This window comes from Veillonella sp. 3891, assembly GCF_003992315.1.
Lineage (GTDB): Bacteria > Bacillota > Negativicutes > Veillonellales > Veillonellaceae > F0422.
In genome coordinates this window covers 57,672-115,342 of the sequence record NZ_RQVE01000001.1, presented here as the reverse complement: position 1 = coordinate 115,342, position 57,671 = coordinate 57,672, and the positions used below count along the sequence as shown (strand labels likewise).

General features: G+C 40.1%; 49 protein-coding genes, 1 other RNA gene and 2 pseudogenes (2 of these 52 cut by a window edge). 1 reads left to right on the top strand and 51 read right to left on the bottom strand.

Going from position 1 to position 57,671, the window contains the following annotated elements; genetic code table 11:
* The 23 genes and pseudogenes from EO118_RS00540 to EO118_RS00435 form a co-directional block, all read right to left on the bottom strand.
* Positions 1-648, bottom strand: partial view of a TIGR03936 family radical SAM-associated protein gene (locus tag EO118_RS00540; protein ID WP_127068227.1) — the 5' portion only. It extends 42 nt beyond the left edge of the window; only the first 648 of its 690 coding nucleotides appear in the window; it begins with the start codon at positions 646-648; its stop codon lies beyond the left edge, outside the window.
* A complete protein-coding gene (locus EO118_RS00535) occupies positions 620-2,503 on the bottom strand; it encodes a TIGR03960 family B12-binding radical SAM protein (protein ID WP_127068061.1) in 1,884 nt (627 codons plus the stop codon). Before EO118_RS00535 ends, EO118_RS00540 begins: the two co-directional genes overlap by 29 nt.
* Before the next feature lie 36 nt (positions 2,504-2,539).
* Positions 2,540-3,643, bottom strand: a complete 1,104-nt coding sequence (gene rodA, locus EO118_RS00530; protein WP_127068059.1) for a rod shape-determining protein RodA — start codon at positions 3,641-3,643, stop codon at positions 2,540-2,542.
* A gap of 9 nt (positions 3,644-3,652) precedes the next feature.
* The gene (gene mrdA, locus EO118_RS00525) at positions 3,653-5,551 is read right to left on the bottom strand and encodes a penicillin-binding protein 2 (protein ID WP_127068057.1); all 1,899 of its coding nucleotides are present in this window, start codon (positions 5,549-5,551) and stop codon (positions 3,653-3,655) included.
* A gap of 12 nt (positions 5,552-5,563) precedes the next feature.
* Positions 5,564-6,055 carry a rod shape-determining protein MreD gene (mreD, locus tag EO118_RS00520; protein WP_127068055.1) on the bottom strand — a complete coding sequence of 164 codons (492 nt, stop codon included), beginning with the start codon at positions 6,053-6,055 and terminating at the stop codon, positions 5,564-5,566.
* A complete protein-coding gene (gene mreC, locus EO118_RS00515) occupies positions 6,052-6,969 on the bottom strand; it encodes a rod shape-determining protein MreC (RefSeq protein WP_127068053.1) in 918 nt (305 codons plus the stop codon). The genes mreD and mreC overlap by 4 nt, the downstream gene beginning before the upstream one ends.
* Positions 6,969-8,003, bottom strand: coding sequence for a rod shape-determining protein (locus EO118_RS00510; protein WP_127068051.1), 1,035 nt, complete (start codon positions 8,001-8,003; stop codon positions 6,969-6,971). Before EO118_RS00510 ends, mreC begins: the two co-directional genes overlap by 1 nt.
* Positions 8,004-8,276: 273 nt before the next feature.
* Positions 8,277-9,170, bottom strand: a complete 894-nt coding sequence (locus EO118_RS00505; RefSeq protein ID WP_127068049.1) for an HU-CCDC81 and SPOR domain-containing protein — start codon at positions 9,168-9,170, stop codon at positions 8,277-8,279.
* A gap of 4 nt (positions 9,171-9,174) precedes the next feature.
* Positions 9,175-10,545: a nucleotidyltransferase gene (locus tag EO118_RS08725; RefSeq protein ID WP_240626910.1), complete on the bottom strand. Its 1,371-nt coding sequence runs from the start codon at positions 10,543-10,545 to the stop codon at positions 9,175-9,177.
* A 1-nt stretch (position 10,546) separates the two neighbouring features.
* A complete protein-coding gene (locus tag EO118_RS00495) occupies positions 10,547-11,380 on the bottom strand; it encodes an Eco47II family restriction endonuclease (RefSeq protein WP_127068047.1) in 834 nt (277 codons plus the stop codon).
* The gene (locus tag EO118_RS00490) at positions 11,380-12,372 is read right to left on the bottom strand and encodes a DNA cytosine methyltransferase (RefSeq protein WP_370447319.1); all 993 of its coding nucleotides are present in this window, start codon (positions 12,370-12,372) and stop codon (positions 11,380-11,382) included. Before EO118_RS00490 ends, EO118_RS00495 begins: the two co-directional genes overlap by 1 nt.
* A gap of 27 nt (positions 12,373-12,399) precedes the next feature.
* Positions 12,400-12,603 (bottom strand): annotated as a pseudogene (locus EO118_RS08720) (helix-turn-helix domain-containing protein); the annotation flags it as partial.
* A 158-nt stretch (positions 12,604-12,761) separates the two neighbouring features.
* Entirely contained in the window at positions 12,762-13,244 is a 483-nt protein-coding gene (locus EO118_RS08660; protein ID WP_206168271.1) for a hypothetical protein, read from the bottom strand.
* Positions 13,226-13,816, bottom strand: coding sequence for a relaxase/mobilization nuclease domain-containing protein (locus EO118_RS08655; protein WP_206168272.1), 591 nt, complete (start codon positions 13,814-13,816; stop codon positions 13,226-13,228). The genes EO118_RS08660 and EO118_RS08655 overlap by 19 nt, the downstream gene beginning before the upstream one ends.
* A 194-nt stretch (positions 13,817-14,010) precedes the next feature.
* Positions 14,011-14,115 carry a transposase gene (locus EO118_RS08805; RefSeq protein WP_127068041.1) on the bottom strand — a complete coding sequence of 35 codons (105 nt, stop codon included), beginning with the start codon at positions 14,113-14,115 and terminating at the stop codon, positions 14,011-14,013.
* Positions 14,116-14,121: 6 nt separating this feature from the next.
* Positions 14,122-14,430 (bottom strand): hypothetical protein, encoded by a 309-nt coding sequence (locus EO118_RS00470; protein WP_370447318.1) that lies wholly within the window; start codon positions 14,428-14,430, stop codon positions 14,122-14,124.
* A gap of 563 nt (positions 14,431-14,993) precedes the next feature.
* Entirely contained in the window at positions 14,994-16,529 is a 1,536-nt protein-coding gene (gene guaA / locus EO118_RS00465) for a glutamine-hydrolyzing GMP synthase (RefSeq protein ID WP_127068037.1), read from the bottom strand.
* 84 nt (positions 16,530-16,613) lie between these two features.
* Positions 16,614-18,032: a [FeFe] hydrogenase H-cluster radical SAM maturase HydG gene (gene hydG, locus EO118_RS00460; protein WP_127068035.1), complete on the bottom strand. Its 1,419-nt coding sequence runs from the start codon at positions 18,030-18,032 to the stop codon at positions 16,614-16,616.
* 384 nt (positions 18,033-18,416) lie between these two features.
* Positions 18,417-18,704, bottom strand: a complete 288-nt coding sequence (gene rpmA / locus EO118_RS00455; protein ID WP_009353004.1) for a 50S ribosomal protein L27 — start codon at positions 18,702-18,704, stop codon at positions 18,417-18,419.
* 12 nt (positions 18,705-18,716) lie between these two features.
* Complete coding sequence (locus EO118_RS00450) at positions 18,717-19,031, bottom strand: ribosomal-processing cysteine protease Prp (RefSeq protein WP_127068033.1); 315 nt, start codon at positions 19,029-19,031, stop codon at positions 18,717-18,719.
* A gap of 5 nt (positions 19,032-19,036) precedes the next feature.
* Positions 19,037-19,348, bottom strand: a complete 312-nt coding sequence (gene rplU / locus EO118_RS00445; RefSeq protein WP_009352881.1) for a 50S ribosomal protein L21 — start codon at positions 19,346-19,348, stop codon at positions 19,037-19,039.
* A 368-nt stretch (positions 19,349-19,716) separates the two neighbouring features.
* Entirely contained in the window at positions 19,717-20,901 is a 1,185-nt protein-coding gene (locus EO118_RS00440; RefSeq protein ID WP_127068031.1) for a multidrug effflux MFS transporter, read from the bottom strand.
* On the bottom strand, positions 20,888-21,781 hold the full coding sequence (locus EO118_RS00435; RefSeq protein ID WP_127068029.1) for an epoxyqueuosine reductase: 894 nt from the start codon (positions 21,779-21,781) through the stop codon (positions 20,888-20,890). The genes EO118_RS00440 and EO118_RS00435 overlap by 14 nt, the downstream gene beginning before the upstream one ends.
* A gap of 763 nt (positions 21,782-22,544) precedes the next feature.
* On the opposite strand from EO118_RS00435, the gene EO118_RS00430 reads away from it, so the two are divergent.
* A complete protein-coding gene (locus EO118_RS00430) occupies positions 22,545-23,492 on the top strand; it encodes an L-lactate dehydrogenase (RefSeq protein ID WP_240626912.1) in 948 nt (315 codons plus the stop codon).
* A 448-nt stretch (positions 23,493-23,940) separates the two neighbouring features.
* Here the strand turns inward: EO118_RS00430 and EO118_RS00425 are convergent, their stop codons facing one another.
* From EO118_RS00425 to murB, 28 genes and pseudogenes are all read right to left on the bottom strand, one after another.
* A complete protein-coding gene (locus EO118_RS00425) occupies positions 23,941-24,723 on the bottom strand; it encodes a basic amino acid ABC transporter substrate-binding protein (RefSeq protein WP_127068025.1) in 783 nt (260 codons plus the stop codon).
* Positions 24,724-24,801: 78 nt separating this feature from the next.
* Positions 24,802-26,031 (bottom strand): RNA polymerase sigma factor RpoD, encoded by a 1,230-nt coding sequence (gene rpoD / locus EO118_RS00420; RefSeq protein ID WP_127068023.1) that lies wholly within the window; start codon positions 26,029-26,031, stop codon positions 24,802-24,804.
* A gap of 21 nt (positions 26,032-26,052) precedes the next feature.
* Positions 26,053-27,816 (bottom strand): DNA primase, encoded by a 1,764-nt coding sequence (gene dnaG / locus EO118_RS00415; protein ID WP_127068021.1) that lies wholly within the window; start codon positions 27,814-27,816, stop codon positions 26,053-26,055.
* A gap of 205 nt (positions 27,817-28,021) precedes the next feature.
* Complete coding sequence (rny, locus tag EO118_RS00410; protein ID WP_370447238.1) at positions 28,022-29,605, bottom strand: ribonuclease Y; 1,584 nt, start codon at positions 29,603-29,605, stop codon at positions 28,022-28,024.
* Between the two features lie 106 nt (positions 29,606-29,711).
* Positions 29,712-30,215, bottom strand: a complete 504-nt coding sequence (locus EO118_RS00405; protein ID WP_127068019.1) for a regulatory protein RecX — start codon at positions 30,213-30,215, stop codon at positions 29,712-29,714.
* The gene (gene recA, locus EO118_RS00400; RefSeq protein ID WP_370447239.1) at positions 30,215-31,324 is read right to left on the bottom strand and encodes a recombinase RecA; all 1,110 of its coding nucleotides are present in this window, start codon (positions 31,322-31,324) and stop codon (positions 30,215-30,217) included. Before recA ends, EO118_RS00405 begins: the two co-directional genes overlap by 1 nt.
* 4 nt (positions 31,325-31,328) lie before the next feature.
* Positions 31,329-32,564 (bottom strand): competence/damage-inducible protein A, encoded by a 1,236-nt coding sequence (locus EO118_RS00395; RefSeq protein WP_127068017.1) that lies wholly within the window; start codon positions 32,562-32,564, stop codon positions 31,329-31,331.
* Positions 32,565-32,576: 12 nt separating this feature from the next.
* On the bottom strand, positions 32,577-33,917 hold the full coding sequence (rimO, locus tag EO118_RS00390; protein ID WP_127068015.1) for a 30S ribosomal protein S12 methylthiotransferase RimO: 1,341 nt from the start codon (positions 33,915-33,917) through the stop codon (positions 32,577-32,579).
* On the bottom strand, positions 33,914-34,957 hold the full coding sequence (locus tag EO118_RS00385) for an ABC transporter substrate-binding protein (RefSeq protein ID WP_127068013.1): 1,044 nt from the start codon (positions 34,955-34,957) through the stop codon (positions 33,914-33,916). The genes rimO and EO118_RS00385 overlap by 4 nt, the downstream gene beginning before the upstream one ends.
* A gap of 30 nt (positions 34,958-34,987) precedes the next feature.
* Positions 34,988-36,949, bottom strand: coding sequence for a YgiQ family radical SAM protein (locus EO118_RS00380; protein WP_127068011.1), 1,962 nt, complete (start codon positions 36,947-36,949; stop codon positions 34,988-34,990).
* An 18-nt stretch (positions 36,950-36,967) separates the two neighbouring features.
* Entirely contained in the window at positions 36,968-37,414 is a 447-nt protein-coding gene (locus tag EO118_RS00375; RefSeq protein ID WP_127068009.1) for a helix-turn-helix transcriptional regulator, read from the bottom strand.
* A 53-nt stretch (positions 37,415-37,467) separates the two neighbouring features.
* Entirely contained in the window at positions 37,468-40,209 is a 2,742-nt protein-coding gene (locus tag EO118_RS00370) for a DNA translocase FtsK (RefSeq protein WP_127068007.1), read from the bottom strand.
* Between the two features lie 116 nt (positions 40,210-40,325).
* The gene (locus tag EO118_RS00365; RefSeq protein WP_127068005.1) at positions 40,326-41,624 is read right to left on the bottom strand and encodes a replication-associated recombination protein A; all 1,299 of its coding nucleotides are present in this window, start codon (positions 41,622-41,624) and stop codon (positions 40,326-40,328) included.
* A 278-nt stretch (positions 41,625-41,902) separates the two neighbouring features.
* Positions 41,903-42,075, bottom strand: a non-coding RNA gene (gene ssrS, locus EO118_RS00360) — 6S RNA.
* Positions 42,076-42,173: 98 nt separating this feature from the next.
* Positions 42,174-43,970: an aspartate--tRNA ligase gene (aspS, locus tag EO118_RS00355; RefSeq protein ID WP_127068003.1), complete on the bottom strand. Its 1,797-nt coding sequence runs from the start codon at positions 43,968-43,970 to the stop codon at positions 42,174-42,176.
* A gap of 1 nt (position 43,971) precedes the next feature.
* Positions 43,972-45,246, bottom strand: coding sequence for a histidine--tRNA ligase (hisS, locus tag EO118_RS00350; RefSeq protein WP_127068001.1), 1,275 nt, complete (start codon positions 45,244-45,246; stop codon positions 43,972-43,974).
* A complete protein-coding gene (hemZ, locus tag EO118_RS00345) occupies positions 45,246-46,868 on the bottom strand; it encodes a coproporphyrinogen dehydrogenase HemZ (RefSeq protein WP_127067999.1) in 1,623 nt (540 codons plus the stop codon). Before hemZ ends, hisS begins: the two co-directional genes overlap by 1 nt.
* Entirely contained in the window at positions 46,861-47,352 is a 492-nt protein-coding gene (locus EO118_RS00340; RefSeq protein ID WP_127067997.1) for a Fur family transcriptional regulator, read from the bottom strand. The genes hemZ and EO118_RS00340 overlap by 8 nt, the downstream gene beginning before the upstream one ends.
* Positions 47,345-48,415: an AI-2E family transporter gene (locus tag EO118_RS00335; RefSeq protein ID WP_127067995.1), complete on the bottom strand. Its 1,071-nt coding sequence runs from the start codon at positions 48,413-48,415 to the stop codon at positions 47,345-47,347. Before EO118_RS00335 ends, EO118_RS00340 begins: the two co-directional genes overlap by 8 nt.
* Before the next feature lie 8 nt (positions 48,416-48,423).
* A complete protein-coding gene (locus EO118_RS00330) occupies positions 48,424-49,032 on the bottom strand; it encodes an MBL fold metallo-hydrolase (protein ID WP_370447317.1) in 609 nt (202 codons plus the stop codon).
* 27 nt (positions 49,033-49,059) lie between these two features.
* A complete protein-coding gene (gene dtd, locus EO118_RS00325) occupies positions 49,060-49,509 on the bottom strand; it encodes a D-aminoacyl-tRNA deacylase (RefSeq protein ID WP_127067991.1) in 450 nt (149 codons plus the stop codon).
* On the bottom strand, positions 49,506-51,665 hold the full coding sequence (locus tag EO118_RS00320) for a bifunctional (p)ppGpp synthetase/guanosine-3',5'-bis(diphosphate) 3'-pyrophosphohydrolase (RefSeq protein WP_370447316.1): 2,160 nt from the start codon (positions 51,663-51,665) through the stop codon (positions 49,506-49,508). The genes dtd and EO118_RS00320 overlap by 4 nt, the downstream gene beginning before the upstream one ends.
* 65 nt (positions 51,666-51,730) lie before the next feature.
* Entirely contained in the window at positions 51,731-53,737 is a 2,007-nt protein-coding gene (recJ, locus tag EO118_RS00315; protein WP_127067987.1) for a single-stranded-DNA-specific exonuclease RecJ, read from the bottom strand.
* A 425-nt stretch (positions 53,738-54,162) separates the two neighbouring features.
* A complete protein-coding gene (locus EO118_RS00310) occupies positions 54,163-55,563 on the bottom strand; it encodes a DASS family sodium-coupled anion symporter (RefSeq protein WP_127067985.1) in 1,401 nt (466 codons plus the stop codon).
* 93 nt (positions 55,564-55,656) lie between these two features.
* On the bottom strand, positions 55,657-56,049 hold the full coding sequence (gene rpsI, locus EO118_RS00305) for a 30S ribosomal protein S9 (RefSeq protein WP_009352806.1): 393 nt from the start codon (positions 56,047-56,049) through the stop codon (positions 55,657-55,659).
* 21 nt (positions 56,050-56,070) lie between these two features.
* Positions 56,071-56,511, bottom strand: coding sequence for a 50S ribosomal protein L13 (gene rplM / locus EO118_RS00300; RefSeq protein ID WP_127067983.1), 441 nt, complete (start codon positions 56,509-56,511; stop codon positions 56,071-56,073).
* A 125-nt stretch (positions 56,512-56,636) separates the two neighbouring features.
* On the bottom strand, positions 56,637-57,194 hold the full coding sequence (locus EO118_RS08715; RefSeq protein WP_240626913.1) for a GNAT family N-acetyltransferase: 558 nt from the start codon (positions 57,192-57,194) through the stop codon (positions 56,637-56,639).
* Positions 57,177-57,671, bottom strand: a pseudogene (murB, locus tag EO118_RS08710) (UDP-N-acetylmuramate dehydrogenase) (its annotated part continues 408 nt past the right edge of the window); the annotation flags it as partial. The pseudogene murB and the gene EO118_RS08715, both read right to left, overlap by 18 nt.

Sequence of the window (57,671 nt, the reverse complement as noted above, 5' to 3'; positions counted from 1 at the left end):
AATCAGAATCGCTTCACGGTGAATAGAATAACTATCTGTTACGGGCCAGCCGTATTGTTCTTTGCCTAATTTCCACATATCCCCCGGTTTCATAGTTCCTTCTGGATATACGCCGATGGCCATGCGAATGGTCACCATTCCATTGTCCACTGTGGCCACCAATGGTTCCTTAATGAAATGTTTCACATCAATAGTTCTTGTTTTCTTCGGCGTTACTTTTTCATACAACACTTCTTCTGCACTGTTGAAAGGCTCCAACAAAGAGACCCAATCTACCGCTTCTGTAACAGGGCCCTTGACTTCGTAGACCGCATAGTTGCAAATAGCCATCATTTTTTTCACTTTATCTGGCATGAATCGACCTTCCAGCACTTCCAATCCTTTTGGTGCTGCTTCTGAAAGTCGTTTCATTAACTCTTCTAATGTGCCTTCTTCTAGAACATCCATATCGCAATATTCAGCACTAGCCGTAATCCCTAACGCCAGGGCAGAGGAAAAGCTGATTTTCATATGTGGATTAAATCCTTCAGAATAAGCCATTTTGATACCACTACGACGAATCATACGCTCAATGGCAGAGGCATAATCTAAATGGGATAAAAAGCGAAGTTCTTCTCCCTTATGTAAGGCCAAACGTAACTTTCTCAACACGTCCACCCTCCTTATAATCAATAATCGGTGTGCCCAACTCTGGACACGCATTACAACCATTGCACGGCTTGCGACGGCAATCCCAAGTCAATGTACCATCTACCGCACGTTCCCATTCGCGGCGTAAAAATTCTTTACTTACCGTATCATCTAGATGATCCCATGGTAAAGCTTCTGAAAAATCACGATTTCGTCGGGCATAGTATTCTGGATCAATATTGGTATTTTTGAAAGCCTGCATCCATGTATCGTAATTGAAAAACTCTGTCCATCCATCAAACTTACAACCTAACTTCCATGCTTCTACAACAGATGCGGCTAAGCGTCTGTCACCACGGGCAAAAACCGCTTCTAAATACCCTGTATAGCCATCATGGTAGTGATAGGAAATATTTCTATTGTTGATTAAGGATTTCAAGTATTTCTGTTTACGATGAATTTCTTCTACATCTTGTTGTCCGTACCATTGGTATGGAGAATGTGATTTCGGCACAAAGAAGGAACAACTCACTGTGACCTTACCATTACGTTTACCAGTAATTTCTCGATGTAAATCAAGCACTTTATAGGCTAAATCGGCAATACCTGCTACGTCTTCATCCGTTTCTGTAGGCAAGCCCATCATGAAGTAGAGCTTTACTGTATTCCAACCAGACTTGAAAGCATTTTCACAGGCAGACATCAAATCCTCTTCACTAACACCTTTATTGATAACATCACGCATCCGTTGAGACCCAGCTTCTGGAGCGAAAGTTAAGCCACTTTTACGCACTTGTTGTACTTTTTTAGCAATATCGATAGAAAAGGCATCAATACGCAAGGATGGTAAACTAACGCTCACTTGTTTATCTTTAAACTCTTCCATCAACATATCTACTAATTCCGGCAATTTAGAATAGTCCGCAGAACTTAGAGACATCAAGGAGATTTCATTGTAGCCAGTATTGGCAATAATTTCTTTTGCTAATTGTACCAATCGTTCTGGAGTTCGTTCACGCACTGGACGATATAACATACCAGCTTGGCAGAAACGACAGCCACGTAAACACCCTCTAAATAATTCAAGTACCGCTCTATCATGAACAATATCTAAGTATGGCACTACAGGTTTTGTAGGATAGAACGCAGCCTCCATATCTTCTACGATACGTTTTTTTACAATGGCAGGCGCTTCTTCAGCCAATACTTTCATTCCTGCAAAGTCCCCAGATTCTGTATATTGTGGTTCATACAAACTAGGAATATAGGTGCCTTCAATCTGCGCTGCTTTTCGTAAAAAGGCCTCTTTGCCGCCAGGGAATCCTTTTTCTTTCTCAGCTTTATATAAATCAATAAATTCGTTAATCCAATCTTCTGATTCACCAATGGATACGACATCAAAGAAATCTGCAATAGGCTCCATATTGTACACGCACGGGCCACCACCGATTAATAGGGGGAACGACAAGTCTCGATCCTTTCCATAAAAAGGAATGCCTGCCAAATCTAACATATTAATGATGTTTGTATAGCACATTTCATATTGCAAGGTAAACGCCAATAAATCAAAGTCACGGATCGGTGTTTTCGTTTCCAAAGAAAACAAAGGAATCTCCCGATTGCGCATTTCCGCTTCCATGTCATGCCAAGGAGCAAATACACGCTCTGCCGCCGCATCTGGGCGTTCGTTGACGATACCATATAGAATTTTAATTCCTAAATGGCTCATACTCACTTCATACACATCTGGAAATGCGAAGGCCATCGTCACATCCACTTCCGAATGATTCTTGGCGACGCTATTCCATTCCCCACCCATATAACGGGCAGGCTTTTCCACATGTTGTAACCATGATGGATCTAATTGAATCATACAACCTCCAAGAGGCACTAGCCTCTTTTTTACTACTTAAAACATGCGCTTTTTCTGGCGCATTACTATATTTAATAATAAACCTATACTCAATAGATTTGTTGTTAACGCACTTACACCGTAACTAATGAAAGGCAATGGAATACCCGTTACGGGCATAATACCAGTGGTCATGCCTACATTGACTAAGACTTCAAATAACAGCATAGAGCCAATGCCTGTGGCAATCAACATACCGAAGGGATCCACCGATCGTTTTGCAATTAAGAAACTACGATATACAACTACCAATAGTAACCCTAAGACCACAAAACAACCGATAAGACCTAATTCTTCTCCCACCACGGAGAAAATAAAGTCTGTGTGGTTTTCCGGCAAAAAGTTTAACTGACTTTGAGTTCCTTCAAAGAGACCCTTACCAAATAGTAATCCTGAACCGATAGCAATTTTAGATTGGATAATATGATATCCTGCGCCAAAAGGGTCTACATTAGGATTCAAAAATACCATAATCCGTTGCTTTTGATACTCTTGCAATACAAACCAGCTTAATGGCAACAGCGCTACCATAGTGCCTACCATAATTTGTACTAACCGCATGCGAATACCGCTGACAAAGAGCATACCTGCTAATATAGCTACATACACTAAGGATGTTCCCAAGTCTGGTTGCTTAAATACTAGTAAGGCAGGGATGCCTAAAAATAAGAATACTGGCAATAACTCTTTAAAAGTATTTAACTTTCCTACTCGACTTTCCAGCATATTTGCCAAACTAATGATCATCATCAACTTCGTAAATTCTGATGGTTGAATCGTAATCGGCCCAATCTGAATCCATCGTTGCGCACCTAGTGCCGATGTACCTACCACCATAACTGCCAAGAGCATAACGATAGTAGCCCCATATATCCACTTTGCATAGGGGCGCAATCGCTCGTAATCTAGCCATTGCAGACCTACAATGGCAACGATATTTAATCCAAAGAACAGCAATTGTTTCGATACTAGCCCTGTAATTTGTAGTCCATCTCGATTGACATGAGTCGCACTGCCGATGACAACACAGCCAATGACAATCAAACTAATAGTAGATAGCACCAAAATCCAATCCCATTCACGTATAATTCTCTGCCACATAGTATACTCCTAGTCTACCTTTTGTTCTTTTCCAGAGTTTATCTCTTTTTTAGCATCCTCTTTCTTATCATTCATTGGGACTACGACTGGCTTAGGAATATGAAAATATTCTTCCAAAATAGGGCGTACAATAGACCCTGCTGATATAGCACCAAAACCGCCTTGTTCCACCAGCGCTACTACAACGATACGAGGCTTGTCATACGGTGCATAGGCAACGAACCAACCATGGTCACGGCCAGTAGCATTTTCCGCCGTCCCCGTTTTACCAGCTACGGCTAAGGATAAGCCTTTAAAAATTTCCCCTGCTGTACCACCTTCCAAGGTTACGTCTCTAAGACCATTGCGGACAATATCCATGACGGCTTTCGATACTTGCAAGACCCCTAATTTCTTAGGTCCAAAAATCTCTTCTGGCGTTCCATCTGCATTGTCGATACGACTCACTACATACGGTTGATAGCGAATCCCTCCGTTAGCAATCTCAGACATCATCACTGCCATTTGTATCGGCGTCACCAATGTGAAAGACTGTCCAATAGCGGCATCGAAGGTTTCCCCTAAGTACCAATCTTGATTAAATACTTTTCGTTTATATTCGGGACTAGCAATATTACCACTGCCTTCATCATAAAGCTTGATACCCGTCTTCTCACCAAGGCCAAAAATCTTCGCATATTTATCGATATTATCAATCCCTAATCGATTGCCCATTTCATAGAAATACACATTATCCGACTTCGCCAATGCTTTGTTAAAATCCAGCCAGCCTAAGGCCTCACCTTCTGCATTTCTCTTATCGATTAGCCAGTGTTTACCACTGTCATAAATCATTTCATTAGGAGTTACCTTTTTCAATTCTAAAGCCGCTGCGCCCGTAATAATTTTAAAAGGAGACCCTGGTGGATATTCACCAGTGACAACTTTATTTTCAAAAGGATGATTGGCATCTGTATTTAGCTGATTCCATTGCTCAGTAGTAATCCCTTTAGCAAACCAATTTGGATTAAAGCCAGGTGCACTCACCATGGCGAGGACCGCCCCTGTATTAGGATCTAGAGCCACTACGGCAGCTCCCTTCGCAGGAACACCTTGTTTTCTAAGCGCTGCTAATTGGTCATAGACAGCTTTTTCAGCCACTTTTTGTAGATTCAAATCAATGGTTAAATGAATATTGCGACCTGGTATAGTATGCTTACGTCCTACTTCTTCTACAGGTCGTCCACTGGCATCCACCTCTACTTGGCGACCACCGTCCACACCACGTAGCACAGAATCGTACATTTTCTCTAGCCCAGAACGACCTAAAATCGTACCAGGACCAATGGTGCCACCTGTATGCGTTCCGTCTAACTCTGCTTGTTTCGCTTCCGCTAGCTCATCTTCACTGACTTCCCCTACATAGCCTAATAATTGGGATGCCATCGTATCATGAGGATAGTACCGAAGTGGCTCTACATCTACCGTAATACCAGGTAGTTCATGACGATGTTCTTCAATTTTTGTCACCTTGTCCAAGGTCACGTCACTAGCTAATCGAATCGGTTCATAACCACCCTTATGAGCCTCTATTTTTTCTGCCAATGTTTTCACAGGAATTTGTAAATAGGACGCCAATTGTTCTAACTCTTTTGGATCCGCCTGCTTTCCAGTGGGCAACATAGACACCATATAGGCCGGTCGTGAACCGACCACAATTTGACCATTTCTATCATACATTAATCCCCGTGTAGCTGTCATAGAGAGCATCCGAAGTCGATTCCCCTCCGCTTTTCCACGGTAATAATCCCCTTCAATGGCTTGTAGATAAAATACACGTCCTAGCAAAATAGCAAAAATGATGACGACTATGGTTAGCAATACATCAAAGCGTGTCGTTTTTTTCTTTTTATATAGTGCTTTTAACATAGCCTCTCCTTTCTACCACATGTATTCATCCTTTTCTTCCCAGCGCCATACCAGTTTATGCACCACAATGCCTACTAAGGCATCAATCCCTATAGAAGGAATTCCATGATTCCAAATGTAGGTGGTCATGACAATTGGTTCTTGTACAATCCATAATAAACCTATTTGTAGAGCCATGACTAAGGCGGCTCCTACCCCTGTCCACCAAGCTGTGGCATACCATTGTTCCTCATATACCGTGCCTTGCATAGAGCCTAACATATAACTTACCATCGCATAGGATACCACATGTAATCCAAAATAGTTTCCGATCATCACGTCTTGAACGATACCACCTACAACGGCTAGCATCATACCATGAGACCGGCCTTTCAATACGGTTACAACCAACGCAATATCCAATAATAGATGCGGCGCCCACGAATAGGAAAACCATCTAGGCACCACTAAGGATTGGATAATAATAACGCCTAATACCATCAATGTCCAAGCACATCGTTTCATTGTTGCACCGTCCCTTTAGCCCCTTCTACTTGATCTCGCTGTGTACGAGGAATCAATTTTGGCTCTAATTTTGGCGCTTCTGGTCGTGCAATGGATGATGATACAATTACGAATACTTCTTCTAAACTTTGAAAGTCCACTGTAGGGTCGATGACAGCATGTTTCACAAATCCTTCTTCATCGGTAACAATGTCTTTCACATGGCCCAGTAATAATCCTTTCGGATACATACCTCCAAAACCCGATGTCACGATGGTATCACCTTTCAGAACGTCACCATTTAAAGCGATATTCACCATTTGTGGTTCCATAGGGCGATTGCCATTGCCCTTCAGTATGGATGCAATTCTAGACTCCGGTCGTTGTACGATAACTCCCGTCGCAGATCGTGGATCTAATATACTTTGTACCCGTGCAGAATGTTCGTACACATCAGATACAAAACCTACTACACCGCGCGGAGCAATGACCGCCATATTCGGCGCTACTCCATCTACACTGCCTCTGCTAATAGTGAAAGTATCTGTCCAGGCTCCTCTATCACGAGTTACCACGGACGCCGCTAACAACGCAAATTGAGGTTGTTCTCCTTTAAATTGCAACAATTGGCGTAAACGAATATTCTCTGCTACCAATTCATCATAGGCAACTTGCTTTTGCTCTAATTCTGCATTGCGTTCCTCTATGTCAGACATATCTTTCACACGCAAGATGCCATTATCTATCACGGCTATTCCTGTATGTAGACCAGATAAGAAACGACTAGCTCCATAAGTGAAAGGTGCCATTAAGTTTTCTAAGGTTACCGTCACCACTGGTACTTGCGTTCTTTGTTTCCACACGTACCCAAAAATTCCTAATATGGCACAAAGGATTACGATCATAGTCAACCATTTTCGTTCAGATTGTTGCATTAAGATCGCCCCTTTCGTAATTTACTAGCCACTAATAATCGCTCTAAGCGTTGTACATCCGCAGCCGCTCTACCTAAACCAAGTGCCACCGTATCGCCTGGCGTATCTGCAATGCGTACAGGAATACCTAGTTCCTCTTGGATGTGGCGGTCTAACCCTTCAAGTAAGGACGTACCTCCCGTAAGGAGCATGCCACTTTCCATTATATCTGCCACTAATTCAGGTGGTGTTTTTTCCAAAATACTGCGTATAACCGCCACCATATCTGCAATAGGTTGTCGCAAAATTTCATAGACTTCACTTTTACGAATCATACAGCGTTTGGTGAGTCCCGTTTCAGAATGTCGACCTACAATAGTATATTCTCCTTCGATAGATGGAGCGATCGCACAACCAAGAGTTTGCTTAATGTCTTCCACTGTTTCATCGGATACCATAATAGAAAACTCATTACGTATATAATGGTAAATGGCTTCGTTTAATTCATTACCACCAATCCGTGATGTGTGGCTCGCTACTTTACCACCCATCGATAAAATAGCGACATCCGTCGTACTGCCACCGATATCGACAGCCATACTACCACGAGCCTCAAAAATAGGAAGCCCTGCACCAATCGCTGCTGCTACTGGACTTTCCAACAAATACGCTTCCCGAGCGCCCGCCTGAATGATGGCATCTGTCATGGCTCTTCGCTCTACATCGGTTATACCACAAGGCACTGCCATGACGACACGAGATCTACGAACCGCCTTGGACGCTTTGTTCATAAAATACTTTAACATGGACAACACTATGCGATAATCCACAATAAAGCCCTCTTTCAGAGGACTCATAGGTGCTAATGTTTCCGGATTGCGCAACAACAAGCGCTGAGCATCTTCTCCAATAGTAACGATGTTCTCTTGTTTTGCATCCGTTGCCACTATAGATGGTTCCGATACAACCACCCCTCGACCTTCCACAAAAATATGCGTGTGAAAGGTACCAATATCTATTCCTAAATCTCTTCCTAATGAAGAAAATAATTTCATCGAACCTCTCCTTATAAAGAATTCCGTATTCTATTAATTGTAACATACTTTAGGGAGATTATAAATAAAAAAGCCAGCAGATCCTAAGTTCTGCTGGCTTTCACTATGTTTATTTTATTCCAACTCGATATGTACATTGATATCGTTTAAACTAAATGACATAAAATCAATGTTTTATTGTTATCGGGTTTAGCCTTATTATCCATTTTATTTCTGTTTATCTGATTTTTTGCAAGCATATTGCAAGCACGCTTCATCTTCTACAAGCTTATCTTAAATATCCACAGTATATATCTTACCAACGCCTGAAGTTTTTATCAATTCTCCTTCATTTTCTTGTAGTATTTTTCTTGTATGATCAGCAATTTCTTCACTAAGTTGTCCTATTGAAGTATTTACTCCCAGTGAAGTAATCTCTTCAGCTGTAGCCAATCTATATTTATCAGATGGTTTATTTAACAACCTCTTTAAATCTTCTGTTTGTTCCACAGTCGGCAATAATTCTACTACATCAGCCAAAAGGATTTCATAAATTTGAAAATGTTCTCCAAAGTGAAGACTTGTCATGTGTCTACCACAAAAACGATATGAAATCTTATTCCAATTTATTATATCTTTTTCTATAAGTTCTTCTCTAAATTCACGGCTTAAATTATTAACACTTTCTCTATTTGCTTTTTTGTCAAAATGACTAATAAATTTCCTCAAGTATTTATTTTCCATTCTAAGCCTATAATCATTACGAGAAGATTCATCTATCGAAATCTTGTTATCATCCTTTACTTGAAATCTATTTTTAAGTTCTATTTTCTCATCTTCCTTAAATTTATAAACTCCTCCAACAGGTTGATATTTCCTAGTTCCTCTTTCATTCTTAACTAATAGATATTTATCCCCTATTTTTATTCTGTAGAGGTACGCAAAAGAAATTCTAATGATAGTATTGTCTGTTATGAAACCTCCTCTTTTCAATTTCCTTTGAGACATCTTCCAATCTGTTGTATCTAAAATATCTTGAATCAAATGAAAAAGTGCCTGCAAAGAAAACCCAAGAAATAAACCAGCAATACTGCTCCCTGCAGGCCATGATTTAAGCTCAAAAATAACCATCGTTGCAATCAAGAATAGTGATATTATAAACATAATAACACTTTTTACAAATTTCATAGTATTACCCTCTACCAATCGGAATGTTTACTCTGTCTTTTGCAACACACATATTATCTTTTATAATGTAACATTCAATATAATGATTACCGTAAAAGTTACTGTGTTCAACTATTGTTTTTCCTTTTTCAACAATTTGCCCTCTAATTTGATTCCTTCTTTCTGCTTCTGGACCAACATTTTTAACTTTCCAAAAAATTTTATATGGTTGTGGACAATCTGTATAATCCATAGAACAACGAATTTCAAAATTGTGAGGCAACCAGTGTCGTAATACAGATAAAAATTCAGTTAGTAACTTTGGTCTCCATCCGTTGCCACTAACAATACATGACACTTTGCAGTTGTACGATAAACTTAATGGATATAACTCTTCAATATATTCCTCAGTATCAGAAAAAGAACAAATTGGTCTCAACACTGTCTTTGATTCATACTTTGCTATTTCTGTAGATTGCTCACTCCAATAATCGTGATTGAAAAAACCATACCATGCTTGAATTGCATCATCTTCGGTGCAATCATCTTTGAACAGAATCTCAAGATCCTCTAGTTTGCTCTTAAGACGATTTTTCCAATTAATCATTCGCTGTATATCACTTTTTCTAGGAGTTAAATCTCTCCCATTATCAACAGGTGCCGTGACACACGTATTTATTTCAAGACGTTCAACGATTGCCTTCATCGTATAATAGAATAATTCATCAATTCGTTCATATGAATCTTCTAATTTTTCCTCACACAAAACAGTTTGTAAGAGTCCACTCGGCATATTTTTCCAAAATTTCCTTGACTTACAAAACATTTTTGATAAACGTACTATTTTTCTAAGCTTTCCCCCTGAATTACTATTTTGAGTTGTAAACCATTCGGTTAATCCATAAAGTTTCCTTTCCGTCCAATCAGCCCCAGCATGTTCATAAATCCAACTATCATTCCATTCATCATATTCTCGTCTATAAATTGCGAAATCCACATGATATCCATCAACATAATTCACACGTACACAGCTCGTTTTAACTTCCGGTTCTGTATTAAACTGCTTCGTTCTTCTTTTAAGTGCATTTGCCACCATATTTCTTGTAGCCTGTGCTCCTTTATCTTGAAGCTTGGACTTATCAAAAATAATGGCAACATCAATATCATAATCATCATCTTCGTTCTGTACAACAGTTGACATTGAAACACTACCTTGCACATATGTTCCCTTTATTGAATAGGATGTCTTATTTTCTTCATTATACTCTTTCAATCCATTTTTAAGTCGCTGAATATTTAGTTCTTTTTTATTATACAGATTAGTTTGTTCCTCTTGAGACAAAACAACATAGGAGTTATAAAATATGTTAAATTTTGATGATAAGTCATACATCATCCTATACCTCCCTTTTTAGATTATCAGAAATAAATCCTATATAATTTCCAAAGCCAAGCATATAAACCGCCATTGCAATTGCCAAATCTTCCGATGCGATATTCTGTTCTGATGCCAGTGATTTTAATTCATCAATAACCGTATCGTGCGGAACAATTGTTCCTTCAAAATCTTTTACCGCATTTTCAATAACAGATGGTAACACCATACACATCTGATAAAAAGCGTCTTCTTGTCCTGTTACAAGAGCATAAAATTGATCAAGACTAACTCTACGAATTAATTTATGACCTACTTTCTTCTTATCAACAGTCGTCTCCCATTTTATATTTTGAGATTGCTGTGCAATCGCTTCAACTAAGAAACAAGCACAGTCATCATCAGTCAAAAGTTGATTCTGCATTTTAATAAATGTTTTTCCAGCTGAAGCTGAATTCATGGTATTATGTTTATTCTTCATTTCTACATATACCGTATGCACACTACCAGCATTAGGAATTTCAATCCCCTTCTCATTTTCGAATATAACATCCCAACCACCTTCTTCGCCATTGGGTGGAACATGACAGTTTGCTATATACTGAAAAATCCTCTGATGAAAGTATCCTATATCATTATTATTGGATTTATCACGTTGGCGAAAAATTTCATTACTTACGATCTCCTTCCAAGAAGCTTGATACACTGTCTTGTCAAAAATAAGTTTTATCGGATCTACAATATTCTTATTAAAACGTCTTAGGTCAAAAGATTCCAGTTTCTCACCGTATTTTTCAATTGTTGCCTTAACATGATTAGTAAAATCCTCTTCTGTTATAAAAGTTAAATCCCACATCACAATTCCTCCAATGCTTCTTTTATTTTCAACGCAATTTCGTATGCCAAATTAACTGGTACAGCATTTCCAACTTGCTTATACTGTTGCCCTATGCTCCCACAAAATTGCCAGTCATCTGGAAAACTTTGACATCTTGCATTTTCCCTTATAGTAAATGGGCGTGGCTCTAACGGATGACAACGATCCGTCTGCTTTTGACTTGGCGAAGTCAATACAGTCAGAGATGGTTCATCTAAGCTCAATCTCCTTAAGATACCTGTTCTGCCACCCTCCATATACCAACAGCTTTTCATATATTCTTTAGCTATATCCTCCGGAATATCCCGCCAATAACCTCCTGGGGGAACCAACTCAAAAATTTTTCGCTTAGATTCAGAATAAGGTGTTCCTTCACTTTTAGGACAATCTAAAAGAATATCACGTAACACAGGTTTATATTTGTGCGGAGTAGGAAAGTCAAAATATATTTTATCAATAAAATCATTTCGTATTCCAATGGTAATAAGACGTTCTCTTTTTTGTGCCACCCCATAATCCCAAGCATTTAGTATACCTTTCTGAATTGTATATCCTGAATTCTCAAAGATATCTGTAATAGTTTTATATGTTCGACCCCTATCATGAGTAAGCAAACCCTTAACATTTTCAAACAAAAACATTTTTGGTTGAAGTTTATCCAAGAACATTGCATAATGATAAAATAAAGTTCCCCTTGCATCCTCTAATCCTAATCTTTTACCTGCATAAGAAAAAGATTGGCAAGGAGCTCCTCCTGATAATAAATCAAGCTCCCCTTTTTTTATGTCAAAATATTTCTCTAAATCCAAACATGATATATTAGCAATGTCATCATTTATAACCCTCCAATTAGGGCGATTATATTTCAATGTATCTGAAGCTGCTTTATCAAATTCTATCAATCCAATAGTTTTAAATCCCGCTTTTTCAATGCCTAAAGCTAGTCCGCCTGCACCTGCAAACAATTCTATTGTTTTGAAAGCCTTAACTTCCTTTTCTGTATTTTGAGCAACTGAAATAATATCTCCTACATCGCAATTCAAAGCAGTACATATTTTTTCAATACTTTCAAAAGAAATAGTCTCGTTTTTTCCCATGCGAGCCATTACATTAAAGCTTATTCCCGCAGCCTCTTTTAATTCAGTTTTGTTCATATTTTTATCTATAAGCAATTTCCAAAGATTATTATAGCAAACTGCCATTTTAGTACCTCCTAAAAATAACACAGTTATGGTTTGTTATATTATATCATAATTAGGCAATTTATCCAATAAATCTCACATCATCATTAGAAAATCTCTCCATCTTTGTCGTCAGCAAAAATAGTTAATGCATTTACAAACCTGAACTAAACATATCATTATCGCTCAATGTTCTTTAATTTTTTCACCTCTGCTTTATTCAAATCCTTATTTTCAATCTGTTGTCTCTTAACATATTCATTAACTGATTCTTTTTTCTCTGTTTTATCCTTACCTAGATACTCATTCATATTATTTTTCAGATACTTCAATTCATCATACTGTTTTAATAATGAATTGTGTTTCTTGATTATCTCCCCTTGTTTAACCTGTAACTCTTTGGAATACTCATTTAATTTCCTGAAAAGCTTTTTACCTGATTTTATTTTTATTTCTCCCAATACCATATGTTTCAAGTGCGGAAATTGCTTAAGGAAAATATCTATTTCCTCATAAGACTTCTTATAAGCCTTCACATCTTTTCGATTCATCATCATATAAATTTTATCATTTAGATTTTTACGATAACCTTCATAATGTACTCTTTTGCTGATACAGATTTGAATATGCTTTACTACTTCCTTTATCTTTTTTGCTCCCATGACAGCTTATCAAATTCTCGCTTCAACTCATTCTTTTCGATTGAGATTCGGCTGATACCATGCTCCAATTCTTCCATCGAATTAAATCCCCTGTCTCTAATTTCAATAAGTTTAGAAGCTGCTGTTTTAAGGTTATGTTTCGTAGCCCAACGCTCATATCCTTTGCTCGACTTCACTTTTTCATTCTTCTTGATGTCGATGATATTGCCAAGTTCTTTTTCTTTATTCAGAATCCTAACTTTAATCCGTTCTTCGGTATAGTTTTCTCCAATCATCTTTGCTCGGGTAAATCTCCGCTGATTATTACTTCTAAAAGCAATATGCTTACCGAATTTTATCTCGTATCCATAGCTTTCCATTTTAGATAGAAAGTCCTGTCCATCAACGGACTGCTTTATACTTCTATCAATATCAAACAGAAGTCTCGACTTGTAGCTACTGTCTTTTTTATCCTCATGCCAATTTACAAATTTTCTTCGCTTAATTTCGTTGATTTCCCTCTGTGTTTCTCGGTTGATGACAGATAAGTTATGTTCCTTACAAAGTCTGTTGTTTTGACTTCTGATATTCATATAGGAACTTTTTTAATCATCAGACTTGCGCAGCACCTCAAATAGTCGAATACGTTCCCCTTCAGAGAGCATGTGGAATACCTTGCGACATAGTTTGCGAGACCGTTTAATGTAAGAGCCTGCGTTCTTAAATCGCTTCTGCTCACGTTTACGTACATTCTCAAAGCCCATCCTACCAGTCGCACTAGATGGAATCAATCTGCAATAATAGTAGCATTTGGAAATAGCTTCCTCATTTTGGAACGGAAAAACTCGGACATGTCCATGACCAGATACCGCATCTTGGAGCGTTCTTGCAAACTAAATTATTTAAAGTAGCTAAACAAAGCTACCTCGCTTTTTTCAGGTAAGATATCTAGTACTCGTTTACCTTTTGGATCTGTGACGATGACCTGGAATTTATGACCACCAGCATTTCCTCTAAACTCATCAATGGCTAGCGTTAGTGGTAAATGAGCTGGTATTCCGAGGTTGAATGTCTTAGTGAACATTCGAATGACAGTGGTAACTGACACATTGACCTCTTTGGCAATATCCGTATAGCTGTAAGTTCCTTGTAACTTGTGCATTATCGTAGCGATGACAGCTTTATTCATCTGCAAATACCTTCCTATAAAAGAGTTCTTTTCATCGAAAGTTTTACCACAAGAGTTGCATCGGTATCTACGTTGGTTATGCTTGCAAATCTTCTGGTAGTGATTAAATGATGTACTTACCTCTGTAGCTAAGTTGATGGTACGGGTATAATATCCTTTTACTTCTGTGTGTACAGATCCACACTTAGGGCAAGTATGAAGTTTTCTAGGTAATTTGATGTAATAGGTGACAGTTTTACTTTCTTCATCAAATACGATGTCATAAATAAATTATGTTTTGATATTTGTAAAAAGTTCGGTATAATCTAATGTAGGCAGATGCTTCAGTCCTTTCTTATTTATGTCGTTACTTATATTGTAAAGTAAACTGAATGATATGCCTATTTTATGCAAAAAATATATCCTGGGGGGATGGCTATTGCTGTCCCCCCCAAAATATATTATAGAGCCTGATTATTGCAGAAATTGCAATAACTACTCAATACGAATCTTTAGCCAACAAAACTCAAAGAACAACAGTAAAACTACAAAACAAAAGCCAGCAGTTCCAAAGTTCTACTGGCTTTCATTATATCTATTTTTTATTCCCACTCAATGGTTGCTGGTGGTTTACTTGTAATATCATACACGATACGGTTGATGTGGTTCACTTCGTTCACGATGCGGCGGGAGATAGTATCCAATACATCATAAGGGATACGAGCCCAATCAGCTGTCATGAAGTCAGTTGTGGTCACACCACGCAATGCCAATGTGTAATCATAGGTACGGAAGTCACCCATAACGCCTACTGTGCGTGTGCTTGTTAAGACAGCAAAGTATTGATTGATAGAACGATCTAAACCAGCTTTTGCGATTTCATCACGGAAAATATAGTCCGCATCACGCAATACGTCTAGTTTATCTTTTGTCACTTCACCCATTACACGGATGGCAAGGCCTGGACCTGGGAATGGTTGGCGCCATACAAGGTAATCTGCCAAGCCAAGTTCTGCACCTAATTGACGAACTTCGTCTTTGAACAAGTTGCGAAGAGGTTCGATTAAACCTTTAAAGTCTACTACTGCAGGCAAGCCACCTACGTTGTGGTGAGATTTAATCACTTCTGCTTCACCAGTACCAGATTCGATCACATCTGGATAAATGGTACCTTGTGCTAAGAAGTCCACGGAACCAATTTTACGGCCTTCATCTTCAAAAAAACGGATGAATTCTTCACCGATAGCTTTACGTTTTGCTTCTGGATCATCAAGACCTGCTAACTTTGTCAAGAAACGCTCTTCTGCATCCACACGAATGAAATGCATACCAGAATCTTTGAACGCTTCTTCTACTTCGTCGCCTTCGTTTTTACGCATCAAACCATGGTCAACGAAGATGCAAGTCAATTGATCGCCTACGGCTTTAGAAATTAACGCTGCCGCTACGGAGCTATCCACTCCACCAGACAACGCCAACAATACTTTGCCATCGCCTACAGTATTACGGATTTCTTCAATAGCTGTTTTTGCATAGTTTGCCATCGTCCATTGGCCTGTGCATCCGCACACTTCATACAAGAAGTTGTGCAACATTTCTTTGCCGTGTTCTGTATGCAACACTTCTGCATGGTATTGCATAGCGTATAAATGGCGTTCTTCGTTTTGCATCGCTGCCACAGGGCAATCTTTTGTATGCGCCACGATTTTGAAACCTTCTGGCACTTTTGCCACATAATCCACATGGCTCATCCATACGACTTCTTCTTCTGAAAGTCCTTTAAATAGCGGTGAGGACACATCCACTTGAGTTGGCGTTTTACCAAATTCGCGTGTTTCCGCAGATGTAACATGGCCACCTAATGTATGTGCCATAAATTGCATACCGTAACACATACCCAATACTGGAATGCCAAGTTCAAATACTTCTGCTTCCATTTTAGGAGCATTTTCTTCGTATACGCTAGCAGGACCACCTGTGAAGATGATACCTTTTGGCTGTAATTCTTTAATTTTTTCTAATGCTTTATTGTACGGGTATACCTCACAATACACATTATTTTCACGTACACGACGCGCGATCAGTTGGTTATATTGACCACCAAAGTCAACGACAACAACCATCTCTTTTTGTTCCATTCTGTCCTCCCACAATCTTCTGTTTATAACTTCAATATATAAACAATATATATTAAATATTATACCCTATGCACCAAATTTTGACTAGAATCGGAAGTCACGTTCTCCCTCTTCCATTTGCGCAATATAGGCTTTGGATTTTTCTTTCACCAGATCATTCTTAATAGAGTCTAATTGCACATCGATCACAGCAGCACCAACAGCTTTTGTGTCCTCGTCTGCATAATCTAGTAAGTATTCTTTCAATGTCATTAACGCATTCGGTTGGCAACAGTTAGAAATTTGCCCGCTCTTAGCGAGTGCCATGAAACGGTCTCCTGTACGTCCCTCACGGTAGCAAGCTGTACAAAAACTAGGTACATATCCTAATTGTAATAACCATTCTACAATTTCATCCAAGGAACGGCGGTCACTCGTATCAAATTGAGCAGAGTTTTCTTCTTCTGGTTCTTCCTCTACATAGCCACCAACGGATGTACGAGATCCCCCAGAAATTTGAGAGATACCCAAGGCTAACCCACGCTCACGCATAGATTGACTTTCACGGGTAGACATAATCATACCTGCATACGGTGCAGATACACGAATCAATGCGACGATTTTTTCAAAAATATCGTCTGGTACAGCATTACTAAAATCATCTACATCGATATCATCGGCTGGACAAATTCGAGGCACACTGATGGTATGCGGCCCTACGCCAAACTTCGCTTCTAAATGTTCTGCATGCATCAACAAGCCTACGAAGTCATATTTGTAATGTTCCAATCCATAGAGAACGCCAATGCCTACGTCATCGATGCCTGCCTCCATAGCACGGTCCATAGCCGTTGTATGGTATGCATAATCGCTCTTAGGTCCTGTTGGGTGAAGGGCTTCATAGTTTTCTTTATTATATGTTTCTTGGAACAATGTATACGTACCAATGCCTGCCTCATGTAATTTGCGATAATCTTCTACTTCACAAGCCGCAATATTGACGTTCACACGACGAATTTCACCATTATCTTTTTTGATGGAGTAAATCGTATTAATACATTCCAAAATATATTCCAATGGATTTTCCAATGGATGTTCACCAGATTCGATAACAATCCGTTTATGACCCATTGCTTCTAGGGCCATCACTTCTTCACGCACTTGGTCTTGGTTTAGTTTTTTGCGAGTAATGGTCTTATTTTTTGCATGGTATGGGCAATAGACACAACCATTGATGCAATAGTTTGATAAATACAAAGGAGCAAATAATACAATACGATTTCCATAAATCGCCTGTTTAATCTCTTTTGCTAAGGCAAATAATTTCTCCTTATATTCTGGCAAGGGACATTCTAACATCACCATCGCCTCGCGGTGGTTCAATCCTACTCGAGTTTTTGCCTTTTCTAATATGGCATCCAACAAAGGACGATTTTCCTTGTTTTCTTCTGCATATTTTAGAGTGGCTAGAATCTCTTCATGATTAATAAATTCTTCCGCCTTGGAAGAGTGTACATCATACATAGTAAACTCCTTTTCTACTGACTTAGTAGATCTATGATAGCCTATATCTTTTTAGGCTTTGTCGTAACATATGGACTATACCGATTTTATTAGATATAGCCTACTTTTTATTATACTCCACTTAGGAATCAATGTATATAAAATTAGTGTACATTATGAAAGCAAATATTAATACTATGTATGCATAAACAGAAATATACATCTATTCATTTGTTCACTATAAAACTGTCATATCCTTTTACAACCTATAACCCTATCCCAAATATCTGATAAACATCATTCTTACAAAATCTTATTACCCTATTTCCAATAACCACCCCCATACTAAGAAAACAAAAAGGTCACTAGATATTGCTATCTAGTGACCTCTTATATGTGTTATGATTAAGCTTCTACAGGGTATACAGAAACTTTACGGTTATAACGACCAGCACGTTCAAATGCTACACGGCCAGGAACCAATGCAAACAAAGTATCATCTTTGCCGATACCTACGTTAGCGCCTGGATGGAAATGTGTACCACGTTGACGAACTAGAATGTTACCACTTTTTACAGTAGAACCGTCATGGCATTTAACTCCAAGACGTTTGGACTCGGAATCACGACCATTTTTTGTACTGGAAGCACCTTTTTTAGATGCGAATAGTTGTAATTGGATATTGAATAACATGTAGTTCACCTCCTATTGTTCACTCACTCTAACAAAATCACTATATTGATCCGCCACATTCTTGATACCAAGAAGCATCGTTTCTAATATAGTTTGTCCTCTTTCAGTAACAGGTTCTGAAAGTAGGATATGTAACTCACCGTCTTCTATTTCGTACTCCATGGATTGCTTAGCCACCTCATGAAGACCTAAGATCGATGTCTGTGAAAGCATAGATATAGCGGCACATACAATATCTTCTCCGTAAGGACCTGCTTCAGCATGTCCTCGAAAATGACATTCTATGATTTGCCCTAATCGATTGCGTTTCACATCAATGTGAGTCATGATACTTACGCCTCGATTTTTTCGATGCGAACTTTAGTGAATGGTTGGCGATGGCCTTGACGACGACGATAGTTGGATTTCGCTTTGTATTTGAAAACCAAGATCTTTTTCGCTTTACCATGTTCAAGTACTGTACCAGTAACTTTTGCACCGTCCACAAGTGGTGTACCAACTTTAACGTCACCGTCTTTAACTACAGTTACAACTTCGTCAAAAGAAACAGTTCCTTCAGCTGCTACATCCAATTTTTCAATAGTGATTACATCGCCTTCGGAAACGCGATATTGTTTACCACCAGTTTTAATAATTGCGTACATTATGACACCTCCTTGTATTCGTACTCGCTGAATGCGGTTATCTAGCCGAAGCCAAATATTATTGACCTCTTCATGCGGCTTGCAATAGTTGGGCGTACCCAAACTATGACTCAATTATTATACATGACAAGAGCTGTCCATGTCAATAAAAGGAAGCCCTTTTCTATCTATATTTTTAAAAGAAGACATTCCTGTTTGCCCCTTACAAATTCTTGTTTTTCCACTAAGCATATACTACTGTAGAACGGCTTCGCTATATACGCATACGATTGTGTTATTATTTCCGCCAATACCGATATAGAGCATGTTACCATATATGCTAGCACTAAAATTATCTATTCATAAATACTAGTATAGTAGCGATATACCTATATACTAGGCCGCGCAAATCGATAGTAACACACGAGGGCTATGAAAGAACATACCACCATAGTGATTCCCATAGGAATAGCAGTATGTGATCCAGCAATCCCCACGATAGGTGACACAATGCCCGCCGATACCATAGAGAAAAAACCTAATAAGGCAGATGCACTGCCTGCTAGGTGACCATAATGTGCCATAGCCATCGAGAAGCTAGCAGCACCAAATAAAGACACCGTGCCCACAGTAAAGAATAAAATCGTTGTTACCGCCAAAAATGGCATGTTTAGAGCCATAGCACCTAAGAACAAGGACGAACCTAAGAATAGGACTGTTAAACTACCTTGTAATAATTGGTAATCTTTGATGACATTACTCAAGCGAGAGCTTATCATGCTGAACAGAATAATGCCACAGCTATTGATACCAAATATGTAACTAAATTGTTGCGCATCTAATCCAAATATATTTTGGTACACAAAGGATGATCCACTGATGTAACAAAAGAACGCTCCAAAGGCAAAACATTGAATCCCACATTGACCTAAGAAAGCTTTATCTTTTAACAAAATCTTGTAATTCTTAAGTGCTACTTGGATACCTCCTGCTACACGTTGTTCAGTTGGTAAACTTTCACGGAATAAAACAGAACCTACCAACAAAATTAGAGCAAATCCTGCCAACACGACGAAAATAAATCGCCATGTTTCATAGATTAAAATCTGTCCTCCCAGTAACGGAGCTATAACAGGTGCCAACCCATTGACCATCATCAACGATGCCAACAGTTTAATCAGAGCCGGCCCCGATGCATAATCACGAGCGATAGCCTTAGAAATAACCACCCCAAATGATCCTGTCACACCTTGTAAAAAACGACCTAACAAAAGTACTTCAATGTTCGGTGCATAAGCACAAATAATAGTGGCTACTACACAAAGTAGGTTCCCCACAATGAGTGGTTTTTTACGACCTAGCACATCACTAATGGGGCCTGCAAACAATTGTCCTATCGCAATCCCGATAGTCATAATGCCGATAGTCATTTGAATATTCGATGCCGATGTATGTAGTTCTCCAGGCATAATCGGCAGTGACGGCAAATACATATCCGTTGCTAATGGCGTTACTGCCGTGAGCAATCCTAAGAATATAATTAAAAATAATGAAACAGACTTACTTTCCCTCATATCTTTCCTTTCTAACAATCTCTGCATTGCGAATCAACACTTTCTTTCCTCGCCAAGCCCAAGCTTTGTGGCCGTACTTCGCTTTAAATTCTTTATTCGTCATCCCCTTTAATTCCTCCACCTCAATATATGAGGTCGCCTGTTGGAACTCAGGAATAGGTGTCATAGGAACATTTCTATTATGAGGGCACACATCTTGGCATACATCACAACCAAAAATAAGTGGCGTCTTTTCGATAATTCGTCTTTCTTCCTCTGAAAGTTCCCCTTTACATTGGGTAAGATAACTTTTACAGGTTCGATAATCTAAATGATCTCCTTGTAAGGCTTTACCAGGGCAAGCACGCAAACAAGCACCACATTGTAAACAGGTCTGATTCAATGGCGAAGAAGGAGGTAATGCTAAAGTCGTCATGATGGTTCCAATCACCGTATAGGATCCCCACGTAGGGTTGATAAACGTTTGGTTCCACCCATAAAAGCCCAGGCCCGCCAAGTACGCCATATACCGGTCCGCCAAAGGTGACGTATCACAGTGAATCTCGTACATGTCGTCAGGATACCGTTCACGCAACACATCCACCAGTCGTTCCAAATACTGACGTACCACAATATGGTAATCATCGCCCCAACAGTACCTAGCTAAATTTGTCACTCCTTCCCTAGGTACATAATAGGGAAACAAACAGACTATAGCGGACTTCGGTGAATCAATAGTCGTGGACCCCTGTAATCGTTCTTCAATACTTCCATTCGTAAACGGACAAGGATAGGGCGTATCCAAATGCAACGATGCCTCCACCGGCAATGGCCACGGCGCCACGCCTATCACCGGAATATTCAGTTCATTTGCTAATTTTTCAAGTTCTAATAATGTCATGTTTTTATTATACTATACATTACAAGGTATGATACATAAACACTCACTCATGTATCATGCTAATTAAGAACAGAACCTACGCCAATTAGGAAACTCATTAAAAGCAGTCAGTTTTATTATCCATAGAGCGAGATAATAATATATTCACTAAATACATTACAAAACATCTGAAAATAATCGCACGCATCAATTAAGCCACCATATCCACCTAAGGAACACAGTTAAGCATAGCAGACTTCGTAGCGGATCTCACTAACCAAATTACACAAACACAAGAAGAGCACGACATCCCCTAAGGAGCGCAGTTAAGCGTAGTAGCCTTGTGGCGTTCCTTACTAGCTAAATTATAGAAATGCAGAAACGAGCAGTATACTCCTGAAAAAACAACGCAAACCATCCTCCGAGGAACGTAGTTAAGCGTAGCAACCTTATGGCTAGATTGCCTGCACACATAACACAAATATCAGAAGAGCACGACATCCCCTAAGGAGCGCAGTTAAGCGTAGCAGACTTCGTGGCGTTCCTTACCAGCTAAATTACACAAACACAAGAAGAGCACGGCGTGCTCCGAACAAACATTATAAAATACCGTTTGCGAGGAGTATGCCGTGCTCTTCCTTTTGTAAAAAACAGTCACATCGCCACAGGTTGCATAGCAAAACAAGTGACGTGTTGACGTAAGACCTTAAAAGTTTTATTCTAATACATATTACTTATTTAATAATTTATTTTTAATTTTCAAAATAGGAGGAAAACTATGTCTATAGAACTACGTAAAGTTGCCATTATCGGCACTGGTCATGTGGGTTCCCACGTGGCATTTTCTTTGGCTACCCAAGGTGAGGTTGACCAATTATACATGGTGGACATCGACAAAGATAAAGCCATCGCTCAAGCTACCGATATTAATGATGCGGTAAGTTACTTACCACATCGTGTAGAAGCTATCGCTTGCGAACCTGAAGATATCGGAGACTGCGATATCCTCGTTATTTCTGCTGGTCCACTACCATCCCCAGAACAAGATCGACTAGATACACTAGGCTCCACCATAGAAGTATTACGTGAATTTTTACCGCGTGTAAAAGCCTCTGGCTTCAACGGTTTTATCGTGAGCATTTCCAATCCTGCCGATGTAGTGGCAGCCTATGTACAGGAATACTTAGACTATCCGAAACATAAAATCATCTCTTCCGGCACATCCTTAGACTCAGCTCGTTTACAACGATTAGTAGCTGAACAAATCCACGTACATCGTCGCTCTTTATCTTGCTACGCTATGGGTGAACATGGTGGCAGCGCTATGGTACCTTGGTCTCATGTCACAGTATCTGGCAAACCTTTGAAAGAACTCCAGCAAGAACTTCCTCATCGATTCCCAACCTTTGACGAAGATGCCGTAGTAGAACAAATGAAATACGGTGGCTACCTCGTCCTCATTGGCAAAGGATCCACAGAATTTGGCATCGCTGCATCCGTTACAGAAATCATCCGTGCCTACTTCCACAATGAACAAAAAGTATTACCTCTATCTTGCAAACTAGAAGGCGAATACGGCGAACACAACGTCTTTGCATCCGTCCCTGCCATCATCGGCAAAAACGGCATCGAAGAAATCCTAACATTACACCTAACCCCAAGCGAGCAAGAAGCCTTCCACAACTCCTGCGAACGCATCCGGGAATACATTAAACTAGCACATGCTATGTAGAATTATACCCTTTACTCTCTGAGGAATGCAGTCATGCGTAGTAGCCTTGTGGCTACCCTTACTAGCTAAATTACACAAATATAAGAAGAGCACGGTGTGCTCCGAACAAACACCACAAACTACTCTCTGAGGAACGCAGTTATGTGTAGTAGCCCTGTGGTGACTTTACTAGCTAAATTATAGAAATGCAGAAACGAGCAACATGTTCCTGAACAAACCTACCGTAGGATCAGTTTGAGAAGGAATATGTTGCTCGTTTCCCCTTCCCCTGAGCGGCGCCATTACGAGTAGTAGCCTTGTGGTATTCCTTATGCCAAAATTAGATAAATGCAAGAAGAGCACGACATATTCCGGAGCAAACCTAACCACTGTATCAGTTTGCGGAGGAATATGTCGTGCTCTTCCCTTTGCCTACCCGTCTAGGAATACCTCGGGCTACATAGCGGAATTACTTAGCGAACCATTTATCGTAAATTTTTTGATACGTTCCATCTTCTCGCATTGCTTTTAAAGCTTCATTAACTTTATCACGTAATGCTGTGTTGGATTTATTGAATCCTAATACGAATGGAGGTGCATCTGTGCCCTCTCCTACCAATTTAAGATCTTTATCTGCACCTTGTTTCAAGTAGTACATAGCCACCGCTTGGTCGATGATAGCACCATCAATCGTACCGGCTTGTAATGCCATAAAGATATTACTATTAGAATCCATTTCTTTTACATCTGTACCTGGAATCGCTTTTGCCATTTCTACAGGCACTGTACCAATTTGAACACCTACACGTTTGTTAGCAAGGTCGTCCATTTTTTTGATATCTGTATTATCTTTACGAACGATAGTGATGAAACCGCCTTCTTTGAAGTATGGTTCAGAGAATGCCAATGCTTTTTCACGTTCTGGTGTAGCATTGATACCTGCTGCGATCATGTCGATATTACCAGATTGTGTAGCTGGAATTAACGCATCGAATCCCATGCTGACAAACTCTAACTTTAAGCCTAACCGTTTTGCTACTTCTTCACTTAAATCTACATCGAAACCAATGTATTTATTCGTGTTTTCTTCTGCAAATTCAAATGGAGGGAATGTCGTTTCAGAACCAACTTTCAACACCCCTGCTGTTTGTGTTAATTGCGCTTCTTTTTTGTCGCTACCACAACCAGCTAGTAAACCCACACTAAGAACAGCCGTGCATAGGATAAGTCCTAGTTTTTTCATGCTAATCATAATTACCTCCCACAATATATTCACTACTTATGATTATTTATACATAAATTATACCATACAATTATGAAATAGCAAGTATTATAAAAAGTCTTTAATTTTATCTCGTTTGCCACGATTACGCAATTTCGTTAAGGCTTTCCCTTCAATTTGACGAATCCGTTCTCGTGTTACATTAAAGAATTGACCTACTTCTTCCAATGTACGTGGTTTGCCATCTTTCAAACCAAAGCGCAATTCTAGCACTTGTTGCTCACGATCTGTTAAGCAACTGAATACTTCAACAATTTGTTCTCGTAATAAAATAAAGCTAGCCGCATCATCTGGAGCTACTGCATCTTTATCTTCTAAGAAGTCGCCTAAATGGGAATCTTCTTCTTCCCCAATTGGCGTTTCCAAGGAAACTGGCTCTTGAGAAATCTTTTGAATCTCACGCACCCGTTCTACAGTAATACCCATACCAGCTGCAATTTCCTCTGGACTTGGTTCACGACCTAAATCTTGTAATAATTGACGTTGAATACGCACCAATTTATTAATCGTTTCCACCATATGTACAGGAATACGAATCGTTCTAGCTTGGTCAGCAATCGCTCTCGTAATAGCTTGACGGATCCACCATGTAGCATAGGTAGAGAATTTATATCCTTTTGTATAGTCGAATTTATCAACCGCTTTTATAAGACCTAAGTTACCTTCTTGAATCAAATCTAAGAACAACATGCCACGACCTACATAGCGTTTCGCAATACTAACTACAAGACGCAAGTTGGCATCAATCAATTTTTGTTTCGCACTATTTCCTAAGCGCACTTCTTTATAGCTAGCACCTTCTGCATTGCCCGCCTCAATTTGTTGGGCTAAAATGATTTCTTCATCACCAGATAACAATGGAACGCGACCAATTTCTTTTAAGTACATGCGCACTGGATCATCGATGTTCATCCCTTCAGGAATAGATAAGTCAAGATTAATCTCTTTTTCCTCCTCATCATCTTCCTCAGTGATATCGATGTCACTGCTTAAATGTTCCACATCTACATCAACTTCCACTTCAAGATCTTTATCCAACAATTCATCATCATGAATCGATAATTCGCTATCCGAACCATGTTCATCATCTTGAAGGACTTCAATATTTAAATTATTAAACACTGCATACATACTATCTAATTGTTCTGCTGTTACTTCTACTTGCTCTGAAAGTGCATCAGAAATTTGTTTTGACGTAATGACCCCGTCTCGTTTTGCCTCTTCCAATAAAACCGCTATAATCTCTTGCACTTGCGATTGTTTTTTCTTCTTTGCCACTGTGCTCTTCCTTTCACTACATCAAGACCACTGTTTAATCAATTCCTGTAAATCCTGACACATTCGTAACTCTTCTATAAACCTAGGATCATTAGCTCGACTCAATTGATCCGCTAAGCGACTATGCTCCTTATATTGATTGCGAAGGGATTTTAATCGCACACTTCGAATTAAACTGTGCAACAATTCCTCATTCATTTCTCGATCAATCAAGACCGACCATTTGCCAAACATATGCCAAGATTCCGCATCTAAGGATTCCTCTAAGAGGACCTCTGACAAACTTTCACCTTGGGCTACCAGGTCGCCTATCTTTTCATAATAAGCACCGTACATAGGATGCGTAAAATCTTCCACCCCTATATACTGGCTCACCAAGGTATATATATCCGTATCCTTACCTATCCAGTACAGCAATTCTTCTTCATCTGTGAAAGTCTCCTTAGGCACGTTCATAGCCTGCTGTTTTAATTCTATGTTTCCTTGTCGAAGAAACTGTCTAAAGTAAGTAATAATAGTGCTCACATCTAACCATAAAGGTAATGCCAAGGCTTTTAAATATTCATCACGTCGCACTTGGCTTTCATGACCTGCAATGAAAGGAAATATATCTGCCAAGACAGCCCGTTTCCCTTCCACTGAATTCGTATCGTGATGGCTCAAACTTTCATTCAATAAGAACTCAAAATCTCTTGGCGATGTATCCACCAATTCTTGCCACGCTTGAGGTCCGTGATTTTTAATAAAGTCATCTGGATCTTTTCCATCAGGCATAGATACTACCTTAACAGAAAATTCCGTATTTTGCAATAACTCAATAGCCCGCTTAGCTGCCGTACGACCAGCACCATCCATATCATAGGCAAGAACAACTTCCTCTGCCTGACGCATCAATAGCCGACCATGGTCTTTCGTATAGGCTGTGCCCAAGGATGCCACTACATTCGTAATGCCTGCATTATGACAACTCAGTACATCCATATAACCTTCAACAAGGACAGCTTGTTTTTTTTCGCGAATGCTCCGATAGGATTGATAAAAAGCAAATAATAGATGCCCCTTATTAAATATTTCCGTTTCTGGGGAGTTCAAATATTTCGGATTACTGTCGTCAAGGACACGTCCGCCGAAACCTAATACACGCCCCTTTCCATCCATGATGGGAAACATCACACGTTTTCTAAAATAATCATATAGCTTGCCTTGCTCATTTTTACGGCACAACCCTAATTCTAGCAATACATTAGGGTCCACGCCTCGACCGATAAAAGCACTATATAGCTTATCCCATCCATTTGGGGCAAACCCGAGACGAAACTTTGTAATGGTCTCCATAGTTAGCCCACGTTTTAGCAAGTAATCTAGTCCCTCTTTCCCCAATTCTGTTTTTACTAGACAATTATGAAAGAAATTTGTAGCTAGTTCATTCACCTCATACATAGATTCCAAACGTGCCATACGTTTCCGCTCAGCTGACGATACGGTTCGTTCTGGCAAAGCAATGTTGGCACGATTCGCCAACCGCTCAATGGCCTCAGGAAAAGTTAAGTTATCATACTTCATCAAGAAACTAATAACATTTCCCGATTCTCGACAACCAAAGCAATAAAAAAAGCCCTTGTCAGGGGTCACACTAAAGGAAGGTGTCTTTTCGTTATGAAATGGACAACACCCCCAATAGTTTTTCCCCTTCTTCTTCAATGGAATATGCTCAGAAATGACAGACACAATGTCATTGGCATTTTTGACTTGTTCAATTATGTCATCATTGAAAAACTTGCTCATGTCACTCTCCTAAGCTATGTACTACCGTGTATGCACCAAAATATAACGTTTATGTATACGTTCTCTATCTATACTATTCTACACAAATAAAAAAACTCCTACTTACGGATGATTTCTTTTTCTTCACACTATATATGCAATTCATATATAGTGTGAAAAAAAAGAAGTTAGAGCAGCCAAAGGCCGCTCCAACCACTTATGTAGACTATTTTTTCGCGTAATCTACGACTCGTGTTTCGCGAATAACCACAACTTTAATTTGTCCTGGATATTCTAATTCATTTTCGATTCGTTTAATGATGTCACGTACTAATAAGTTCGCTTCCACATCATCCACTTTATCTGGTTTTACCATAACGCGAATCTCTCGACCTGCTTGGATAGCAAAGCATTTTTCAACACCTTCAAAAGATTCAGCGATTTCTTCCAACTTAGATAATCGTTTTAAATAATTTTCTAATGTTTCGCGTCTAGCTCCTGGTCGTGCTGCAGAAATAGCATCTGCTGCCGCTACCAACACAGCTTCTACAGATTTAAACTCTTCATCACCATGATGCGCACCAATACAGTTTTGTACTAAAGCGCTTTCATGATATTTTTTAGCAAGATCTACGCCAATTTCCACGTGAGATCCTTCAATTTCATGGGTTAAGGCTTTGCCCAAATCATGTAATAAACCGCCTCGTTTAGCCAGTACTACATCGCAGCCTAATTCCGCTGCCATCATACCTGCCAAGTGAGATACTTCAACAGAGTGTTTTAATACATTCTGTCCATAACTAGTACGATATTTTAGTCTACCTAAAATACGAACCACTTCTGGATGTAAGCCATGTACATCTGCTTCAAAAGTAGCTTGCTCGCCCGCTTCTTTTATAGTTGTTTCCACCTCACGGCGTGCTTTTTCAACCATTTCTTCGATACGAGCTGGATGGATACGTCCATCAACAATGAGTTTTTCCAAGGCAATTCGTGCTACTTCACGACGAATAGGATCAAATCCGGATAAAATAACTGCTTCTGGTGTATCATCAATAATTAAGTCGATACCCGTCAACGTTTCTAACGCACGAATATTACGGCCTTCACGACCGATAATACGGCCTTTCATCTCATCATTTGGTAATGTCACAACAGACACTGTAGATTCTGCTACATGGTCAGCCGCACATCGTTGAATGGCCATAGAGATAATTTCTCTGGCATTCTTTTCCGCCTCTTCTTTGGCTTGTTGCTCAAGTTCTTTAAGCATCACAGCAGTATCGTGACGAATTTCTTGTTCTACTTTTGTCAGTAAAATTTGTTTTGCTTCATCAAAGGTTAAGCTAGAAATGCGTTCTAACTCTTCCATTTGTTGTTGATGCAATACTTCGATTTTTTCTTCCGCTTTTTCTAGATTGCGTTCCTTGTGATGCAAGGACTCTTCTTTGCGTTCAATACTGTCTAGTTTTTTGTCTAATTGCTCTTCTTTTTGTAAAATCCGTCGTTCAAGACGTTGTAATTCATTACGTCTGTCACGATTTTCTTTATCCACATCAGCACGCAATTTATGAATTTCTTCTTTTGCTTCCAGTAACGCTTCTTTTTTCTTAGACTCCGCTAAGCGCTCGCCATCAGCAACAATACGTGCAGCTTCTGTTTCCGCTTTATTTAGCTTACCTTCTGCAATATTGCGACGCAATAAATAGCCTACTCCAAGACCAATTAATACCATGACTACGGCAATAATGCTGTATTCTAAAATCGTGTTCACCTCCCACTTGCATAAAAAAAGGAGAAGTCGATACATCCGCTTCCCCGGTTTCTCGCCCATTTTGTTTTCAAATTTTATTTTGCTTATTATTAAGGCTATTTTAATTTTAGTTCATACACCGTGGAATGTCAAGACAAAGCCCCTACTCTAAGTAGGGGCCCCATTCATAACAAATAGATTGAATTGTACTCACAGCGAATCCACGATTCTTTAGAAAATAAATTATTTTTTTCTTGCTAAACTTATCTTCTTCACCCTCTTCGATGGCGCTTAACCGCTCCTCATCAGATATGTGAAATCGTTGCTCTAATAGCTTTACCGCTACCGACCATTCATCATAGTCATCTAATACATAAGATACAGCAAGACCTCGTTCACGCATTTTTTCACGAATGTAATAGGTGCTATACTTTTCTGTTTCCATATAGGCACGTAATACTTCTTCCGACAAATCTTCATCATCTAAATAAGAGAGCTCCAACAGTTTTTCTTCTACATCATGAATTAGTTCACTAGGCACAGAACGTTGAGACAGTTTTCGTCTCAGCTCCAATGTACTTAAGGAGCGTGGTCCTAATAGCCTCAAAGCTTGTTCCATAGCTGATGTAAAGGTCCACTCCTGCTCTTTCGATGTACGAAATGCCATTATTCCATATCCGCTGCTTCTGTCGTTGCTACATCATCTACTTCTTCATCATGACCCAGCACATTCAATGGTTCTGCTGCTAATGTATCACGAATGATAGAATCAATTTCTTGAGCAATTTGAGGATTTTCTTTCAAGAATACTTTAGCTGCTTCTTTACCTTGACCCATACGTTCTCCATTATAGGAATACCAAGCACCAGATTTTTTGATGACTTCAATATTCGCACCAATGTCAATCAATGTACCTTCATAGGAAATGCCTTCCCCGAACATTAAATCAAATTCTGCCACTTTGAATGGAGGGGCTACTTTATTTTTTACAACTTTTACTTTTGTACGGTTACCAACATGTTCTTTGGCAGATGTTAAGGCTTCCCCTTTGCGCACATCTAAACGAATAGTGGAGTAGAACTTTAAGGCACGGCCACCTGTCGTTGTTTCTGGATTGCCAAACATAACGCCCACTTTTTCACGCAATTGGTTGATAAAGATAATAACCGTTCTAGTTTTACTGATGGAGCTTGTTAATTTACGTAACGCTTTACTCATCAAACGTGCATGTACACCTACGTGAGCATCAGTCATTTCACCATCAATCTCTACTTTAGGTGTTAAGGCCGCTACGGAGTCCACCACAATTAAATCTACCGCACCGGAGCGAACCAAAGCCTCTGTAATCTCTAAACCTTGTTCACCATTATCTGGCTGAGAAATCAACAAGCTATTGATATCTACCCCTAATTTTTTCGCATACACTGGATCCAACGCATGTTCCGCATCGATGAAGGCAACAACGCCACCATTGCGTTGTGCTTCTGCTGCAGCATGCAGTGCTACTGTAGTTTTACCAGAAGACTCTGGACCATAGATTTCAATAATACGGCCCCGTGGGAATCCACCTACACCGACCGCCAAGTCTAGGGCCAACACACCTGTAGAAATGACTTCAATATTCATTTTATCAGCCGCTTCACCCATGCGCATGATCGCACCTTGACCAAAATCTTTTTCAATTTGTTTTAAAGCCCCTTCTAAGGCCCTCATACGGTCTTCTTGAGATCCGCTTTTCATATCAATTGCTGCTTCTTTTGCTTTATCCTTTGCCATTGTTCTACCTTTCTATTAATTCTTTATATACATATTGAATCGCTCGTTCCGCTACACTGTTACGGATACTAGTACGATCCCCTATAAATATCTCTTTATGTACAGTAATACCTTTCGGCGTGCCAATACCAATATACACAAGACCCACTGGTTTTTCCTGACTACCACCGCCTGGACCGGCTATCCCTGTGGTCGCAATGGCATAGTCTGTACGCAATACACGAAACACACCTTCTACCATTTCTGTAGCCGTTTCTTCACTGACCGCACCATGTGTTGCCAATGTATCTGATGATACGCCTAATACTTGTTCTTTCACCGAATTCGCATAGGAAATAATACCGCCTTGATAATAGCCACTGCTACCGCCTAAATCAGTCAATATTTTTCCTACTAAGCCTCCTGTACAGGATTCAGCAGTTCCTATAGTAATACCTGCTTCTAGCGCCACCTTGTGAAAGTTTTCCAACACCGATGTATCTAAACTACGGATATTTTCCAAGCGTTCTAAGAGGATAGACCTCCATGGGCCTAGTTTTTCCTGACAGTCTGCTTTTGACTCTCCTTTTGCAGTTAAACGAATTTCAATGTATCCTGATTTAATCAGTAGTGCTATGGTTGGGTTCTGCTGGTTTTGAATCAAGTCTTGTAATAAACTCTCTAATTGCATTTCACGATATCCATACACAGCATACCGTTCAGAATAAATCACCCCTTGCTGTCCAAAACGTTGTTCTAAAAAGGGGCTGACGCTTTCTTGAAATGTTCCTTGTAATTCTGATGGAGGCCCTGGTAATAAGATATATATCGTCTTATCCTGTTCCACTACTACTGCTGGTGCTACCCCTACTGGATTATGTAGTACCTGTGCCCCTTCTGGTAAATACCGATCTCGATCAGATTCGTAAGGTTTTACCCGACCTTGGTTCTCATAAAAGGAATCTACCTCACGACCTGCTTCTTCGTGAAATACCAAAGGCAATCCCAAGGCATCTGCCAAGGCTTTACGAGTAATATCTCCTTGAGTAGCTCCTAAGCCTCCAGAACTGATCACAATATCGGCTCGTTCCCCTGCTCGTTGAAATACTTCTTTCATCCGATCAGGATTGTCACCTACCGTCGTTTGGTATGATACAGAGTATCCCCGATTGTTCAATTCTTCGCTAAGCCATTTTACATTTGTATTGACAATATGTCCTAGTAATAATTCCGATCCTGTAGAGATTAATTCTACGATCATGCTATCACCATCCTATACAGTTTCTACTACCACGTCATAGGCAAAACCTTGTGATACTTTTACCGTCACAATATCGCCTTCAGACAGTCCTGTTACATCTTCTACATACATGTTACCATCCACATCGGGAGCCTGCATTTGTAGACGACCACGGGCTAGGAATTTTCCCGGTTCCACTTCATCGATAGATTCTATCATACCTTGATGAATCGTTCCCTCCAAGTCGCGATTATGCTCCTCTGAAACTTGTGCTTGAATGGCCATCAATGTATGGTATCGTTCTTCTTTCACTTCCTCTGGGATTTGCTCATCCATCATTCCTGCTGGTGTACCATCCTCTTGGGAATACGTAAATACCCCCATGTGATCAAATCGAATGTCTTTTACAAAATCTGCCAATTCTTGGAATTGTTCTTCTGTCTCTCCGGGGAACCCTACGATAAGGGATGTGCGCAGTGTAATATGCTCACTGCGATTGCGGATTTTATGTAACAAGGCTACAATGTTTTCCCGTGTATCTTTACGGTTCATGTGTTGTAACACAGTATTGTTAATATGCTGCAGTGGCATATCGATATACTTACACACCTTCGGTTCTGTCATGATGGTTTCTAACAATTCATCAGAGAAGTGTTTTGGATATAAGTACAACATACGAATCCATTCGATGCCTTCAATTTTTGCCAATCGTTCCAACAACTCTGAAAGTAGCGGCGTACCATTGTTCAAATCAGCCCCATAGTAGGTAGTATCTTGTGCAATCAACACCACTTCTTTCACGCCTGCTTCTGCTAGCTGTTGCACTTCTCGTTCAATGGACTCCATAGAGCGACTGCGATAGGCCCCACGTACCTTAGGAATGATACAGAAAGTACAACCATTATTGCATCCTTCAGAGATTTTTACATATGCACTGTAGTCCGGTGTGGTCATCATCCGTGGCATGCCTTCATCATACATATTTGTCATACTATCCATGATACAAATACGTTGACCATTTTGAATCGCCTCCACGGCTTCCATAATACGATTCCAAGATCCCGTACCAATAAGTGCATCAATTTCTGGGATTTCTGTAAACAATTCTTCTTGATATTGCTGACTCAAACAGCCTGCTACAATAAGACCTTTACAGTCCCCATATTGCTTATATTGACCAGCCTCTAATATGGTATTAATCGATTCTTCTTTTGCTTTCTCGATAAATGTGCAGGTATTAATAATAATGATGTCCGCCTTTTCCAGCTCCTCTGTGATTTCATAGCCATTATCTTGTAAAGCTCCTAGCATCACCTCTGTATCTACCAAATTCTTGGCGCAACCTAAACTAATATAACCTAACAACTTACTCATGGTGTATCCTTTCTAAAACGCACTTGTCGTATCCATTCTTGTAATATTTTATCTTCCTCTTCTTTTACAATCCCTGCATTCCATAATACAAGGTGATTGCCTTGGCGGTCCTTCTGAGACTCCACCGTTTCTATGGTCGGCAAATAATACATATCTGCCTCTTTCAATACGGCTTGTACCCGTTCTGAAAGTAGCCAGCTCACAAAAGCTTCACTTTCACCAACATTACTGGAACCTTTCAAAATCCCTACGCCCATCATATCATACGGAGTGCCCTCCCTAGGATATAGGATGGTCAAAGGATATTTATGAGCCTCATACAATTTGGCATCTGAATAATGTCCTACACTAATCTGTACATCTCCAATAGCCGCCATGCGCACTGAAGATGGCAAAGCTTTTGCATACTGCACAATCCGTGGTCGCAAACTATCAAAATAGGAGATTGCACCATCCAAACCATAGATAGCACCAAAACTATTCAATAAAGTAATCGATGCTGCATCGGCTACAAAATCAGTGACCGCTATACGCCATGGACCTGCATAAGCTAAGGAAAACCAAGTATTTACATATTTCCCCTGACCACTATAGAAACTATCATGTAAGGCGAATACATAAGGATCATACCATATCCCTACCCACTGCTCATCTGGACCATGAAATACCGTATCTACCATATGGGTTAAGGTAACCGGCAATCTACGAAAGGCTCCATGTTCAACCCCTTCACTGAGATTGGATTTTGTAGAAATCACAAGATCCCCTTGCTGCTCTGCCTCTGGCAATGCTAGACGCGTACCCATTTGGTTCGGCGGTATAGGGATAACATGCACTCTTACTTGTGCCTCTCTTTCGTAAGCCTGACCTATCGCTGTCATGACTTCAGGATCTCCATCTGTATAGATAGTAATTTCTGCTCTTGTAGAAATCACACGTCGATCCACTTGATCTTGCTTCATATCATTGAGCCACAATCCTACACTGAAGATGCCTACCACTACCAGTAAGTACACCATGAGCAATCGTAACCTTTTCATAGATTCACCTCCTTTACCTATTAGAGATACCTAACCAAAATTCCTTTTTTTCATCCCTTTATTTTTTTGATTTCCTATACCAATTTTAGAACCACTATTTGCACGTTGTCCCCCTTGTATAGGTCCTTGTCTTCTACCTGCTGGTTTTACTCCACCTTTAACTGAAGATTTACCACCATTAGGTTTTGAAGTATTTCGTTTTATATTGCGCGGAGGAATCAAACATAATGGTCCAAATCCGATTAAATCTCTGCGATTCGCTTTGATTAAAGCTTCTTTTACTAAGTCGTAATTTTCTTCTCGTTTATATTGCATCAAAGCCCGTTGCATAGCTTTATCTCTGCCTTTTTTAGCCACATATACAGACTCCCCTGTAAGGGGATTGATGCCTGTATAATACATGGCAGTCGATAAGCTACCTGGGGTAGGAATAAAATCTTGTACCTGTTCTGGAGTCATATTTTGATCTCGCAAAAACTCTGCCAATTCAATAGCATCTTCTAGGGTGCAACCTGGATGAGAGCTCATAAAATAAGGCACCAAAAATTGTTGTTTACCTAATTTGCGGTTCGCCTCATCAAACCAAGATTTGAATTTTAAGAAGTAACTTTTATTGGCTTTTCCCATAATGGTCGTTACATGCTCCGACACATGTTCAGGAGCTACTTTTAATTGACCACTCACGTGATGTTCACACAATTCTCGAACGAAGTCTTTGTTATTATCATCCAAAACATAGTCATACCGTAAGCCAGAGCGAACAAATACTTTTTTTACACCTTTTACATTACGTACTTTTCGCAAAATGCTCACATAGTCATCATGATTTGTGTTTAATTGAGGACATGCTTTGGGCGCAGCACATGTTTTCCCCTTACAAGCACCTACTTTCAACTGTTTATCACAAGCAACATGACGAAAGTTTGCCGTAGGTCCCCCTACATCATGAATATAGCCTTTAAATCCATCCATAGACGTCATACGGTGAGCCTCATCTAAGATGGACTGATGACTCCGATTTTGAATAATTCGCCCTTGATGACTTGTAATAGCACAGAAAGAACAACTACCAAAACAGCCACGATGGCTAGTAATACTAAATTGCACTTCTGCTAAAGCAGGTACTCCGCCGGCCGCATCATACATAGGATGCCATTTTCTCGTATAAGGTAAACTATAAACATGGTCCATTTCTTCCTGTGTTAATGGTAAGGCTGGACTATTCTGCACAATATAGCGATTACCATGCCCTTGCACCACTGTTTTTCCATAGTATGGATCTTGTTCATCAAATTGCATCTTAAAAGCTTTGGCAAAGACTTCTTTATCTGCTGCTATCGCTTCGTAAGATGGACATTCAATGGCATTCTCTGGCACTGTGTTGGCAATATAACAAATCCCTTTAATCATTGGTAACCGTTTTTCTAATTGGTCTTTATCCAAGGCTTCGGCAATTTCACGAATTTGTTTTTCTCCCATACCATAGATAAGAACGTCTGCCTTACTATCCATCAATATAGAACGACGTACTGTATCTGACCAATAGTCATAATGGGCAAACCGTCGCAAACTAGCTTCAATACCACCAATGACAACAGGCACCCCTTTGAAAGCCTCTCGCATACGATTGGCATACACTACTGTAGCTCGGTCTGGGCGACGTCCAGATTCGCCTCCTGGAGAATACCCATCATCACGACGATGTTTCTTGGCTGCTGTAAATTTATTGAGCATACTATCTAAATTGCCTGCTGTCACCAAGGACGCCAATCTAGGTTTTCCTAACACCTTAAAGGCGTTTACATCATTCCAATCTGGTTGAGCTATGATACCTACTCGATATCCATAGGACTCTAATAATCTACCAATCACAGTAGGTGCAAAAGAAGGATGGTCCACATAGGCATCTCCGCTGATAATGACAAAGTCCAGTTCAGCCCACCCTCGTTCGTCCATTTCTGCTTTTGTAGTAATTAAATATTGTTCTTTCATAGTATTCCTTATACTGTATTACACGAAAAATAGCCAACCTAAAAACAGAATGATGAGTAGCAAAATACCACCTACTACAAATCGTTCTATCATCATCGTTTTTTGTCGTTTTGCCTTGCGACTTTCATAGGTTAACCGTTGTTTCGGCGCCTCAATCAATTCCTGTTCTCGAAAAGCATCAGCCTTCTCTTGTTCTTTTGACACCATTCTGCGTTTGGGAATCGTCAAGGATTCGCCCATTCTATTTTTGAAAGTATCCACCAATCGACGACTATCTAAGCCCAGTAGTTCACTATAATTTTTGATAAACCCTTTCGTGTACACACTTCCCGGTATACGTCTAAACTCATCATGCTCTAAGGCATGTAGGTAAGCTACTTTTATATGTAATACATCTTCAATTTGTTCTAATGTTAAGCCGCGTCGTTGACGCTCACGTCTAAGTTCTTCGCCAATCGATGCCATAGAACCTCCTATACATATAGGTGCCATCTACATAACGCAAATGGCACACTACTCTAATCTACTGTAAAATTTGGGAAATATAATTCTCGAATTTGATCTTCTCCCATTAAAATATCGCGACCTTTACTACTATTCGTAGGAGGTCCAATAATTTTCATATCTTGCATCGTATCGATTAAACGACCAGCTCTAGAAAATCCCACTCGCAATCTACGCTGCAAAATAGAGGCTGATGCACTGCGTTGTTCTAGCACAATTTGTACTGCTCGTTCCAACAGTTCATCTTGTTCCTCATCACTGCTCATCGTATCTGAACTTTCCGCACCTTTATCTGTTTCTGCCATCATCACTTCATCGTATTCTGGCTGACCTTGTCCTTTTACAAAAGCAATCAATTCTTCTACTTCTTCATCAGAAATAAAGGCCCCTTGAATACGAATTGGTTTATTCGCTCCAATTGGATTGAATAACATATCACCACGACCTAAGAGGCGTTCTGCTCCTGCTTGATCCAGAATCGTGCGAGAATCAATTTGGGTAGCCACTGTGAAAGCAATACGACTAGGCACATTTGCTTTAATTTTGCCTGTGATGACATCCACTGATGGACGTTGCGTTGCCAATACCATGTGAATTCCTGCGGCACGTGCTTTTGCTGCTAATCGGTCGATAGATTCTTCCACATCTGGATTGGTCATCATCAAATCAGCTAACTCATCGATAATAATCAAAATGAGCGGCATAGATTTAGTCGGATTTTGCTTATTATAGCTCGCCACATTACGCACACCCGCTGTGGCTAATGTCATATAGCGAGCATCCATTTCACGAACTGCCCAGCGTAATACAGCTGCAGCCTTATTCATATCCGTTACTACTGGCAACATCAAATGAGGAATACCGTTATATACGGATAACTCTACCATTTTAGGGTCTACTAAAATCAACTTCACTTCATCTGGCTTACGGCTAAACAAGATACTAGAGATCAACGTATTAACGCAGACTGATTTACCAGAACCCGTAGAACCTGCCACCAATAAGTGAGGCATTTTAGCCAAGTCCGTTATGACTGGCATATCCGCAATATCTTTACCTAGGCCTACCGGAATACCTCCACTAGCTTGCTGAAACTCTTCACAATCTAACACATCTCGTAGATGAACAGCGGATACATTCTTATTAGGGATTTCAATACCTACAGCAGACTTCCCTGGTATAGGGGCTTCCATACGAATATCAACGGCTGCTAAACTCATTTTCAAATCATCTTGTAAGCCCATAATTCGGCTTACTTTTGTCCCTTTTGCAGGTTCTAATTCATACCGTGTTACCGTTGGACCTTGTGTGGCATTCACCACTTTTGCTGTAATACCAAAATTATCTAATGTTTCTTCTAATAAGACTGCATTATGCGCCACTTCTTCACTGGTCACAGGATTGGATTTCCCTTGTGAAAGCATTGTCAACGGGGGATATTGGTAAGGTTTTTCTATCGTTCTCGGACGAGCCACACCATCTGTATTGACAGCTACTGCTGCTGTATCTTCTTTCGTAGTTTCAATAGTAGGCACTTCTACCAAGGACCCTACATAGTTAGTAGTTTGTAAAAATGATGGTGGAGTTATAGGGTCTAGTTTGGTAGATGCCCCTTTGTCATAAAACTCTTCATCTGCATCTGTAGAATATATATCTCCTGATGCATCCTGCAATGACGTATCCTCTATAGGTTCTTCTTCACGATCTACCATCGGAGGAACCGCTACTGGTTTTACTTCAGAAGTACTAGTCACCACTTCATCTTCACGAAGTTGAGGTTCCGGAATATATGCCTCTTCATCCTCATAGCTGTCAACCATCGCTGGTGTTATTATTACATCACTACTAGGACCCATTCCTTCTTGTTCTGCTACTTCCATTATTGTTTCTGATGATGCCTTAGGATCTGCAGTAACTACACTAGGTTCCGATGCTTCTACCGTCGCTTCATAGTCCATTGTGCCCTGAGTTTCTGCCACCGCATTTGGTTTCTCTTCTATTTCATCAAATGGGGATTCTGTTTTAGGGTACCTTGTATCTTTTTCACGATCATAGGCCTTACGGCGTTCTTCTCGCCACTCCTCTTGCCATTCATGCACTTGCTCACGAATAGCACTAGCTGTTTCTGTAGCTTTTTCTTGTGCTATTTCAAGTCCTACACTAGCCTTGTCTTTCGCTTTATGCAATCCTTCACGTAGTGACAATTTAGTAATTCCTAGTACACAGGCAATGCCTATAATAGCGGATAATAAAATACCGCCTACATCTCCTACTAAATTTCTAAATAGAGATCCTAGTAAACCACCAACTACACCACCATTCTCTGTTAGTGTAGTCGTACTGAGTTCCTCACCACTATTTACTTTCCACAGTACCAGTTGTACTAATACAACAAATAATACTCCTGTATATAGCAACCCTTTTCTCGTAATCGCTGCTAAAGAGCCTTTATATAGCCAGCACCAACCATTATACAAAACCCAGATAGCAACCACCCAGCCACCTAGACCAAAACCGTAAGAGAAAACGCCACTAATAATACTGCCCCATATACCAGTGTCTACTCCAGCCATGCCTATAAGAGCTAGTACGGCAAAGCCCATGAGAACCAACCCTTTAATCTCGCTCCGAACGCCTTTCGTCTGTGTCTTGGCCTGTTTCGAGGTACCTATTTTACTTTCCTTTAAGGGAGTAGTTCGTTTCGATTGTACTTTTTGCCCTCCTCGTGAGGACTTACCTTTCTTTTCCTCTGCCATCTCCAACTCCAAAATTCCGTTTCTATCATATATCTTAGCACTTTATTATACCATTTCCACCTACGAAAGTATATCGAATATCCTCAAAAACAATATGGATCCCCCAGTGGTACTCCTCATCGTTTACGGTCTTTCCAATTTTTCACAAGTTCATGCTCACAACCACGTTCCAAAGGAGTATAAAATTGCTCATCTATCAATGCATCTGGCAAATATTGTTGCTCCACATAACCATTTGGATAGTCCTGTGCATAGCGATATCCAACACCATGACCTAATTGTTTTGCCCCTCCATAATGAGCATCTCGTAAATGTTTCGGCACCTCGCCTTGCTCCTTATGGCGCACCGCAAGGATAGCTGCATCAATCCCTACATACGCACTATTACTCTTAGGTGCCAAAGCTACATATAAAGCCGCTTCAGATAATATAATGCGTGCCTCTGGTAGCCCTACCATATGAGCCGCTTGCGCCGCTGCATTAGCCACCACCAACGCTTGTGGATCTGCCAGACCTACATCTTCTGCCGCACAAATGACGATACGTCGTGCAATAAATACAGGATCCTCTCCTGCCTCAATCATCCGAGCTAAATAGTATAGCACCGCATCTGGATCAGAGCCGCGCATACTTTTAATAAACGCAGAAATTATATCATAGTGATTATTCCCCTTCTTATCGTACCGATACACTCGTCGACCCAATACTTTTTCTACAATTTCTATAGTAATTTCTCCACCGGTCCGAACCATGGCTCCTACTTGCTCCAAAATATTTAGAGCCATGCGAGCATCTCCATCTACAAAACGGCCTATGTCCTCTAGCAGATCGTCGGTCACAATCAGTGCTTTCTTACCTAATCCATAGTCTTCATCTGTTACAGCACGACGTAAGATTGCCACCAATGCCGTAGCGTCTAATCTTTCTAGGGTAAGCAAACGCAATCGAGATAAAAGAGGTCGATTCACTTCAAAAAAAGGATTCTCTGTAGTGGCGCCAATTAAAATAATTTGGCCACTTTCCACAGAAGGTAACAATACATCTTGTTGACTTTTATTGAAGCGATGAATTTCATCTAAGAATAAAATTGTCCGTTGTTGCAAAGAACTACGAATGCGTATCGCTTCTTCGATAGTACTGCGTAGTTCACCAATACCTACATTCGTCGCATTGAGCATGACAAACCGACTACTAGTTAACTCAGAAATAATTTTAGCTAACGTAGTCTTCCCTGTTCCCGATGGTCCATATAACAATAAAGAGGGAACCTTATCTTCTTCAATCATAGATCGAAGAAATGTACCAGGTCCCACCACTTGCTCTTGCCCAAAGAAATGATCCAATGAACGTGGTCGCATACGGACTGCTAAGGGTTCAAAGGGATCCACTGGTTCCATATTCTCAAACAAATTCATTCTTACACCCCCTATATCTACCATCGTCCATTGATAACTACTACCGTGCATGCGATAGTTCAAACATATATACTTATACATAGTTAATGCCCAGACTTCCTTCTTGGTACGCTCACTGAGCAATCCCTGTATACTTTACAAGATCAAGCTAAGCTACGAACTTGTAGAAGCCTGATTTCACGACAAATACTATCTGTACTTTATTATACATGCATCTAGTTACATAGTCTATATGTTCTTATTAATGCAAAAAAATAAACCACCCTCAGGCGGTTACATAAAGCCCCACTATGCCGTATCCATACCGTGTTTTGATCCTGCAAGGGCAGGTGGGTTTCCTCCTTGTAAGATTACAGTCCTCGTAGAGGCAGAGCGCCCTTACAAGAGTGAGAATCCCTAAGTTAAAATGTTGGCTCAAAACTGCGATATAACACGCACATAGCAGGAATTTCTTTACCCATAGTATAGCAGAAAGGAACGGTCATTTCAAGAAGAAATACACCGTCCCTTTCCTTAAAAGTATATTAATTTTCTATTGGACAAATTCGATTATACTAATTTTTCTTTTGCCACATCTGTTTTGATATGTAATTCACGCAATTGTTTTGGCGCTACTTCAGATGGAGCTTGGCTCATCAAGTCGGATGCACTTTGTGTTTTAGGGAACGCAATTACATCACGGATGGATTGACGTTTCGCCATCAACATTACCAAACGGTCTAAACCGAAAGCACAACCACCATGTGGAGGCGCACCGTATTCAAAAGCATCTAACATAAAGCCAAATTTAGAACGACTTTCTTCTGTGCTTAAGCCAATCGCATTGAATACTTTTTCTTGTACATCAGATTGGTAAATACGGATGGAACCGCCACCGATTTCCACACCATTCAATACCATGTCGTAAGCGATGGCTTTCACAGCACCTGGATCTGTGGCTAACAAGTCCATATCCTCTTCACGCGGAGATGTGAACGGATGATGCATTGCCACAAAGCGTTTATCTTCTTCGTCATATTCAAACATAGGGAAATCAGTTACCCACAAGAAGGCCAATTTATTTTCATCGATTAAACCACGGCGTTTACCCATTTCAAGGCGTAATTCACCAAGAGCTTTCGCAACTACAGCTGGTTTGTCCGCAATCATCAATACCAAGTCACCTGGTTCTGCGTTCATTTTCGCACCGATATTACGCACTGTATCTTCGCCTAAGAATTTCATAATTTGAGATTTAATCGTTCCGTCTTCATTGAAGCAAGCCCAAGCCAAACCTTTGGCACCATAGATGCCTACGAAGTTTGTCAAATCATCTAATTCACGACGTGGAATACCTGCATAACCTTTTACAACGATACCTTTTACCTGACCGCCATTGTCGATAACGGAGCGGAATACTTTGAACTCTGTATCTTGCACACAGTCAGTTACATCTGTAAACTTCATATCAAAACGGATATCTGGTTTATCAGAACCATATTGATTCATCGCATCATCCCAAGTCATGCGAGGCATTGGTAATGGAATTTCCACATCTTGTGCCGCTTTAAATACATGGGCAATCATTTGCTCTTGCATGTTCAAGATTTGCTCTTGGTTCATGAAGCTCATTTCGATGTCCAATTGTGTAAATTCAGGTTGACGGTCTGCACGTAAATCTTCATCACGGAAACAACGAGCAATTTGGAAATATCTTTCATAGCCAGCAACCATCAAAATTTGTTTGAAAATTTGTGGAGATTGTGGCAATGCATAGAATGTACCAGGATTTACACGAGATGGAACTAAGTAGTCACGAGCTCCTTCTGGTGTACTTTTTGTCAACATTGGTGTTTCAATTTCCAAGAAACCATTGTTGTCAAAGAAATCGCGCATCGCTTTTGTCACCTTATGACGCAAAATCAAGTTTGCTTGCATTTCTGGACGGCGAAGATCTAAATAGCGATATTTTAAACGAATATTTTCATCTACATCGATATTGTCTTGAATATAGAATGGAGGTGTTTTCGCTGCATTCAATACACGTAACTCTTCACAATACATTTCATATTTACCAGTTGGTAAATTAGGATTCACAGCCGCTGCATCACGTTCTGTAATTGAACCGCGTACGCACAATACATATTCATTACGTACATCTTCTGCTTTATGGAAGGACTCCATATTATGATCAGGAGATGCCACGATTTGCACAACCCCAGAGCGGTCACGTAAATCAATAAAAATCAATCCACCATGATCACGACGGCGCTCTACCCAACCGCAAAGAACCACTTCTGTTCCTACTTGTTCTGCACCGATAGTTCCACAATGATGTGTACGGTGTAAACCTTTCATAGTTTCCATTCTAATTTCCTTTCACTAACTCAGTTATACGGTTTGTAATCTCAGCTAAGGACACAGTTTCTTGTTCAGATGTATCCATATATTTTAAGATGACCTTACCTTCAGCTAATTCATTATCACCAATTATAATAACATATTTTGCGTTAATTTTGTTAGCATACTTCATTTGGCTCTTCATAGATTTACCAGAACCTTCCATTTCTGCCTTTACATAGGCATTACGTAAGGTATTTGTAATTCTGAAAGCCTCTTTTTGTGCCATTTCTCCTAATGCCACTACGAAGACAGAGTCTTCTTGTTCTTGTTCTGGCAACAACCCTTGTTTTTCTAGAGCCAACAATAACCGTTCCATACCCATCGCAAAGCCTACCGCAGGTGTATGTGGTCCATCTAGTTCTTCTACTAGACCATCATAACGACCACCACCAGCAACAGCACTTTGAGACCCCAATGGAGTGTACTGTACTTCAAAAGCAGTTTTCGTGTAATAGTCTAACCCGCGAACCAAGCGTGGATTTAAGCTGAATTTCTCGCCAGCTGCTGTTAAGTATTCTTTCACATGATGGAAATGATCTTGACACTCTTCACATAAATTTTCACTTAACTCCGGAACACCTACTGCCAATTGTTGGCATTTTTCTTCTTTGCAATCCAGGATACGCAATGGGTTCTTGTATAAGCGGCTTTGACACAGTTCACATAGTTCTTCTTTTTTTGGTTCAAAGAAAGCAATTAATTTCTCTCTATACGCAGGGCGACACGTTGGACAACCTACAGAGTTTACCTCTACATTCAAATCTTTTAAACCTAAGTCACGCAATAATTGCAACACCAAAGAGATACATTCCGCATCTGCACTTGGGGCTTGTGTACCCAACAATTCTACCCCAAATTGGTGGAATTGACGATACCGACCTGCTTGTGGCTTGTCGTGGCGGAACATAGGTCCAATATAGAACCATTTTGTAATCGATTCTTGACCATAAATTTTATTTTCCAAATAGGCACGAACCGCAGACGCAGTTCCTTCTGGACGCAATGTATAAGATTGATCTTTTTTATCCCCTGTAGGAAAGGAATACATTTCTTTTTGCACGATATCTGTAGTTTCCCCAATACCGCGTAAAAATAAGCCCGTTTCTTCAAACATAGGCGTACGAATTTCTTCAAATCCATAGGTCTTACATAATCGACGAATGGTATTTTCAATATAGTACCAATTTCCAAGAACACTTGGCAATAAATCCTGTGTTCCTCTTGGTTTTTGAATAGCCACTAGCTGTCCCTCCAATGTTCATTACTTAGTAAAGTACGTTTCTCTAATAGTCGTTGTATATCTTGAATATACGTATCTACATCTTTCGGCATGTATTGTTTTTGTTGCCTAAAATCACTGCCACCTATCCATTTAGACACACTACCAGGTCCTATGGAAAGTATGGACTGACGTTCTTCTATCATTTGTATATTATAGATGCTTTCATAATTTGGTAAGGTGTAGCCAATGTTCTCCATTTGCCCCACCATGTATTGTTGACGATACATATAATACGGTATATAGCCTAGTTGCAGCAAAGCTTCATGAGTTTCATCTAACATGGTTTGCACCACCTCTTCAGAAGGAATTTCATTAGCAAAGCGACTCCCATATAATGGGCTCCCCTTTTTCAATGCTAACGTATGGAGCGTAACATTATGAGGACGTAATTGTTCAATATACCGCACATTCTCCACCATATTTTTTACTGTTTGACGTGGTAATCCTGCAATAAAATCCATATTAATAGAGCAATCTGTATGTCTTGCCACATAGTCATACATAGATAGAAACTCTGCTACGCTATGGCCTCTGCCAATGATACGTAACAACTCATCCTGCATCGTTTGGGGATTCAAACTAATCCTAGTCACACCAGCATCTACAATAGATTGAACCTTGTTAGCATTCAATGAGTCAGGACGGCCTGCTTCTACAGTAAACTCACGGCCCTTCGGAATCACAGTTCCCAATGCATGCACAATATGGTGAAAGTCTCCATCTCCTAAACTAGTGGGAGTTCCTCCACCCATGTATAACGATTGTACCTCTAAACCATGTGTTTTAACAAGTCTTTTCATATGTTCTATATCACGATGATAGACATCTACAAAGTCCTGTACCCTTCCATAGTTCTGAATGAGCCCATAGGGGAAGGAGCAATAGGTACAATGTGTTTCACAAAAAGGAATGCCACTGTATAAACTAATCTCCTTAGGAGATTGTTGTACATGTGCCACATACGGGCGTTCCAACACTGCCACTTGCTCTAACAATTTCCACTTCACATGGCTAATACTATGGGTACTTTCCAGCTCTTGCCGAACTCGGTCTATATCACCTAAAGAATCCCATAATTTATGGGTCAACTTAGTAGGACGTACGCCTACTAAGGTACCCCATAAACTAGTCTTCACACCTAATATACGCCTAAGCTCTGATAAGACTTCTCTGCCTATCAGTTTTCGGCCTTCTATCGTATCTTGACCTGAAAGAGACCAAATATGAACATATTCCGAATATAATTCTGATGAATCCTGTACCTCAGTCTTCAATAACTCATCCTGTATCCGTCTGTGACAGAACAACCTCAACATTAAGTATGTACCATCGTCCTCCACACCCACTTCAGTGCTTGCATACCTAGCTTGCGCCGGCTCATTCACAGGAAGTCTGCTTTGTATAGATGTTCCATGGCTAGGCCCCTGTTCACATACTGGAGATGCCACGATTCCACTATACGATACATGGATAATAAAGTCTGGATTTTTTTTCGATGAAAATAGCCCCACTGCTCCGCACTGGTGCGCTATGACGGATCCTAATTCTTGAGGTCCGTCATACCAGTATGTATTATGCATGTTCTTTTTCAGCTTCTAAGGCTTTTGCCGCTTCATGACAATCACCGCAGAAACCATATACTTTTAATTGATGGTCTGTTGTGTGGAAGTTTAACTTTTTAGCAATAATAGATTCCAATGTTTCCAACATATCATCTTCAAACTCTTTAACACAACCGCATTTCACACAAATCAAATGATGATGGAAATGAGATAACTCATCGCTGTTCAATTCATAGCGATTACGACCATCGCCAAAATCCAAACGTTTCACTAAGTCTAACTCAGTGAACAAATCCAAAGTACGATAAATCGTAGCTAAGCCGATATCTGGATTATTCTTTTTCACTAAAATATATACATCTTCTGCACTTAAATGTTTTTCTTCTGCTTCAATGAAAGTTTGCAAAATAATTTGACGTTGTGTTGTCAATTTGTATTTTTTATCTTTAATACGTTCTTTCAATTTTTCCATTGTTGCTTGTACTTCTGTTGCTTTATCCATGATGTTCCTCTTTCTGTAATACATAATATCTATTAAAATACCATAAGCGTTTCGCTATAATTTGCGCGATAGCTGTCAATGGTACGGCTGTCATCATGCCAATCATACCAAAGAAATAACCACCTACAAAAATAGCAGTAATAATCACTAATGGGGGAAGATTAATGACATGCCCCATAATCTTGGGCATAATAATTTGTCCATCTAGCACTTGCAATACACCATAGGTAATGGCCACTTTCACCGCTAGAGGGCCACTGATAACAGCAGCTAAAATAATGGCTGGAGCCGCACTGATAAAGGGTCCAATAATTGGAATCCATTCCGCAATACCTGCTAGCACCGCCAACACAAGGGGGTATGGTAAATCATACATATAACACACGATGAAGGTAAGACAAAACATATTGCTTGCTAACAATAATTGTCCTCGTAAATATCCACCTAACGTGCGAAGAATATCATTCACCACTTCTTCTAAATGAGCTGATGTAGGACTAGAAAAAATATCTAACACAGCTCGTTTGATGGTGCGTCCATCTTTCAATAAGTAGAATGTTAAAATTGGTACCAATAATAATTGTAATAAGGTACTAGCAAAGGACACGATGGCCAGCACACCACGTTGTGCCAAGTCTACACCATAATTACCAATTTTTATCAAGGTAGTGTTGATAATTCCTTCAAATTGATGAGGTATAATACTTTCCCCATCGATACCTTGTAGTCCTTTCACCACTGCTACAAATTGATCTAATACATATGGTAAATTGATTAATAATTTAGTTAATTCGCCGATTACTGGTACCATTACATACCGCACCAACAATGTAGAAATCAATGCTACCACGATAAATGATGGAATGATTGCAATCCATCGTGGACATTGTTTCCAATACCGTTGCGCGTAGATTTGAGTCATATTGACTAATGGCCACAACAGCAAGGTTAATATAACCGCAATGATCAATGGAATGACCACTGGCAAGGCAATCAATAAACCGATGCTAGCTAAAACTAATAAAATGCATCGCAGCCAATATTGTATGGTTTTATGTCCCATCCTATCACCTACCGTACAAATGGATTAGATTGCTTTTCGTCACCAATGGTAGTTTGTCCGCCATGACCTGGATACACCTTTGTATCATCTGGTAACGTATAAAGTTTTTCTTTAATCCCTTTACTCAACTGTTCAAAATCACCATTGGGAAAATCTGTTCTACCCACTGACCCTTGGAATAAGGTATCACCGGCTAACAAGGTTCCCTCTGTATAATAGCACACACCACCTGGCGTATGCCCCGGTGTTTCTATCACCGTAAATGTTGTATCGCCCAATGAAATGGTATCTCCTTCTTTCACATATCGCACATCATCTACTTTTGCAGTAATGGATCGACCAGAGTAAGCGCTCAAATTCACTTCTGGGTTGGTTAAATACTCCGCATCCCCTTCGTGAATATACACCGGTACATGGTACGCATCCACCAACGTTTTTACAGCCCCAATATGATCACTGTGCCCATGCGTTAATAAAATACCTTGCACCTTAAATTCGTGACTATCTAGAATTTCTTTTAACTTTTCTCCTTCGTCACCTGGATCAGTTACAAGACACGTATTATCTGCTTCATTATGCACAATGTAACAATTCGTTCCATACGCCCCTAAGGGCATATAATATAACTTCATTTCTTAACTCCATTAAAACTCTTTACTACTCTCTAATAGAATCGTCACAGGTCCATCATTGACCAATGCTACTTGCATATGAGCTTGAAATTGACCTGTACTCACTGTTAAACCTTTTTCTTTGAAAGCCTCTACAACCTCCAAATACAATTGTTCTGCCATAGCTGGTGGGGCTGCTTTCATAAAATTCGGTCGACGACCCTTACGCGCATCTCCATAGAGAGTGAATTGCGAAACTACGCATACCTCACCACCTACATCTAATACGGATAGGTTCATCTTATCCTGTTCATCTTCAAAGATACGTAGATGGCTTACCTTTTCACAAATATATTGTACATCCTCTATTGTATCCGTATCTGTTACACCTACTAGTACTAAAAGACCTTGCTTCGTACTACCAATAACAGACCCATCGACGGTAACCGAAGAAGAACTCACACGTTGTACAACCGCTCTCATGCTTTCCCTCCTCGATGGACTGAATATACATCTTTCACTCGACGCAACTTCGTCATCACATAATCCAGTTGTGACAAATCTTTAATATCTAACATTAAATGAATGGTTACATCTTTTGCATCGTCAGTTTTCGCATTAATATTGGAAATATTAATTTTCATTTCTGACAATACTGCCATCACTTCCATCAACAACCCACTACGATCATAGGCATGCACGGACACACTTACTTGGAACTGATCCTGTGTAGCACCCTCCCAATCAACCTCAATCATACGATGTAAATCATCTGGGGTATGACCAATATTGGTACAATCTGCACGATGTACAGAAACGCCTCGGCCTCTCGTAATATAACCAATAATATCGTCACCGGGTACTGGGTTACAACAACGAGCCATACGAACCATCACACCGGCTTCGCCTTTTACAAGAACACCACTGCTACTTTTCTTAGATTTTCCTTGATGTACTTTAAGACGGTCGATGACAGCCATTGTATCTTTTCGCTGTTCTTCCTTAGCCACTTCCTGCTTATGAATGTCCACTAATCTAAGCAATACTGTATTCACTGAAAGTCCACCAAATCCAACGGCAGAGTACAGCTCAGCTTCGCCGCCAGCATTCAAAGATTTTCCAATCTTTTCTAAGCGACCATTTTTTGTTAGGTCTTTACAATCATAACCTAAGCGTTTCGCTTCTTTTTCTAATAGTTCTTTACCTTTGACGATATTTTCTTCTTTATTTTCTCGCTTGAACCAGTTTCGAATCTTCATCTTACTTTCTGTAGAACCAACAATATTCAACCAATCTAACCGAGGTTTTCCATTTTTAGAAGTGACGATTTCAACGATGTCCCCATTTTGCAATTCATAATCTAGTGGAACAATCTTGCCATTAATTTTGGCTCCTACGCATTTATTCCCCACATCGGTATGAACACGATAGGCAAAATCTAGTGGCACTGTGCCTTTCGGCAACTTCATAACATCTCCTTTGGGAGTGAATACGAATACTTCTCCTGTAAAGACATCTAGTTTTAATGCATTCAACAATTCTTTCGGATCGCTGGCATCTTGCCACTCAAGAACTTGACGAATCCAGCCTACCTTTGCATCAAAATCAGCTTCTGCCTTGCCTTTATTGCCCTCTTTATAGCGCCAATGAGCGGCTACACCATATTCAGACACACGATGCATATCCCAAGTACGAATTTGAATTTCTACAGGCTGTCCTTTCGTGCCAATTACTGTCGTATGCAAGGATTGATACATATTCGACTTCGGCATCGCAATATAATCTTTAAAGCGATACGGCAACGGTTTCCACAAACTATGTACTGTACCTAACACGGCATAGCAATCTGGAATCGTATCTACGATGACTCGAACGGCATACAAATCATAAATTTGAGATAAATCTCGATTGTCCTTTTTCATTTTCTTATAAATACTATAAAAGTGTTTGGGACGACCTTTTACATCTGCTTTAATATGAGCATGTTCCAAAGCATCTTTCAAAGTATTCATAGTATCATTTACGATATCCTCACGAGCTTGTCGTTTTTCACTCATCTGTTGTACTAGGTCGTAATATTTTTCTGGTTCTAAATAACGAAACGATAAGTCCTCTAGTTCCCATTTAATATTAAAAATACCTAAGCGATGTGCTAATGGCGCAAAAATTTCTAATGTTTCTTGGGCAATGCGCTGTTGTTTATCAGGCCGCATATGCTTTAAGGTACGCATATTGTGCAAGCGGTCCCCTAGCTTGATGACCACTACGCGCACATCTTTTGCCATGGCTAAAATCATCTTTCGATAATTTTCGATTTGTTGCTCTTCTTTCGTTTGGTACTGAAATTGATTCAGTTTAGTAACCCCATCCACCAAGAACGCCACTTCTGGTCCAAATTGTTCTTCTATTTCCTCTAAGCTTATCTCTGTATCTTCCACTACATCATGTAATAAAGCAGATACCAAGGTAGATCGATCAATTTGTAGTTCGCTCAATATAGTGGCAACCCCTAATGGGTGCAAGATATACGGTTCTCCAGAAGCCCGTTTTTGTGGCGCATGGGCTTTATCTGCCAGTGCAAACGCACGCTCTATGACTGGCCAGTCTTCTTCTGGTAAATAGGACCGAACACGGTCCATAAATTGTCCATATTCTCGTTCTTTATTAAATGTATGCTCCTGAGGGGTATTTATAGTACTTACCATTAAGCTCCCTCCTGACTATATGTCATAAACGTCAAGGATGTGTGAAGTTCCAACTTTTGTTGTATATTCACCCAACGATACACATGACGTCCATCTTCTAATACTTCTTCTTGTAAAATACCTAATTCTTTGAACACTTCTAAGGCAAGAATCGCTTCTCGGGAAGTCATCTCTTCTGGTCTGCTCTCCAACGTTTCTCGTTCCACAATATATTTTGGTGCTGTCGGAGATCGGAAGATATGTTTCACCACCGTATATAATTTCCGTAAACTATCTACTTCTAATCGCTCTCGTTGTTGTGAAAGTGATTCCAAATCCTGCACAACAAGTTGTGGTGTTACCACACCTTGCCATTCATTTTTCTGCAATGAGAACGCCACTTTTACAGGATCATCGGCAAAGATTTCTTGCATATAATGCGCTCCTTGCCAAGCCACTGCATCAATGGGACCTTGTTGACCTTGTAAAATAATTTTACAATGATTTTTTTGAAAGCCCATAGGATATAGGTTCTGCACACGAATGTCCGGAATCGCAAAAACAGGTGTACTGTTTCCCATGCCGTATGGTTCTAACGTAGCAATTTGATCAATAAGGTCGATAGTAATATCTTCGCTGCTCATAGTCCCATCAATAGTAACAATTGGAATATAATCTTCTTCTGTTAACTGTGTTCGACAGAACTCGCTAGCCTTTTCTCGTAAGGCATCAATATTATCCTCTTGTATACTAAATCCTGCTGCCTGTGCATGACCGCCAAATTGAATTAATGTATCCCCTGCATAGGTCAACATATCGTACATATTACAATGATCAATACTGCGACAAGAGCCCTTACCAATTCCATCATGAATACTAATGACCATGGTTGGTTTATAAAAGGCTTCTACCAAACGGGATGCAACAATACCAATAACTCCAGGATGCCAGCCTTCACCAGCCACCACAATACATTGATCCGCTAAACTTCCTTGAGCTAGCACCGATTGATAGGCTTCCTCAAAAATAGCTCGTTCAATCTGTTGCCGTTCTGTATTCGTTTCCTGCAATTCTTCTGCAATTTCCATGGCCTCTGCAGAGTCTGTGGTAATCAGCAATTCTACAGCTCGAGTCGCATGGGTCACACGTCCTGCTGCGTTCAATCGTGGGGCTAGGGTAAACCCAATATGCCCCGCTGATAATGGTTTACCTTCTAGACCAGCCACTTGTACTAAAGCTTGAATCCCTACATTAGGGGACTCTGTCATTTTACGTAAACCCTCACGAACAATAATCCGATTTTCTCCTACTAAAGGAACCACATCGGCCACCGTTCCTAATGCCACAATATCTAAATCTTCACGATATTCTTCACCGGTACGACGTTTCCATAAAGCTTGGCACACTTTAAAAGCAACTCCTACACCGGATAAGTTTTTATCAGTATAGGGACAGCCTGGCTGCTTATGGTTGACTACCGCTGTAGCTCGCGGTATTTGCGGAGGCGCCGTATGATGATCCGTAATCACCATAGACACCCTATCCCGCACAGCCTCTACAATATCATAAGAACTAATACCACAGTCTACAGAAATAATTAAATCTACCTTCTGAGATATTAAATATTCTAAGGCATCTAGGTTTAGACCATAGCCTTCACTTTGTCGCTCTGGAATATAATAGGTTACATTCGCTCCTAAGCGCGAAAAAAAACGGTACATTAGTGATGTAGCAGTAATCCCATCCACATCATAATCGCCGTAAATCACGATGGATCCGTTCATAGCTAAGACTCTTTCAATCTCTTCCACAGCCTCTGCCATACCTTTTAACATAAAAGGATCTAATACATCATCCATTGTGCTATATAAGAATGTTCGACCTTCTTCTACAGTAGTAATCCCACGGTTTGCTAACAAATGAGAAACAATAGGATGCACTGCTAATCCAGAGGTCAATTGAGATTCTACGTCGTCTTGTGCTTCCGCAACATTCCAACGTTTACCTTTTCGTTTATCTAGTTTCATAAGTACCTCTTGGATGGATATTTCTTTCATTATCATTATCATTATTATACATGAAAGTTCAAGCATTTTCAATAAGTATCATTATTAAAAATATAATAATTTGCTTTTATTATGATATATTATGATAAAAGTAGTGCTTGTAATTAAACTTCTTTACTCCTCAATTATCAATTTCAACTCCAAAAAACCACTATAACAGATGTGAGGACTACTCGTATATGAGCATCCCACACATTTAGCATAAAACAAAAAAGGTTGTACCTAAATGCATATACAGCATTTCAGTACAACCTATCCTAGTTCTAATTATAAAGGATATTACATCCATTACTTCTATGGAGTCATATACTATCATCATTACAGAGAAATCAAATACTCATGCACTACGATGACTACACAGGAAGCATTTCTCTAGCTACATGATCTTAGATGATACCAAATAACTTCATGCTCAAGTTACCAAAGAAGAAATGGAAGATATAATTCAATACGGAAATATAAAACCCTACTTTCCACCATGTCACCTGTGGTACATAGTGACTACCAAAGAAGATAGGCGTCACACCAGAGCTATAATGTGTCAGCGTACACCCGGGACTATTCATTAAGCCAAACATCAAAATCGCATACGGAATTGGTGCCCCTAAGGCAATCAAAATAGAGGCAAAGGCAGAAAATAATGCCGTAATACGGGCCGTCCCGCTAGCGAAGAAATATTGAGAGTATACAAAGACCAAAGAAATAATCAAAGCAGCCCACTCCCAAGACATTCCACCTAGCATGTTGCTGACGAATTTCGCAAACACAGCTACCACGCCTAATTTGCCAAGCAATCCAGCCATACCTACTAAGGTACCCATCCAGATTAAAATATCCCAACCAGTGGTTTCTTTTAAAATGTCATCCCATGTGAGGCATTCACTGATGACACAAGCTAGTACCGCCATAATCGCGATGACTGTCGCATGTAAACCAGTAATCGTTGTGGTAGACCACAATACAATGGCACCCACAAAGATAGCTGCTACCTTTTTCTCCATCGTCGTGATCGGACCTAGTTTATCTAGTTCTTCACGAGCCATCGCTGGAGCTTCTGGAGTTTCTTTAATTTCTGGTGGATAGATTTTATAAATAAACCATGGCATAATCACCATACTGAGCAAACCAGGTAAAGCACCTGCTAAAAACCATTCCCACCACGTTACGGTGTATCCAAATAATTTTGCCCCCAAGGAGGTGATTAATAAGTTTCCACTACAAGCAGTCAAGAATACCGTCACTGTACAAGCATTTACCGTGTGAGCCGTAGTCATTAGGTAGGCTCCCATACGACGTGCCGTTTCTCCTGGTCTCGAATCGAATGCCATGGAAATATTTTGCACGATAGGATAGATGATACCGCCTCCACGAGCCGTATTCGATGGAGTAGCTGGAGAAATAATTAAATCAGTCATCGCTAACGCATAGGCTAAGCGCAACGTACTTGTGCCAAACCAATGAATCAAGGTATACGCAATACGTCGACCTAAGCCAGAGTTAATGATTCCTCTAGAAAAGAAAATAGCCGACACAATAAGCCATACATTAGGCTCTGCATAACCCAATAAGGCTTCATTCATCTTAATCGAGCTAGTAGCTACTGCTGCTGCAGAGCCCATAAATGCCATCACCCCTGTTGGGTATGGGCGTAGTATAAAGCCCACAATGGTCGCTGTAAAGATAGATAATAAATGCCACCCTTGATCTGAAATTTCTGGTGTATGTGGCAAATACCAAATGATAACCGCCACTACAATAACGCCTAATAATCTTATTAGTTTATCCATGCAATACTGTCATTCCTTCCTGTGTAATACATAGCCTACGAGATAACAAAAAACCCAGCACCATAAAGGGTACTGGGTTCTGTAATCGCCAAATTAACGTTTGGAGAATTGAGATGCTTTACGAGCTTTTTTAAGACCGTATTTTTTACGTTCTTTCATACGTGGGTCACGAGTCAAGAAGCCAGCCTTTTTAAGACCTTGACGAAGTTCGCCATCAACTTCTAATAATGCACGGGACACACCGTGACGAATTGCGCCAGCTTGACCGGATGGGCCACCACCAGCTACAGTTGCCACAACGTCATATTGTTCTAAAGTGTTTGTTAATACCAATGGTTGTTTAACAATCAACTCAAGAGTTTGACGACCGAAATATTCATTTAATTCGCGTTTGTTTACAGTGATTTTACCTGTACCCGGTACCAGACGAACTCTAGCAACGGAAGATTTTCTACGACCAGTGCCGTAGTATTGTGCTACTGCCATTATATGTTCCTCCTCCCGGTATTAACGGATATCTAATTCCAAAACTTCTGGTTTTTGAGCAACATGTGGATGCTCTGCGCCAGCGTATACATTCAATTTACGGTATTGTTGTGCACCCAATTTATTTTTTGGAAGCATACCTTTAACTGCCATTTCGATTACACGCTCAGGATGTTTTTCCAACATCATAGCAAGTGTAGTGAAACGGGATCCGCCTGGATAACCAGAATGACGGAAATATTCTTTTTGTAATAATTTTTTACCTGTTACACGAACTTTTTCTGCGTTCACAACGATAACGTGGTCACCAGTGTCTGCATGTGGTGTAAAAGTTGGTTTATGTTTGCCCCGAAGAACTTTAGCAACTTCGGCAGCAAGACGTCCTAAAGTTTTACCTTCAGCGTCAACAACATACCATTTGCGTTCAATATTGTTCGCATTGGCCATAAATGTAGTTTTCATGCTGCTTTCCTCCTAATAACAAGAATGTATTAACAGAAGCAATTGCCACCTTCCGGGGCTAGTGGAAGTCCGTACAAATTGCTTACCGAAATATTATACTCAAAACACAACAGATATGTCAAGGATTATCCCAAAGATTTCTTCAACAACCAATCGATATCTGCCTTCTCTGGAGTCACAATGAATTGGTGTTCTCCAAATTTTTCAAACCCATAGCATTTATAAAAATGTTGGGCTTTGTAATTTTTCTCCCAAACGCCTAACCAGGCCCAGTCAAAATCACCAGATTCAGCGATGCGCAAGGCTTTTTCAAACAAGGCTTTGCCCACCCCTTGTCCATGATAATCTTTCAACACATATAGACGTTGTACTTCAAAGGCATTCTCTAGTTCACGCTCCGTTTGTGCGTCGCCCCAGTTCACTTTCAAATATCCTACTAGCTCGTCGTCCACATAAGCTAAATACGTTTCACTCTCACTATGTGCCAACTCACGTTTCAATACATTATGGTTATAGGCCTCATCAAAGAAGGCTTGTAATTCCTCTTCTGTGTTATCATGGCTGAAAGTCTCTCTAAAGGTATCAGCACATAATTTAGACAACGCAGGAATATCTTCCTCTTTAGCTCTTACAATGGTGACTACAGAACTAGTTCGCTCTTGGGCTTCCCCTAAAATACGCACCTCTGGTTCCAACTGCACTCCGTGGACTGCATGAATCCTCTTTTGTACTTCATGAATCACACCTAGCACATCATTAGCAGTAGCGCCTCCACGATTGACTACGAAACCCGCATGTTTCACAGAGACCTCTGCCGGTCCTACAGATAAGCCTTTTAATCCTGTTTGATCGATTAATGTCCCTGCATAATATCCTGGTGGTCGTTTGAATGTTGACCCTGCGCTAGCATGTTCCAATGGTTGTTTAGACTCTCGCTTTTCTGTCAGTTCATCCATTCGCTTTTGGATATCATCGGGATTTCCTTCCTGTAATTCCATAGTCACACGAACGATAATTTCATGATTCTCATGAAAGCGACTATGACGATAGGCAAACTGCAAGTCTTCTCGGCTATAGTGATGTAAGTGTCCCTGCATATCTACCGCATCCACATCGGTTACCACTTGATCCATTTCTCCATCGTAGGCACCTGCATTCAT

Excerpts from the sequence above, each read along its gene's own strand:
- EO118_RS00535 (WP_127068061.1), bottom strand. The coding sequence starts at position 2,503 with ATGATTCAATTAGATCCATCATGGTTACAACATGTGGAAAAGCCTGCC.
- rodA (WP_127068059.1), bottom strand. The coding sequence starts at position 3,643 with ATGTGGCAGAGAATTATACGTGAATGGGATTGGATTTTGGTGCTATCT.
- mrdA (WP_127068057.1), bottom strand. The coding sequence starts at position 5,551 with ATGTTAAAAGCACTATATAAAAAGAAAAAAACGACACGCTTTGATGTA.
- mreD (WP_127068055.1), bottom strand. The coding sequence starts at position 6,055 with ATGAAACGATGTGCTTGGACATTGATGGTATTAGGCGTTATTATTATC.
- mreC (WP_127068053.1), bottom strand. The coding sequence starts at position 6,969 with ATGCAACAATCTGAACGAAAATGGTTGACTATGATCGTAATCCTTTGT.
- EO118_RS00510 (WP_127068051.1), bottom strand. The coding sequence starts at position 8,003 with ATGAAATTATTTTCTTCATTAGGAAGAGATTTAGGAATAGATATTGGT.
- EO118_RS00505 (WP_127068049.1), bottom strand. The coding sequence starts at position 9,170 with ATGAAATTTGTAAAAAGTGTTATTATGTTTATAATATCACTATTCTTG.
- EO118_RS08725 (WP_240626910.1), bottom strand. The coding sequence starts at position 10,545 with ATGATGTATGACTTATCATCAAAATTTAACATATTTTATAACTCCTAT.
- EO118_RS00495 (WP_127068047.1), bottom strand. The coding sequence starts at position 11,380 with ATGTGGGATTTAACTTTTATAACAGAAGAGGATTTTACTAATCATGTT.
- EO118_RS08660 (WP_206168271.1), bottom strand. The coding sequence starts at position 13,244 with ATGGGAGCAAAAAAGATAAAGGAAGTAGTAAAGCATATTCAAATCTGT.
- EO118_RS08655 (WP_206168272.1), bottom strand. The coding sequence starts at position 13,816 with ATGAATATCAGAAGTCAAAACAACAGACTTTGTAAGGAACATAACTTA.
- guaA (WP_127068037.1), bottom strand. The coding sequence starts at position 16,529 with ATGGAACAAAAAGAGATGGTTGTTGTCGTTGACTTTGGTGGTCAATAT.
- hydG (WP_127068035.1), bottom strand. The coding sequence starts at position 18,032 with ATGTATGATGTACACTCTTCCAAGGCGGAAGAATTTATTAATCATGAA.
- rpmA (WP_009353004.1), bottom strand. The coding sequence starts at position 18,704 with ATGTTATTCAATATCCAATTACAACTATTCGCATCTAAAAAAGGTGCT.
- EO118_RS00450 (WP_127068033.1), bottom strand. The coding sequence starts at position 19,031 with ATGACTCACATTGATGTGAAACGCAATCGATTAGGGCAAATCATAGAA.
- rplU (WP_009352881.1), bottom strand. The coding sequence starts at position 19,348 with ATGTACGCAATTATTAAAACTGGTGGTAAACAATATCGCGTTTCCGAA.
- EO118_RS00440 (WP_127068031.1), bottom strand. The coding sequence starts at position 20,901 with ATGAGGGAAAGTAAGTCTGTTTCATTATTTTTAATTATATTCTTAGGA.
- EO118_RS00435 (WP_127068029.1), bottom strand. The coding sequence starts at position 21,781 with ATGACATTATTAGAACTTGAAAAATTAGCAAATGAACTGAATATTCCG.
- EO118_RS00425 (WP_127068025.1), bottom strand. The coding sequence starts at position 24,723 with ATGATTAGCATGAAAAAACTAGGACTTATCCTATGCACGGCTGTTCTT.
- dnaG (WP_127068021.1), bottom strand. The coding sequence starts at position 27,816 with ATGAGCAAGTTTTTCAATGATGACATAATTGAACAAGTCAAAAATGCC.
- rny (WP_370447238.1), bottom strand. The coding sequence starts at position 29,605 with ATGTATCGACTTCTCCTTTTTTTATGCAAGTGGGAGGTGAACACGATT.
- EO118_RS00405 (WP_127068019.1), bottom strand. The coding sequence starts at position 30,215 with ATGGCATTTCGTACATCGAAAGAGCAGGAGTGGACCTTTACATCAGCT.
- recA (WP_370447239.1), bottom strand. The coding sequence starts at position 31,324 with ATGGCAAAGGATAAAGCAAAAGAAGCAGCAATTGATATGAAAAGCGGA.
- EO118_RS00395 (WP_127068017.1), bottom strand. The coding sequence starts at position 32,564 with ATGATCGTAGAATTAATCTCTACAGGATCGGAATTATTACTAGGACAT.
- rimO (WP_127068015.1), bottom strand. The coding sequence starts at position 33,917 with ATGAGTAAGTTGTTAGGTTATATTAGTTTAGGTTGCGCCAAGAATTTG.
- EO118_RS00385 (WP_127068013.1), bottom strand. The coding sequence starts at position 34,957 with ATGAAAAGGTTACGATTGCTCATGGTGTACTTACTGGTAGTGGTAGGC.
- EO118_RS00380 (WP_127068011.1), bottom strand. The coding sequence starts at position 36,949 with ATGAAAGAACAATATTTAATTACTACAAAAGCAGAAATGGACGAACGA.
- EO118_RS00375 (WP_127068009.1), bottom strand. The coding sequence starts at position 37,414 with ATGGCATCGATTGGCGAAGAACTTAGACGTGAGCGTCAACGACGCGGC.
- EO118_RS00370 (WP_127068007.1), bottom strand. The coding sequence starts at position 40,209 with ATGGCAGAGGAAAAGAAAGGTAAGTCCTCACGAGGAGGGCAAAAAGTA.
- EO118_RS00365 (WP_127068005.1), bottom strand. The coding sequence starts at position 41,624 with ATGAATTTGTTTGAGAATATGGAACCAGTGGATCCCTTTGAACCCTTA.
- aspS (WP_127068003.1), bottom strand. The coding sequence starts at position 43,970 with ATGGAAACTATGAAAGGTTTACACCGTACACATCATTGTGGAACTATC.
- hemZ (WP_127067999.1), bottom strand. The coding sequence starts at position 46,868 with ATGCATAATACATACTGGTATGACGGACCTCAAGAATTAGGATCCGTC.
- EO118_RS00340 (WP_127067997.1), bottom strand. The coding sequence starts at position 47,352 with ATGGATAAAGCAACAGAAGTACAAGCAACAATGGAAAAATTGAAAGAA.
- EO118_RS00335 (WP_127067995.1), bottom strand. The coding sequence starts at position 48,415 with ATGGGACATAAAACCATACAATATTGGCTGCGATGCATTTTATTAGTT.
- EO118_RS00330 (WP_370447317.1), bottom strand. The coding sequence starts at position 49,032 with ATGCCCTTAGGGGCGTATGGAACGAATTGTTACATTGTGCATAATGAA.
- dtd (WP_127067991.1), bottom strand. The coding sequence starts at position 49,509 with ATGAGAGCGGTTGTACAACGTGTGAGTTCTTCTTCGGTTACCGTCGAT.
- EO118_RS00320 (WP_370447316.1), bottom strand. The coding sequence starts at position 51,665 with ATGGACCGTGTTCGGTCCTATTTACCAGAAGAAGACTGGCCAGTCATA.
- recJ (WP_127067987.1), bottom strand. The coding sequence starts at position 53,737 with ATGAAACTAGATAAACGAAAAGGTAAACGTTGGAATGTTGCGGAAGCA.
- EO118_RS00310 (WP_127067985.1), bottom strand. The coding sequence starts at position 55,563 with ATGGATAAACTAATAAGATTATTAGGCGTTATTGTAGTGGCGGTTATC.
- rpsI (WP_009352806.1), bottom strand. The coding sequence starts at position 56,049 with ATGGCAGTAGCACAATACTACGGCACTGGTCGTAGAAAATCTTCCGTT.
- rplM (WP_127067983.1), bottom strand. The coding sequence starts at position 56,511 with ATGAAAACTACATTTATGGCCAATGCGAACAATATTGAACGCAAATGG.